Source organism: candidate division WOR-3 bacterium, assembly GCA_039802005.1.
Lineage (GTDB): Bacteria > Hydrothermota > Tepidihabitantia > SM23-42 > JAOAFX01 > JAOAFX01.
In genome coordinates, this window is sequence record JBDRVV010000019.1 from 1 (window position 1) to 51,135 (window position 51,135).

The 51,135-nt window shown below is 36.6% G+C and carries 45 protein-coding genes and 2 tRNA genes; 21 read left to right on the forward strand and 26 right to left on the reverse strand.

Annotated elements, in window-relative coordinates:
- From csm3 to cas6, 4 genes are all read right to left on the reverse strand, one after another.
- Positions 1 to 777, reverse strand: a 777-nt coding sequence (csm3, locus tag ABIL69_07220) for a type III-A CRISPR-associated RAMP protein Csm3 (protein MEO0123778.1), incomplete at its 3' end; no start/stop codon positions are given.
- On the reverse strand, positions 777 to 1,187 hold the full coding sequence (gene csm2, locus ABIL69_07225; protein MEO0123779.1) for a type III-A CRISPR-associated protein Csm2: 411 nt from the start codon (positions 1,185 to 1,187) through the stop codon (positions 777 to 779). The genes csm3 and csm2, both read right to left, overlap by 1 nt.
- 9 nt (positions 1,188 to 1,196) lie before the next feature.
- The gene (cas10, locus tag ABIL69_07230) at positions 1,197 to 3,428 is read right to left on the reverse strand and encodes a type III-A CRISPR-associated protein Cas10/Csm1 (protein ID MEO0123780.1); all 2,232 of its coding nucleotides are present in this window, start codon (positions 3,426 to 3,428) and stop codon (positions 1,197 to 1,199) included.
- 50 nt (positions 3,429 to 3,478) lie between these two features.
- Complete coding sequence (cas6, locus tag ABIL69_07235; GenBank protein MEO0123781.1) at positions 3,479 to 4,396, reverse strand: CRISPR system precrRNA processing endoribonuclease RAMP protein Cas6; 918 nt, start codon at positions 4,394 to 4,396, stop codon at positions 3,479 to 3,481.
- A gap of 478 nt (positions 4,397 to 4,874) precedes the next feature.
- Here cas6 and ABIL69_07240 point away from each other — a divergent pair, with 478 nt between their 5' ends.
- From ABIL69_07240 to ABIL69_07255, 4 genes are all read left to right on the forward strand, one after another.
- Entirely contained in the window at positions 4,875 to 5,792 is a 918-nt protein-coding gene (locus ABIL69_07240) for a DUF523 and DUF1722 domain-containing protein (protein MEO0123782.1), read from the forward strand.
- A 153-nt stretch (positions 5,793 to 5,945) separates the two neighbouring features.
- Positions 5,946 to 6,407 (forward strand): peptidylprolyl isomerase, encoded by a 462-nt coding sequence (locus ABIL69_07245; protein ID MEO0123783.1) that lies wholly within the window; start codon positions 5,946 to 5,948, stop codon positions 6,405 to 6,407.
- A gap of 15 nt (positions 6,408 to 6,422) precedes the next feature.
- A complete protein-coding gene (locus tag ABIL69_07250; protein ID MEO0123784.1) occupies positions 6,423 to 7,550 on the forward strand; it encodes a glycosyltransferase family 4 protein in 1,128 nt (375 codons plus the stop codon).
- A 47-nt stretch (positions 7,551 to 7,597) separates the two neighbouring features.
- A complete protein-coding gene (locus ABIL69_07255) occupies positions 7,598 to 8,044 on the forward strand; it encodes a periplasmic heavy metal sensor (GenBank protein ID MEO0123785.1) in 447 nt (148 codons plus the stop codon).
- A 29-nt stretch (positions 8,045 to 8,073) separates the two neighbouring features.
- Here ABIL69_07255 and ABIL69_07260 read toward each other — a convergent pair whose 3' ends face one another.
- Positions 8,074 to 9,432: a hypothetical protein gene (locus ABIL69_07260; GenBank protein ID MEO0123786.1), complete on the reverse strand. Its 1,359-nt coding sequence runs from the start codon at positions 9,430 to 9,432 to the stop codon at positions 8,074 to 8,076.
- 87 nt (positions 9,433 to 9,519) lie between these two features.
- On the opposite strand from ABIL69_07260, the gene ABIL69_07265 reads away from it, so the two are divergent.
- Entirely contained in the window at positions 9,520 to 11,043 is a 1,524-nt protein-coding gene (locus ABIL69_07265) for an aromatic amino acid ammonia-lyase (protein ID MEO0123787.1), read from the forward strand.
- A gap of 2 nt (positions 11,044 to 11,045) precedes the next feature.
- On the opposite strand, the gene ABIL69_07270 is transcribed toward ABIL69_07265, so the two are convergent.
- Entirely contained in the window at positions 11,046 to 11,738 is a 693-nt protein-coding gene (locus ABIL69_07270; protein ID MEO0123788.1) for a UDP-2,3-diacylglucosamine diphosphatase, read from the reverse strand.
- Between the two features lie 110 nt (positions 11,739 to 11,848).
- Between ABIL69_07270 and rpsO the strand changes: the two genes are divergently transcribed.
- The 12 genes from rpsO to ABIL69_07330 all read left to right on the forward strand — a co-directional run bounded on the left by rpsO (position 11,849) and on the right by ABIL69_07330 (position 27,239).
- Positions 11,849 to 12,118, forward strand: coding sequence for a 30S ribosomal protein S15 (gene rpsO / locus ABIL69_07275; protein MEO0123789.1), 270 nt, complete (start codon positions 11,849 to 11,851; stop codon positions 12,116 to 12,118).
- A 1-nt stretch (position 12,119) separates the two neighbouring features.
- Entirely contained in the window at positions 12,120 to 14,204 is a 2,085-nt protein-coding gene (pnp, locus tag ABIL69_07280) for a polyribonucleotide nucleotidyltransferase (GenBank protein MEO0123790.1), read from the forward strand.
- Positions 14,189 to 15,469 carry a pitrilysin family protein gene (locus ABIL69_07285; GenBank protein MEO0123791.1) on the forward strand — a complete coding sequence of 427 codons (1,281 nt, stop codon included), beginning with the start codon at positions 14,189 to 14,191 and terminating at the stop codon, positions 15,467 to 15,469. Before pnp ends, ABIL69_07285 begins: the two co-directional genes overlap by 16 nt.
- Position 15,470: 1 nt before the next feature.
- The gene (locus ABIL69_07290) at positions 15,471 to 16,766 is read left to right on the forward strand and encodes a radical SAM protein (protein ID MEO0123792.1); all 1,296 of its coding nucleotides are present in this window, start codon (positions 15,471 to 15,473) and stop codon (positions 16,764 to 16,766) included.
- On the forward strand, positions 16,763 to 17,914 hold the full coding sequence (truD, locus tag ABIL69_07295) for a tRNA pseudouridine(13) synthase TruD (GenBank protein ID MEO0123793.1): 1,152 nt from the start codon (positions 16,763 to 16,765) through the stop codon (positions 17,912 to 17,914). The genes ABIL69_07290 and truD overlap by 4 nt, the downstream gene beginning before the upstream one ends.
- 90 nt (positions 17,915 to 18,004) lie before the next feature.
- Complete coding sequence (locus tag ABIL69_07300) at positions 18,005 to 20,251, forward strand: M14 family zinc carboxypeptidase (GenBank protein ID MEO0123794.1); 2,247 nt, start codon at positions 18,005 to 18,007, stop codon at positions 20,249 to 20,251.
- A gap of 43 nt (positions 20,252 to 20,294) precedes the next feature.
- Positions 20,295 to 21,365 (forward strand): DNRLRE domain-containing protein, encoded by a 1,071-nt coding sequence (locus ABIL69_07305; protein MEO0123795.1) that lies wholly within the window; start codon positions 20,295 to 20,297, stop codon positions 21,363 to 21,365.
- Positions 21,362 to 22,288, forward strand: a complete 927-nt coding sequence (locus ABIL69_07310; GenBank protein MEO0123796.1) for a hypothetical protein — start codon at positions 21,362 to 21,364, stop codon at positions 22,286 to 22,288. The genes ABIL69_07305 and ABIL69_07310 overlap by 4 nt, the downstream gene beginning before the upstream one ends.
- 24 nt (positions 22,289 to 22,312) lie before the next feature.
- Positions 22,313 to 23,584, forward strand: coding sequence for a sigma-54 dependent transcriptional regulator (locus ABIL69_07315; GenBank protein ID MEO0123797.1), 1,272 nt, complete (start codon positions 22,313 to 22,315; stop codon positions 23,582 to 23,584).
- 565 nt (positions 23,585 to 24,149) lie between these two features.
- Complete coding sequence (locus tag ABIL69_07320) at positions 24,150 to 24,656, forward strand: type II secretion system protein (protein ID MEO0123798.1); 507 nt, start codon at positions 24,150 to 24,152, stop codon at positions 24,654 to 24,656.
- 71 nt (positions 24,657 to 24,727) lie between these two features.
- Positions 24,728 to 25,153 (forward strand): hypothetical protein, encoded by a 426-nt coding sequence (locus ABIL69_07325; protein ID MEO0123799.1) that lies wholly within the window; start codon positions 24,728 to 24,730, stop codon positions 25,151 to 25,153.
- Positions 25,134 to 27,239 (forward strand): STT3 domain-containing protein, encoded by a 2,106-nt coding sequence (locus ABIL69_07330; GenBank protein MEO0123800.1) that lies wholly within the window; start codon positions 25,134 to 25,136, stop codon positions 27,237 to 27,239. The genes ABIL69_07325 and ABIL69_07330 overlap by 20 nt, the downstream gene beginning before the upstream one ends.
- 4 nt (positions 27,240 to 27,243) lie before the next feature.
- Here ABIL69_07330 and ABIL69_07335 read toward each other — a convergent pair whose 3' ends face one another.
- From ABIL69_07335 to ABIL69_07350, 4 genes are all read right to left on the reverse strand, one after another.
- The gene (locus ABIL69_07335; GenBank protein MEO0123801.1) at positions 27,244 to 28,089 is read right to left on the reverse strand and encodes a hypothetical protein; all 846 of its coding nucleotides are present in this window, start codon (positions 28,087 to 28,089) and stop codon (positions 27,244 to 27,246) included.
- 172 nt (positions 28,090 to 28,261) lie between these two features.
- Positions 28,262 to 28,561: a GIY-YIG nuclease family protein gene (locus ABIL69_07340; protein MEO0123802.1), complete on the reverse strand. Its 300-nt coding sequence runs from the start codon at positions 28,559 to 28,561 to the stop codon at positions 28,262 to 28,264.
- 277 nt (positions 28,562 to 28,838) lie between these two features.
- Positions 28,839 to 29,606: an ABC transporter permease subunit gene (locus ABIL69_07345; GenBank protein MEO0123803.1), complete on the reverse strand. Its 768-nt coding sequence runs from the start codon at positions 29,604 to 29,606 to the stop codon at positions 28,839 to 28,841.
- Positions 29,607 to 29,610: 4 nt separating this feature from the next.
- Entirely contained in the window at positions 29,611 to 30,354 is a 744-nt protein-coding gene (locus ABIL69_07350; protein MEO0123804.1) for an ABC transporter ATP-binding protein, read from the reverse strand.
- Between the two features lie 142 nt (positions 30,355 to 30,496).
- On the opposite strand from ABIL69_07350, the gene priA reads away from it, so the two are divergent.
- The gene (gene priA / locus ABIL69_07355) at positions 30,497 to 32,479 is read left to right on the forward strand and encodes a primosomal protein N' (protein MEO0123805.1); all 1,983 of its coding nucleotides are present in this window, start codon (positions 30,497 to 30,499) and stop codon (positions 32,477 to 32,479) included.
- 235 nt (positions 32,480 to 32,714) lie between these two features.
- On the forward strand, positions 32,715 to 33,032 hold the full coding sequence (locus ABIL69_07360) for a hypothetical protein (protein MEO0123806.1): 318 nt from the start codon (positions 32,715 to 32,717) through the stop codon (positions 33,030 to 33,032).
- 252 nt (positions 33,033 to 33,284) lie between these two features.
- Here ABIL69_07360 and ABIL69_07365 read toward each other — a convergent pair.
- From ABIL69_07365 to iorA, 14 genes are all read right to left on the reverse strand, one after another.
- Positions 33,285 to 33,373, reverse strand: a tRNA-Ser gene (locus ABIL69_07365).
- A gap of 286 nt (positions 33,374 to 33,659) precedes the next feature.
- Positions 33,660 to 34,127 carry a tRNA adenosine(34) deaminase TadA gene (gene tadA / locus ABIL69_07370; protein MEO0123807.1) on the reverse strand — a complete coding sequence of 156 codons (468 nt, stop codon included), beginning with the start codon at positions 34,125 to 34,127 and terminating at the stop codon, positions 33,660 to 33,662.
- Between the two features lie 119 nt (positions 34,128 to 34,246).
- A tRNA-Arg gene (locus ABIL69_07375) sits at positions 34,247 to 34,320 on the reverse strand.
- 276 nt (positions 34,321 to 34,596) lie between these two features.
- On the reverse strand, positions 34,597 to 35,553 hold the full coding sequence (locus tag ABIL69_07380; protein MEO0123808.1) for an OmpH family outer membrane protein: 957 nt from the start codon (positions 35,551 to 35,553) through the stop codon (positions 34,597 to 34,599).
- A gap of 18 nt (positions 35,554 to 35,571) precedes the next feature.
- Positions 35,572 to 37,764 (reverse strand): outer membrane protein assembly factor BamA, encoded by a 2,193-nt coding sequence (gene bamA / locus ABIL69_07385; protein ID MEO0123809.1) that lies wholly within the window; start codon positions 37,762 to 37,764, stop codon positions 35,572 to 35,574.
- Entirely contained in the window at positions 37,761 to 40,163 is a 2,403-nt protein-coding gene (locus ABIL69_07390; GenBank protein ID MEO0123810.1) for an ATP-dependent Clp protease ATP-binding subunit, read from the reverse strand. Before ABIL69_07390 ends, bamA begins: the two co-directional genes overlap by 4 nt.
- An 85-nt stretch (positions 40,164 to 40,248) precedes the next feature.
- Positions 40,249 to 41,505, reverse strand: a complete 1,257-nt coding sequence (locus tag ABIL69_07395) for a tryptophanase (protein MEO0123811.1) — start codon at positions 41,503 to 41,505, stop codon at positions 40,249 to 40,251.
- On the reverse strand, positions 41,502 to 43,133 hold the full coding sequence (locus ABIL69_07400) for a tetratricopeptide repeat protein (protein ID MEO0123812.1): 1,632 nt from the start codon (positions 43,131 to 43,133) through the stop codon (positions 41,502 to 41,504). Before ABIL69_07400 ends, ABIL69_07395 begins: the two co-directional genes overlap by 4 nt.
- The gene (locus ABIL69_07405) at positions 43,103 to 43,870 is read right to left on the reverse strand and encodes a hypothetical protein (protein MEO0123813.1); all 768 of its coding nucleotides are present in this window, start codon (positions 43,868 to 43,870) and stop codon (positions 43,103 to 43,105) included. Before ABIL69_07405 ends, ABIL69_07400 begins: the two co-directional genes overlap by 31 nt.
- Positions 43,860 to 45,092 carry a 30S ribosomal protein S12 methylthiotransferase RimO gene (gene rimO / locus ABIL69_07410; GenBank protein MEO0123814.1) on the reverse strand — a complete coding sequence of 411 codons (1,233 nt, stop codon included), beginning with the start codon at positions 45,090 to 45,092 and terminating at the stop codon, positions 43,860 to 43,862. The genes ABIL69_07405 and rimO overlap by 11 nt, the downstream gene beginning before the upstream one ends.
- Positions 45,085 to 45,465 (reverse strand): PaaI family thioesterase, encoded by a 381-nt coding sequence (locus ABIL69_07415; protein MEO0123815.1) that lies wholly within the window; start codon positions 45,463 to 45,465, stop codon positions 45,085 to 45,087. The genes rimO and ABIL69_07415 overlap by 8 nt, the downstream gene beginning before the upstream one ends.
- Before the next feature lie 7 nt (positions 45,466 to 45,472).
- A complete protein-coding gene (gene lolA / locus ABIL69_07420; GenBank protein ID MEO0123816.1) occupies positions 45,473 to 46,093 on the reverse strand; it encodes an outer membrane lipoprotein chaperone LolA in 621 nt (206 codons plus the stop codon).
- Positions 46,094 to 46,137: 44 nt separating this feature from the next.
- Complete coding sequence (locus ABIL69_07425) at positions 46,138 to 46,740, reverse strand: indolepyruvate oxidoreductase subunit beta (protein ID MEO0123817.1); 603 nt, start codon at positions 46,738 to 46,740, stop codon at positions 46,138 to 46,140.
- A 2-nt stretch (positions 46,741 to 46,742) separates the two neighbouring features.
- Complete coding sequence (gene iorA / locus ABIL69_07430; protein ID MEO0123818.1) at positions 46,743 to 48,497, reverse strand: indolepyruvate ferredoxin oxidoreductase subunit alpha; 1,755 nt, start codon at positions 48,495 to 48,497, stop codon at positions 46,743 to 46,745.
- Between the two features lie 121 nt (positions 48,498 to 48,618).
- On the opposite strand from iorA, the gene ABIL69_07435 reads away from it, so the two are divergent.
- Together ABIL69_07435 and ABIL69_07440 are read left to right on the forward strand one after the other, a co-directional pair.
- The gene (locus ABIL69_07435; GenBank protein MEO0123819.1) at positions 48,619 to 49,005 is read left to right on the forward strand and encodes a hypothetical protein; all 387 of its coding nucleotides are present in this window, start codon (positions 48,619 to 48,621) and stop codon (positions 49,003 to 49,005) included.
- Positions 49,006 to 49,007: 2 nt separating this feature from the next.
- Positions 49,008 to 50,183, forward strand: coding sequence for an MFS transporter (locus tag ABIL69_07440; GenBank protein ID MEO0123820.1), 1,176 nt, complete (start codon positions 49,008 to 49,010; stop codon positions 50,181 to 50,183).
- 16 nt (positions 50,184 to 50,199) lie between these two features.
- Here the strand turns inward: ABIL69_07440 and ABIL69_07445 are convergent, their stop codons facing one another.
- Positions 50,200 to 50,481 carry a tetratricopeptide repeat protein gene (locus ABIL69_07445; GenBank protein MEO0123821.1) on the reverse strand — a complete coding sequence of 94 codons (282 nt, stop codon included), beginning with the start codon at positions 50,479 to 50,481 and terminating at the stop codon, positions 50,200 to 50,202.
- A 26-nt stretch (positions 50,482 to 50,507) separates the two neighbouring features.
- A partial coding sequence (locus tag ABIL69_07450; GenBank protein ID MEO0123822.1) for an FAD-binding protein occupies positions 50,508 to 51,135 on the reverse strand: 628 nt, incomplete at its 5' end.

Sequence of the window (51,135 nt, forward strand, 5' to 3'; positions counted from 1 at the left end):
GCCAAACTTCCTAAAGTCCATTACTACATCCATTCCATCAGTGCCTTCTTCATAATCTTTGGAAGTTTTCACTTTTATTTTATTTATATCAAATTGTATCTTGCCTGAACCACGCGAACCATAACCACCAAGAGAAGAATCTTCAAGGAGATGCATCGCTTCAAATAGATATTGGATATTAACTAAATCAATGAGGTTATTTTCATTACCTACCTGATATATGCTGTAAACCATCTCTAATTCAAATTGCGAATCTTTGGGCACGCGTTCAATTGTTCTCGGAATTGCTTTAGCAGTAATTCTGTTAAGCACATTTTCGGTCTTCCATTCCGCCTTGGGAAGACCTTTCTCTGCCTGCAGCCGATCAAGCATTTTCTTTGTCGCTTCGGTAGGGTGGGCATCTCTTATCATAAGCCGAGTTGGTCCTATTTTTCTTTCTTCCTCAGCAGCTGCACCAAAAATGCGGCAAACGATACAATCTGGTTTACCACAGGAATGAACCTCTCCTATCTCCTTCTTTTTCTTGGTACTCTCACTCGTCTCATTGTTTTCTTCTTCTTTTACCTGAATGAGACCTTTTGACCATTCCAGGAGACTGCGCATTTTACCCTTTAATGAAGAACCAGGAATATAAGGATAACCATCAACCGGATTTTTGATGATTGGATTATCCATACCACCTATTTCATAACCTTCAACCATGCCTCCAATATGGAGCGCTGTTAAACACTTAATTTTCCCAGTTATGATTATATTTCCAAGAAATCTATAATCCATCATTCCTCCTCTTTTTTGGTTGCTTGCGCATAAAAATACCCGTAAAGATTTTCAAAGAATGTAGAAAAATCTTTTGTAGATTGTAAAACATCGCTGCTTTTCAGTATGATGTCTATTCCAGCTACAAGCAAATCTTTCAGTTCGCTCATAGCTTTCTCTTGTTTTTTAACTATTCTTTTAATATCATAATGCGCACGGGATTTTATTAAATGAAGTTTAACCTTTATTTGTGCCGCAGTGGCACCGCTCTCTATGATTCTTCGCAGTCCCTTCAAATCATCAAAATACTGCCGCATTTTGGTGGTCGATAAACCTCTCAAACCACTTGCAATTTCCTCGGCTTTACTTAATGCTGCATCGCTGAGGAAGCCATCTTTGAAGATATCCTTAAAATCATCACCCTGTGACATAATACCTCCTTATTTTTTATGCCTTGTAGCAAGCAAGGCAAGAGTTGCCCATAGAGGCGTAGTTTTTATCATTTTGGGCATTTTTGTTAATAATTCGTTATATACAATATTCTCTTTGCTTTCATTATCTAAGGGAGGGACATTTCTTTTTAAATGATAGAGAAACTTCGGAACCCACCCTGGATTTTCTTTTCCATCATCAGCAAAGTGAGTCCAGTAGATTTGGAGAATATTATAGACAAAACTATGGGATAACTTTTTCTCCTTAATAAATGTAATTAGACCATCAGCAAATTCCAAAGCAGGAAGGGCATCGGACCAAAATGCTGCGAAATCAAATAATGCAATGGAATCCTTTTCTTTTCCATTTCTAATATTTCTTTTAGCGAAGCCTTCCAATTTTTCTTTTGCAATATTTGCGGCAATACCAATAGGAAATTTGTGTTTAATAAGATGGATTCCACCTGAGATGTGAATTTCTGGATTATTGCCGGAATATTCTTTAAATTTTTTGTATATCTCTTCAGCAATTTTTACAGATTTATTCCAAGGACCAACTATAAATAGATCGTCACCCCCCGAATAAAGAAGATAAATATCACCTATCGCCTCGGCTAACTTGTTCAAATAACCGCTGAAGAATAAATCTATTGAACGACTTAGTGCAGCAACTCGGGATAAAGTTCGATTTTCTCCCAACCCAAATGTAAATATCAAACCTAAATCATCAACATCCATCCGCAAAATGCCGAGAAATTCCCCGCCGGCACTCAACTTTTGAATTTCCTGAAAGGTAAGAATTTGGTTATTCTTTCGCGGCACATGTTGGGCAATAAATTTGAAGCATACTGCAGTATTAGGAAAGGGTTTTCCAAGATAGGTATCCGTAGTATTTAGAATAAATATCATTATTGAATCGGGTGGCACATCATCAATTGAAGATGTCAAACCCCACACATAATTTAATGGGTCAAATTTTATTGAAACCACATTATCATTCAACTGAGTAGTGTGAGGGGCAATAAAAAGATATTTACTATAAGGTATTTTTTGCCCAATTTTTTCGTGTACCACGCAATCGTTACAAGGATTTACACTGGTATCTTTGCCACAAATTTTGCATACATCACCAATAAATTCAAAAGTTTTATGCCAAGAGATATCATAAAATTTATGCAATTTTTCTTTTGCAATTTCAGCCTGTAACTGGTTAAGAGAATCCCCGAAGTTTATAAATCCATTCTCATCAATATCGATACTTGCCATAACCACCGAAAGTTCGCCCTGGTATTTTTCAAGCAGCCATTCATCAAGGACTGTTTTTATCTCAAGCAAATCAGAAGATTCTGGAGCAAGGATTGTAAAATTCCCACCGCCACACCAAATTAAATTCGTTAGTGGTAAATTAAGCTTTTGCAGGATGAATAAAGCGATGGTTTCAACAAGTATCGATAAATAGAAAGAACGTCCACGAAGCCGTTGTGCCATTCCCGACTGGGCTTCGTCTGGTGAAGCAATATTATAAAGAAATTTTTGTAAACCAGAAATATCACCACCAATTAAGCGGAATTTATTTGAATGAGATAAGTACAATACTGCAGCAATTGCAGCAGTGCTTTTAAGATGGTCATATAATGATACATCTGGTTCAAATTTAAATGCCGCACTGGGTATGCACCAGGTATACTTTTGGAGGATGTAAAGCAATGTGTTAAAGAATCCATCAAAATTAGTCTTTTCATCCAATCGTGTGATTTCTTTAATAAAATTTTCCCACAGATGCTGATATTCCGTAGTTAAATCAGTCGCTATCGCTGGTTCCGTCGGGAATATTTTTGTCTCGTCTAAACATAAAGGATTAAGTTTGAACCCTCTTTCATCCCATTCCTGATTAAAAATCCTAGCTAAAATTGGCAATAGCCTTGACTTTTTAGGATCGCCTGAACCAGCTCTTAACCTTTCAGTTGAAGATAGAGCATCAGCTTTATTGATAATCTTTGATAACTCATCCATAGGCTTATGATGATATAAAATGGGAATTGCAATATTAGAATAAACAGCAGGTAGATATTCTTTAACAAAACTGGCACTCCATTTACTGTGTGCACCGTGTTCACCATAATCCTCAATAGAGAACTCAGCAAAATATTGAGGTTCTCTTCCCGTCCGCTGATAAAACTTTCCTATATCATGCAACAGGGCGGCGAGGATAAGGGATTGATATTCTTCTTTATTATACATCTCCGACTCCTATTTTAGTAAGTATACAATTTTTTTTACAAATGTCAATATCACAAAGCCAACATCCTATACTTGCCCATTCCAAAGGCAGTGCCTTTGCCAATATGTAAAACCTCACCCGCCTTCAGATAAGGATAAAACGGCGTCAAATCGCCTTCATAGATCACCGTGCCAACAAAACCATCCATCGGAATCTTTTTATTCTGTCTACTGGAGAATCTTTCTAACTGTTTATATTCAAAATATTCTAAATTTGTTTTGATTGCCTTGGCTTTTTCTAATAAAGCATTAAAGTTTATATCTAAAAGGCTATCACAATGGAAATAGGAGATCAAGAATAACCGACGCAGCAGATTGGGAATGATTTTGTAAAATTCAGGATTTCTTAATATGATCCCTTGATAAACAATCCGGGTGGGCGTTTGAAATTCAATTTTTATCGTTTTAATCTTTTGCTTTGGAACTGAGAAGTCTATTTTTTGAGATATCACTTTCTGTTTTAATAATTTCGTGTCGGCATCATAAAGAAGACCTTTTTTCTGCGCTATTGAAGTGAGTTTTATTTTTTTTCTTTCCCTGCCAATTCCTTTTTCACCAATCATCTCAAATGCATAGATAAAATAGGGTAGATAATCTATCGCCTTGCTGATAAGGATGAGTTCAAAAGTTAACGCTTCGTCTCTTTCATATACAGTCTTGTTATCAAGCGGTGGTTCAATTATAAAGGGATGCGGGGCATGTTCATATTTTCGCATTATCTTTGCCCCTTCAGGAACTGGTGTTTCAAAAACATAGGTATAGACACATTTTGTTGAGACAAGACATTCATTGCACTCCTTATTTTTGAAAGGGCAGACAACCTTGCGGAAGATATTCCCAAAAGCCCCGCGTATGGTTGAGCCTTTGTATGGAGGTAGAGTTAGTGTATCTATTATCCGATATTTAATATCAAATTCAGCAAATTCCATTTTACCCTCTTAACATGAGATTTTACACATTTTTTTATCTTCGTCAATAATTCGCTTTGAATTAAAAATATATTTCTCTATAATCCAAGAATTTATTCTGATGAAGGAGGAGTAAACTATCGCATCGCCATCATTTCGTCATTTTGACAATTGACGAAATGATAAAATGAAATTTCTGTTTGTTTTATTGAATTAAAAAAGGCTTTATTTATAATATTAAGCCAGCCTTTGATTTACATATCAATTATTAGTGCAGGACTAACTTTTGGGTTTGCATTTTTTATTTTTGCAAGGCTAACCTTTGGTTCTGAAAGAACCATCGGTTCTTGAAGAAAGCCTTGCCCTACGAGAGGGAAAATCTGGTGATTTTTAATTGTCGAGCAAGCTCGACCACTACAGAAAAATAACATGAATAAAAGTAGCGAGGACTCAGTTTGGTTGCCCGTTGACTTTATACAAAATGGAATTATAATTTTCTATGGATAAATCACGGATTATTTTGAGCAGGTGTTTTTGTGAAGCGGTGCGTTATAACGGCGGGATTGTGCAGGATGAGTTTGTGGAGCGTTTGAAAAAGTTTGTAGATTACGAACTCGTCTGCCCGGAAATGGAAATGGGGCTGGGTGTGCCGAGGCCAAAGATAATAATAATAAAAGAAAATGGCAACAAAAGGTTATACCAGCCTGAAACCCAGAGAGACCTCACCCAGAATATTAAAAAATTTATAAAGGATTTTGTAGATAATGTAGATATAAATGAGTTTGATGGATTTTTGTTGAAGAGTAAATCCCCATCCTGCGGCATTACCTCGGCAAACTACTATCAAAACGATAAGATTGTAGGACGAACCGATGGGTTTTTTGCCGAAGGAGTAAAAAATAATTTCCCGCAATTGCCGGCTGAACACGAGGGTAGGTTAAAAAATCCTGAATTACGCGAGCATTTCTTGATAAGGATATTTGCCTATGCAGAATTTCGGCGGTTAAAAGAAAATTTAAGTGCAAACGAACTTGTAAAATTCCATACCCGATATAAGTATATGCTTATGACATACAGTCAAAAAAATTTAAAAGAAATGGGCAAGATTGTGGCGGATGGAAAGATGGGTTTGAAAGAGAAATTAGAAAATTACAAAAATCTATTTTATGGTGCATTTGCCAAAAAACCATCCCGTTCAAAACATTTTAATACTATTCTCCATATTTATGGCTATTTTTCAAAAAACCTGAATGAAAAAGAAAAGAAACATTTTTTAAATCTGCTTGAGAAATATAAAAACCGCATGGTGGCACTGGTTACTATTATTGAAATGCTTAAAAACTTTGCTTATCGGTTTGATAATACATATTTGTTATCCCAGACATACCTAAATCCTTTTCCTGAAGAGTTGATTTAAAATATTTTCTTATTTACTTTTTTTTATTCCTGATTATAATTTATTTTGAAGGAGGTATTTCCTATGAAAAAATTTTTGCTCTTAGGATTGTTGATAATTGCCTGTGGTGGGCAGAAAGGTGCTAATGTGAATCAAACAAAAAAATATCCATATATGCATATTGCAATGAAGAATTATGGAGAGATCATTATTAAACTCTATCCTGATGAGGCACCGAAGAATGTGAAGAATATCATTGACCTGACAAATAAGGGGTTTTATAATGGTTTGAAGTTTCACAGGATAATCAAAGGGTTTGTTATTCAGGGTGGCTGTCCAAAGGGTGATGGAACTGGAGACCCTGGATATGAGATTGAGGACGAGATATCACCGAAATTAAAACATTTGAAGGGCACTGTTGCAATGGCGAACCGGGGACCAAATACGAATGGTTCACAATTTTATATCTGCCTTGAACCCCAACCCAGACTTGATGGAAGATATACAATAATCGGTGAGGTTGTTCAGGGAATGGAGTTTGTTGAAAAGATAGGTGATGTGCCGACTTCTGGTCCGCCCTTTGATAAGCCTTTGAATGATGTAATAATGGAAAAGGTCTGGATAGAGGAAAAATAAAGAAATTTATTCTTAATGAAGATATGTCTGGTCTCTGACCCTTATTATCCCTATCCTTCTGGTGTTTCTGAATATACCCATTATCTTGCAAAATATCTAAGGCGTCTTGGGCATAGTGTTAAAATTTTAACAACCCATTATAAAAACGAGAAATACGAAACCGATGTGGTACGCGTCGGCAGGGTTTTTTATATACCAATGAATAAGTCATTTGCGACATTGTCCGTAGGCTGGGATATTCCCCGTAAGGTAAAGAGATTTCTTGAAGAGGAAAATTTTGATGTGATACACACAATGGGTCCATTTCCACCGAGCATTTCTTTTTTTGCCCTGCATTATTCAAAGACGCTCAATATCACGACTTTCCATTCCACCGGCTTTAAATACTACCGAACAGGTTCTTTAATTTTTCGGAAATTATTTAATAAATATATCAATAAACTCCATGGTATGATTGCAGTCTCTGAAACACCACGGGATACATTCATGCCCTATATACCAGGCGATTATACAATAATTCCCAACGGCGTTGATTTGGAAAAATTTCATCCCGAAGTGCCGCCTTTTTCTGAATTTAAAGATAAGAAAAAGAAAATTTTGTATTTAGGCAGGCTTGACCGTAGAAAGGGGCTGATTGAACTTCTCAAGGCAATGCCCTTGATAAAAGATGGATTAAAAGATGTTATTCTCATTGTTGTGGGAAAGGGACCGCTTGAGGATGATTGCAAAAAACTTGTGAAAGAATTAGGTCTATCTGAAGTCGTTGTTTTCAAAGGATATGCAAAATCCGAGGATATCCCAAATTATTATGCTTCCTGTGACCTTTATTGCTCTCCGGCACTTGGTGGAGAATCGTTTGGTATTGTCCTTCTTGAGGCAATGGCAGTGGGAAAACCTGTGGTGGCATCATACATTCCTGGTTATGATCGGGTGATAAGAGATGGTTATAATGGATTGTTTTTTGACCCACATAAACCCGAAGATATTGCCCAGAAGATTATCAGTATATTGAAAAACGAAGATTTGAGAAAGAGATTGATAAATAATGGTAAAGAATTTGTAAAGGATTATTCGTGGTTTAATGTTGCAAAGAAGATAGAAGGATTTTATATCCAGAAATTAAAAGAATTGAAAAAAATTTAAACCAATTATGGTCTAATTTTCGTCAAATCAATCAGAAAGGGGGTTTCATGAAAAAACTTGCGCTAACCTTAACTTTAATACTTCTGACTGGTTTGATTGGTTATGCCCAGGATATGTGTCCAATGCACAGGCCGGGTCCAAAAGAAATGGAGCCCTGCCCACCTGAATTGCTGGATGACCTTTCTCCGGAGCAGAAGGCAAAGATTGAAGAGGTGCGTATTGAAACGAGAAAGGATATCATACCGATTAAATCACAGATTGAATTAAAACAGATTGATTTACATAAAGAAATGAAGGCTGATAATCCAAATAAAGATAAGATATTAAAACTCAGCCAGGAAATTCATAACCTTGAGTGGCAGATAAAGAAGTTACATATAGAAGAAAAGTTGAAAATCCATTCTTTACTGACCCCGGAGCAAAGAGCAAAATTAAAAATCCCAAAAAAGAAGTTTATTAAAAAGATTGAGATTGAACGCGAAGATAAGGATTAAAAATAAGGGCTGGAAATACCAGCCCTTTTTTATTTATTTTGTAACAAATAGATAGCAAAATAATGTGGACTTTCTTCTTTGTAGATTCCTTTTGTTGAGCCGGTTTTATTTAATAATTCATAGAATAGATTTTTGATATGCTCATTTCGCGCAAGGCAGGCAAGATAAATTTTTTTATTGCCATTAGATATATTAACATTTATCAATTTTCCTTCTGATTCAAATGAGACCCATTTTATTGATTTAATGAATGGATTGATAAGTTCATAGATATCTTTATTGCATATAATCAGGTCTGCATCCTTTGTATATTCATAAATTTTATTTTGATAGTATGTCTGTTTGTTTAAAAATCGCTGATGTTTAATGCTGAGGATTATATTAAAAAAGAACAGAACTATGATTAATACGGTTAATATTTTTTTAAAAAACTTTATTCTTTCTAAAACTTCTGAATAGGGGATGATTAAAAAGGGAATCACCGGTAGCATATATCTCTGACCACGAATAAGGGTCTCAATAAAATTTTTGCCGGTATCAATATAGTATTGGAACGAAAAGAAGATAATAAATATCAATGCGGGAAAGATAAAATACCATTTTTCATTTAATTTTGTCCTGAAACAGGTTAGAAGCATCAGCGGATATAAAATGTTTAATGCCAAAAAGAATTGGAAAAACATGACTGGTAAATTTTTCATTGAAAATCCAATTATATTTGCACCAGCGGGTCCGGTTATTTTATTAAAAATTGAGATATGATAAATCAAAAGCGGGGATAATCCGACTATTACACCGATTAGAAATTTAATTGAGTTAATGAATTCTTTTTTTATTGATAATACTACCCATAATGCAAAGGGTATTAATAACAAAGGATACCTTATGGCAATGCTGAGACCCAGTATAATACCCGCAAGAAAGTATTTTTTCTTGATAAAAAATAATAATCCCGCTAAAGCGAAAATTGTTGCCGGCAAATCACTCATTATCGTCCTGCTATAAAGAACTATTGAGGGATGAAATAAAAAGAGTAGCGCATAATATGAAGGCAGATTGTAATGCGAAAGTATTGCAATTAATAATATAACACCAAGGAGGAGTAAAATATAACCACGCAGGAATATGAATTTATAGTTTAATTTGGTGAAAGGCAGGAGCAATATGCTGTTACCGGGTGGATAGCGCGATATGAGGTGGCTGTTTATGCTTATTGAAGCAGGCGTGGAATTGACACCTGCCTCATCATAATATAGTCTACCATTTTGAAGTGTATATGTTGTTGAAAGATAGGCAGTCTCATCAACGATACCAGTATTCGCTGGATAAAAGAAAAAAAATATTGCGGTAAATAATAATAATCCTATCAATATCGGTTTCTGTGACACTGATTAGTATATTCCTATTTAATTTATTGTCAAGGAATTGACTTTTACTCAAGGATAAGTATAATAACCAAAAAGGAGAATAAGACTATGCCAATTATACTTGATGGAAAAAGTTTGACTATTGAAAAACTTGTTGCAATTGCCCGACACAATGAAAAAGTTGAAATTGCACCAGAGTCCCTTGAAGAGATAAAAAAATGCCGGGCAATGCTTGAAAAGAAATTAAAGGCAAGGGAAGTAATGTACGGGACAAACACCGGGATTGGTGAATTGTCTGAGATTGTTTTATCAGACGAAGAGGTTGAGCAGTTCCAGAGATATCTCATTTATAACCATGCTGCAGGTATTGGCGAACCGATGCCGATAGAATATGTGCGTGGGGCAATGGCGAGCCGGATAAATGTTCATGCAAAGGGCAGGTCAGCGTGCCGACCTGAGATAACACTTACATTGATTGAAATGTTAAATAAAGGCGTAATTCCGGTTGTTTGCAGAAAGGGTTCGGTTGGCGCCTGTGGAGACCTTGCCCCAATGTCCCAGATTGCACTCTTAATGCTCGGTGAAGGAGAGGCGTTTTATCAGGGAGAGAGACTGCCAGGCAGGGTGGCAATGGAAAGGGCAGGAATTCCGATTCCAGGACTGAAGGCAAGGGATGGTCTGGCAATAATCAACGGTTCAAATTTTATCACGGCGATAAGTGCACTCCAGTTATATGATATAAATCGCTGGCTAAAACAGGCAGAGATTGCCTGTGCAATGACCTTAGAGGCGTTGATTGCCAATCTCAAACCTTATGATGTACGTGTTCACGAGGCACGCGGGTTTCCCGGGGCAATTCGTTCAGCAAAGGCAATAATGAAATGTATTGAAGGAAGCGACCTGCTCACTGGAAAATTCAAGACCAAGGTCCAGGATGCATATTCAATGCGCTCATCGCCCCAGGTTATTGGTGCAGCACATGATGCGGTGCGCTGGGCAAGACAACAGGTTGAGATTGAGTTGAATGGAGTTGGTGATAATCCAATATTTTTATCAGAACATAATCTGACCTTAACCGGCGCCAATTTCCAGGGCTCGCCGATTTCGTTGCCAATGGATATGGTGGGTGCAGCGGTGACGATGGTGTGTGTCTTATCTGAGAGGAGACTCAACAGGTTGACCAATCCCAATCTTAGTGTGGGGCTTCCGGCATTTTTAACCAAGAATCCCGGGATATTTTCAGGATTTATGCTCAGTCAATATACCGCTGATATGATGATTGTGGAACAGAGGATTCTTTCAATGCCTGCCTCAATCCAGTCCATCCCGGCGGCTGCAGACCAGGAAGATTTTGTTTCAATGGGAATGAATACCGCATTGAAAAACGAGCAGATCATTGATAATTCCTATGGGATACTCGCGATTGAATTTATGGCAGCTGCCCAGGCATTAGATTTTCGTGAATTCAATCCTGGTAAGGGTGTCAATGTTGCAAGGCGGGTGATTAGAAAGTATGTACCGCACCTTGAAGAAGACAGACCATTATATCCTGACCACAATGCAATGAAACAATTGGTAAAATCATGCGAGATTCTTGAAGAGGTTGAAAAAGAGGTCGGTAGTCTGGAATAAGTCTATTTATAAAAATTTAAAGAGATTTTTCCATTATCCATTTTTCCGTACGAAAAGTTGTCAACCCAGTCTCCCGTATTGATATAATATTTGCCTTCAGGATAATTTTTGAAAACTGGAATATGGGAATGGGCAAGTATTACAATATCAAAATTTTTTAATTTACTGATCGCAAATCTTTCCAACATAAAACTTAAACTTTCACTCCTTGGTTGTTGACGGGATAGATGGGCAATTCCCTGGGCTAAAAAAACACCGATATCAGGATGGACTAAACTATATAATTTATGGTTGATTTTTGAAGTTAAAAGATTTTCCCAGAACACGGTCCATAAACGGCGGTCAATCTTATGCCCGTGGGCAAGATAAATCTTTTTGCCGTCAAGTTCAATCTTTGTTTCATCTGGATATATAAGAAATCCTAAGTTTTTTAAAAAATCACCAATCATAACTTCGTGATTGCCAAGGATATAATGTAATTTTACACCCAGTTGATGAAGATTGAAAAATGTAGCAAGGATTTTAAAATAATCCTTTGGTAATGCAATATTATACTCAAACCAGAATTCAAACATATCACCAACGATAAAAAGATTTTCTAAATCATATTTTATTTCATTTAAAAATTTGATTAATAATTTCCCCCGGTAACTATCGTCCTTGCGGATATGTGCGTCGCTTAAAAATATATGCATAAAATAATTTAATCAGATTTTTTTTGAAGTCAATATCTTAAAATATCTTGACTTTTTTGAAAAAATGTGGATAATTAAGTTATTATGATAGGTAGAAAGGAGACTGAAAAATGGCACTGATAAAAGAGAAAAAACAAGAATTGATAAGCGCATTTAAAAGGCATGAAAAGGATACCGGCTCACCTGAGGTGCAGATTGCACTGCTCAGTGAACGGATAAAGATGCTTACCGAACATTTAAAAAAGTTCCCTAAGGATAAGCATTCAAGACAGGGATTGATTAAGATGGTTAATGACCGAAGACGCCATCTTAATTACCTTTTAAGAAAGGATAAAGCCCGTTATTTAAAAATCGTTGAAACACTTGGTTTGAGAAGGTAAATTGTATTCGGTTGAACTAAAGGTTGGTGAAAAGAATTTACGACTTGAGAGCGGACGGGTCGCCCGTCAATCAGCGGGTGAAGTTATTGTTTCTTATGGTGATACTGTAGTCCTTGTCTGCGTAAATTATAATCCAGAAATAGACCAGACAGTTGATTTTTTGCCCCTGACTGTTGAGTACCGGGAACTTTCTTTTGCGGCTGGAAAGATCCCGGGTGGCTTTATTAAAAGAGAGATGCGCCCCTCGGATAATGAGATACTTTCTTCAAGACTTATTGATAGACCATTAAGACCACTTTTCCCGCCTGATTTTCATAATGAAGTGCAGATTATTGCGTATCTTCTATCTTCAGATGTTGAACATGATGCGGATATATTGGGAATAACCGGTGCCGCTACGGCACTCCTGATTTCAGAGATTCCTTTTACAATTCCAGTGGCAGGGGTAAGGGTTGGACTTCTTGATGGAAAATATATTATTAATCCCACCCTTACCGAGCAGGAAAATTGCAGGGTCAATCTTGTTATCGCAGGAACCAAAGATGCAGTGGTTATGATTGAAGGAGGGGCAAAAGAAGCAACAGAAGAGGAAATAATCGGTGCAATTAAAGCAGGACATAATGAATGTGTAAGGATAATTGAGATGGAAGAAAAAATGCGTGAGGCGATTGGAAAAGAGAAGATTGAGAATAACGAACCATTCGTGGATGAGACACTTGCGAATGAAATTAAAGAGAAGGTGGGTAGTGAAATAAATCAAATATTTCTTTTCCGGGAAAAGAAGGCAAGGCAGGAAGCGGCTTATCAGTTGATTAAAAATGTTGTGGAGAAATTCTCTGATAAGGAATTGGAAAATATAGAAGCGAAGGTCAGATATGTGGTTGAAAAAATGATTGCTGAAAAAATGAGGAATATGGTTCTTGAAGAGAAAAAAAGGTTTGATGGAAGGGGATTGAAAGATATAAGAAATGTGTCTTGTGAGATAGGTGTTTTACCAAGGACTCATGGTTCTGCTTTATTTACCCGGGGTCAGACCCAGAGTCTTGCAGTCACCACCCTGGGTACGAAGAGCGATGAACAACGGATAGACGCAATTTATGGTGAAGAGACAAAGTCATTTATGTTGCATTATAATTTCCCACCTTTTGCCACCGGTGAAGTCAAGCCGATAAGGGGACCAAGCCGAAGAGAGATAGGTCATGGTGCACTTGCCGAAAGGGCAATATTGCCGGTATTGCCATCTGAGGAATCTTTTCCTTATACAATCAGGGTTGTGTCAAATATTCTGGAATCCAATGGTTCGTCTTCAATGGCGAGTGTATGCAGCGCTTCTTTAGCATTGATGGATGCAGGTGTGCCGATAAAGACAGCGGTTGCCGGCATTTCAATTGGCTTGGTAAAAGAAGGTGATAAATACGAATTATTGACCGATATTATAGGGGATGAAGACCACTATGGGGATATGGATTTTAAAGTTGCCGGGACAAAGAATGGAATTACTGCGGTCCAACTGGACCTCAAAATCCAGGGTTTAGATATCAGTATTTTGAGACAGGCACTTGATTATGCAAAGGAAGCACGGGAGAATATCCTGAAGATAATGAGCAGTACAATAAATTCTCCGAGGAGCCATCTTTCAAAATATGCCCCCAAGATTCTTGCCTTTTCTATCCCCAAAGAGAAGATTGGTGAGGTTATTGGTCCGGGTGGAAAGGTTATCAGGCGCATCATCGGTGAGACTGATTTGAAGATTGATATTACTGATGATGGCAAGGTAACGATTGCCGGGGCAGATGCGGAACTTGTAAAAAGGGCACAAAACGAAATCTTAGGAATTGTACAGGAAGCCGAGGTGGGAAAAACATATATTGGCAAAGTAACAAGAATTACCAATTTTGGCGCATTTGTTGAGATACTGCCCGGAAAAGAAGGATTATTACATATTTCAAAACTAAGCCGGCAGAGGGTACGCAGGGTAGAAGATGTAGTAAAGGTAGGCGATGAGGTTGTAGTAAGGGTCTATGAAATTGATGAAATGGGAAGGATAAATTTAATGCGTGTAGGTGAGGATTGGCAGCGCAAGTAAAAGAATCAGTAGTTATTCAGAACATAAATAAAAATTTAAAAATTGTTGCTGAGCCCTTAGATCAATATTATTCATTCGCCCTCGGATTATTTTTAACCTGTGGCTCAAGGGATGAAAATAAAGATAATAATGGTATTACACACTTGATTGAGCATATGTTATTCAAGGGGACTTCAAAGAGGTCAGCATTGGAGATTGTTCGTTTGATTGAAGGTCTGGGTGGCTCGTTTGACGCATTTACCACAAAGGAAAACCTTGTGATAGTAACCCGCTTTCTTTCGGAACATTTGATAAAAGTATTTGAACTCATAAGCGAGATTTTACTTGAATCAAAATTTGGCAACGAAGAATTTATCCGGGAAAAATCGGTGATAATGGAAGAGATAAAGTCAAATAATGAAGACCCATCTGATTATGTTTATGATCTATTGTTTGAAGTTTTATTTAACGAACATCCAATGGGGATGCCGATTGCCGGAACCATAGAATCGGTCTCAGCATTAAACATAAATGCGGTTCAAACCCATTATCAGGATTTATTAAATTGTCCCATGGTTATTTCGGTAAGTGGAAAGTTTAATTTAAATGAATTGATTTCATTTTCGCAAAAAAAATTCGGGAGTGGCGGATTTGTATCATTGAATCGTACATCACCACAGGGGTATCTGCCAAAAGAAAGATTTCAGACCCGTAATGATATTTCCCAGGTCCATTTATGTTTTGGTATGCCCGCAGTCCCTTATTTATCAGACCTCAGGCATACAGTCTTGCTTTTAAGCACAATGTTGGGTGGCGGGATGTCATCCCGTCTTTTTCAGGGATTGAGGGAAGAAAAGGGATTGGTTTATGATGTCCATTCCTTTGTTGATTTTTATAGCGATTGTGGCATAATTGGCTTTTATCTGAATACCGACAAGAAGAACCTTTTTCAAATTATCAAGGAATTAAAAAAAATTTTTGGCTCAATTTATAATGATGGATTTAGTTTAGAAGAAATTGAGATAGCGAAGACTTATATTACGGGAAATCTTTTATTAAGTTTGGAAAATTCTACAAATCGGATGCTGCGGATTGGTCGAGAAGTTTCTTACCTGAATAAAACCATACCAGTTGAAGTGATTGTTAATAAGATAAAGATGATTGAACAAAATGAGATAAATAGTTTCACAAAAGAATACCTTGATTTAAAAAAATATTCAGTTTCTGCGATTGGACCAGTAGATGAACATTTAATGCAAAATATTGTTAATGAATTGAGAAGTTGATATGAATCTATTGCTGATTGCACCTGCAGTAGTAGACGAAAAGAGAAGGGGAATGCAGGGCAGGGCGTTTCAGTTACCACCTTTTTCACTTGCCGCAGTCGCTTCGGCAACTCCGGAGCATGTAAAAATTAAAATTCTGGATGAAGCAATTGAGCCGATAGACTATAATTACCCTGCAGACCTTGTGGGTATTACAATTCTCACAAGATTTGCCCCCCATGCATATGAAATTGCTGATAAATTTAGAAACAGGGGTGTGAAGGTCATTCTCGGGGGATTGCATCCATCAGCACTGCCTGAAGAGGCATTAAAACATGCAGATGCAGTAGTTATTGGTGAGGCAGAAGGGATATGGGAAAGTGTGATCAGAGATTTTGAGAATAACGAGTTGAAAAAACTATATAAAAATCCAGACTTTCCGGACCTTGGTAAGATAAAGGTTCCCCGGCGTGATTTGTTTAAAAAATCAAAATATTTGTTTACCGCTATGGTACAGACCGGTCGTGGGTGTCCTTTCAATTGTAATTTCTGTAGTGTGACAAAATTCTTCGGCGGCAAATTCAGGACAAGACCTGTAGAGTGTGTGATAAAAGAGATAAGAAGTTTGAAATCAAAATTTATTGGATTTTCTGATGACAATATTTTCGGCAATAGAATATATGCACGTAAATTATTCAATGCATTAAAATATGAGGGTATTATCTGGATGGCTCAATCTTCTATTAATATTGCTGACGACCCTGAGTTACTACATCTTGCAGCAAGAAGTGGGTGCAAAGGACTTTTTATCGGTCTTGAATCGGCAGATGCAGAATCATTGGTGCAGATGCACAAGGGATTTCAGAAGCCACAGAAATTTAAAGATAACATTGCCCGATTACATGATGAAGGTATCGGTGTTATGGGTGCATTCGTTTTAGGGAACGATAATGAGGATGAATCAATATTTCATAAAACCTTAGAATTTGCCAAGAAGATAAAACTTGACCTTGCACAATTTTCAATATTAACGCCATATCCAGGAACCGCACTTTTCAATAAATTAATAAAAGAAAACAGAATTTTTAATTTTGATTGGTCTAAATATGATGCAGGCAATGCGGTATTTAAACCATTAAAAATGACCGCAGAAAAATTAAAAGAAGAGGTTGATAAGTTGTGGCGTGAGTTTTATAGATTTGACGAGGTTTTGTATCGTTTAATAACTTTGGGAAAAAGATTGCCAATTCAGATTCTTCCACTGCTTCTTTTGAATATCAGTTTCCGAAAAGAGATCGCAGCAACACAGAATTTGTGAAAATAAAAGTTAAGCCTGAAGATTTTGTTGTAGAAGAAATTATTGATTTACCGATTTCAAATTCTGGACCCTACACACTGTTGAAACTAAAAAAGAGTTTCTGGAATACACTTGATGTTATTGATTTTGTTGCGCGTAAGTTTTCAATAGCAAAAGAAAAATTTTCAAGAGCCGGGTTAAAAGACAGATATTCATTATCAACCCAATATTTAACATTTCGTGGTGAGTTTAAAAAAATTGTAAAAGAAAAGAATTTTATATTGACACCGATTGGATGGGTATCAAAGCCGATACTCCCGGGAGATTTAAAGGGAAATAGATTTTCAATAACCCTGCGTGACCTGAGTGAGAATGAAATAGAAAAAGTCTATAAAAATTATTCCGAAATTTGTAACTTTGGTCTTCCCAATTATTTTGATGAGCAGAGATTTGGTTCGGCACGTCATCGTAAAGGATTTTTTGCAAAGCTTCTAATGCTGGGTCATTATCAGGGTGCAATGAAATTGCTACTTTGTTATCCTTATAAAGAGGACGGCAGAAAGGTGAAAATTTTCAAAAAATATTGTGCGGAACACTGGGGTGATTGGACTGGTTCTTTAAGTTATTCGCCCTTTGAATTCAAAAAAATCATACTTTTCCTAAAAGATAATCCTAAGGATTTTAAGGGTGCAATTAAAAGAATAGATAAAGATATGCTAAATCTTTACCTCCTGGCATATCAGTCATATCTCTTTAATGAGATATTGTATCGGCTAATAAAAAAATTTGGAAGAGAGACGATAGAGGTCCCTTATTCTGTGGGCAGTTATCTATTTTATCACAAATTGTTAGATAAAGAAGAAATTTTTGATTTAAAAATTCCAATGATAAACGAAAAGATAGAATTAAAAGGCAAAATTGGTAACATAATAACAGAGGTTTTAGATCAAGAAGGGATTGGATTAAAAGATTTTAAATTGAATAAAATGCGATTTCGCGGGGTGAGATTCAAAAGTTTCCTAAGACCGGCGATAATTTTCCCAAAGGATTTTTCTATTGGTGAGGCAGAACAGGACGAGATATATAACAACAAAAAGAAGATGCTTATTAAATTTATTTTGCCGCCGGGTTCGTATGCAACCATTTTGGTTAAACGCCTGTTTATATAAAACTATTGACTTTCAAAATTTTATTTTTATAATCTATTTTAGATAATGAGTATGATCTTATTTTTGCTTACAAAATTTAAGGAGGCAAAAATGTTCGCAATATTACCTTTTGTTCTGAATCTCTTAATTGCCCAGGAGATGATTGTCAGGGTTTATGTTCCAACCTGGCAGGAACTCCAGAAGATACCCGGCAAGCCACTGGAGATAGCCGCAGGAAGATATGGAGAATGGTATGATCTGGTTGTTGATAGGAACGGGCTTGACCGTGTTATTGCGTCAGGGTTACCATATGAAGTTACGATTTACAGCCTTGAACTTGAAAAAGAAAAGGTCAGAGGCAATTATCTGAATTATACACAGATTGTAGATTCATTAAGGCGTTTTGTCCAGAATTATCCTGCACTCTGTAAGATGGATTCTTTGCCACTGCGAACTTATGAAAATAGATGGATTTACGGAGTGAAGATTTCGGATAATGTTCATCTTGATGAGTTTGAACCAAATTTTGAGATTGACGGATGTATACATTCAAGGGAGTGGGCAACACCGCAGGCGGTCTTATTCTTTGCTGATTCAATGCTACGTTCTTATAATGTTGTTCCGGAGATAACCGAGATAATAAATACCACACAAATTTATTGTATTCCAGTACTAAATGTTGATGGCTATGTGTATGACTGGCAATATTATCAGGGTGGATGGCGTAAAAACCGAGAACCATTTGGCGGTGCTATCGGCACAGATTGTAATCGGAATTACTCGGGTGCCTGTAACGGGGATGTTGATGGCTACTGGGGGGCGGCTGATGAAGGACAGGTTTCACATTATCCTTCAGACCAGACCTTTTGCGGAGCCTATGGTTTCAGTGGAGATGAAGTCCGTGCCCATGCAATGTATATCCGTCAGCGCAATATTACAACAGGATTTTCTTTGCATAGTTATGGAGAACAGGTGATGTGGCCCTGGGGGTACAAGGCAGCAGGAACACCTGATGCAGCGCTTTATAACGCAAAAGGTAATTATATGGCAAGTATGATGCAGCGTGTGAATGGCGGTACTTATACACCAGGACAATCTTATAATAATCCTTATCCTACCTGTGGAAATACCCGGGACTGGGTTTATGGATATAATCATTATGTAAATGGGCTATCAGCACTATTTTATGGTTCAGAGATTGGAACTGCATTTTATGAACCCGTAGCAAACCTTGATTTTATTTCAAGACAGGTGTTCAAGGCGGCAAAATACCTTGCCGGATTTGCCGATTCATTAATTCTCGTTGCTGAAGGTGTTGTGCCGCCACCGCGAATTGTGCCGATAGATACTGTAACACCAAATTTCACGATTGTCTGGCATCCAAAGAATACATATGATAACCATCCGACACAATGGGAGCTCGTCCGCCTATCAAATCCAAGTATCAAGACCGATAGCCTTGAATCCGGCACCGGACGCTGGCTTTTACAGGGATACAGAATCTCCACAGCTCAATCCCACTCACCAACACGAAGCCTATGGTCTGGTGATTCAGCAAATATGAATTATGCGGCAACCACAATTCATCCTTATCTTGTTCAACCCGGAGATTCTTTCACTTTCTGGTGTCGCTATACTTTGGAGAATAACTATGATGTTACGGTTGTTGAGGTATCTGAAAATACAAAAGAATGGTTTAGTCTTGATACAACCAGATTCACCGGTTCGCAAACTTCGTGGATACGCAAGGCATATTCCCTTGCTAATTGGGTTGGTAAATCGGTTTATTTTAGATTCAGAACGATGTATGATGGTTCGGCTCAATCGGGCGGATTCTATGTTGACGATATCAGTCCGGTCTGTTTTTTCAATAATATAAATGTCATTTCCAATAGCATAACAGATACTACATATACATTTTCTAATCATCCACTTGGTGAATACTACTATTATGTCCGCGGCTATAATACCACCTGGGGATGGGGTGATTATTCCTGCTTGGAAAAATTATTTGTAAGCAATGTTGGGGTCGGTGATAAAACCAAATATGATAAAACAGGTGAGATTTCACTTACTTTACAACCAAATCCATTTAAAAATCAGTGTGTGATTAAATTCCAGTTCCCAAACAATTCCGCATTCCGCGAAACGCAGTCCGAAATTTCGTTAATAGTTTATGATGTTTCAGGTCGGGTTGTTAAATCATTCAATCTTGAATCCGGTATCCTGAATCAAGTATCCAGTATTGTCTGGGATGGTAAAGACAATGCAGGTAAGAAAATTCCTGCGGGCATTTATTTTATCCATCTTAATACTGGTGATTTGAGTAAAATTGAAAAGGCGATACTTTTGAAATAGAAATTCCTTGACTTTGCCCAAAAATTTGATATATTTATCTATAATGAGAAGGTGGATTCTATTTAGTTTTATTTTGACACTTGCCTGCAATAAACTACCTTTGGGTGAAGAAGAACTCAATGAACGCGGAGATTTTGATGCCATTACTATAAACCTGCCATTATATGTTTCATTTACCGAGTCGAAGGCAATGCCACTTGGCACCTCGCAAAATCTCATCATTGGAAAAAATAGTAAATATCAGTCGCGGGTCATTTTAAAGTTTAATTTTTCTGATACAACATATCAGGGGCTTGACCAGATAAAGTTGATACTATTTAAAAACAAAAGTTTCAATAATGATACATTGAGATTTACTGTTCATATTTTGACCAATGAATTTTCTGAAACTGAGGCAACATGGTATAAAAAGGATAATACAGATTTGTGGTCAAATCCGGGAGGTGATTTTGAGTTTGATTCTTTGAGATGGGGTGAGATAAAAGGTGATTCTTGCGTGGTTTTTTTCAATTATATAGATTTGGGTAAAATGAGGAATGGTAAGGGAATTATTCTAATTCCCGAGGATACCGGCTTTTGCGCTTTCTATGCAAGAGAATCAGGAAAACCAACCCGTTTCCAACTCGTGAAGAATGGGGTAATTACCTCATTGCCACTCCAGGCAGATTGCCATATAATAAAAATAGATACATTACCAAATTACTGGGAAAACTGGCTTGGTAGTGGGGTTTCATTTCGGAATTATGTAAAATTCACCTATGATACATTATTAAACGAAACAAAGGCTGTTTATGGGGAATTGACATTCAGGGCAATGAGTCATTATGGGTTGTGCGATTCTATTGAGATAGGTGTAAAATATCTTAGAAAGCCATTTACTGGATTTGATACCGAACTCAGTCCCCAGATTGCCTTAAAAAAATTTGCTTTGAGTGATACACTCTTTGCCCTTGATATTGTTCAGTATGTCCAGCGGATTATTGAACATCCGGATTCAAATTTTGGAATTTTTATCTATCTATCTCCTGAAAATTATGATATTGCTAATATTGAATTGATGACTGGTTCTCATCAGTTAAAAGTTGGATATATCAAACCGCCTGAGGAGAGATGAATATAGTTCTGCTTTCAATATTTACTGCATCAGTTTTCTCTATAGAAGGACTTGGTCAGGAGCAGGGAATTTTTAGAACTCCTTTTTATGGGGATTTAAACATTGCGCAGATTGAATTTTCACTAAGACCTGAATTTAATATGCTTAATAAAGGAAGCGATTTCCGTGGAATTTTCTGGACCAATCCATTTTCTCTTAATATGAAGATCCCTGTTTATAAAGGTCTGGTTTTCTGTTTTGGAAGCAAAGAGAGGTATAATCAGTCATTTGATATTTATAGTAAGGTAGATAAACTTGATATGTATGTGCAGGGCAGGGGCGGGATTGAAGAAATATATCTTCAATTAAATCACAGGGTTAATTTTGCTGAGATTTTTTTCAGCGGGTCTTATTTATACGGGAGTTCAAGGGAAATATGGAATTACACTATCGGTAGTTATTCTATTTCTGATACTTTTTCATACCGGAACAATGGCAGGGTATTCAGTGCTGGATTGAAATTATTTATACTCTCCTGCTATTACGAAGGATTAGGGAGATTGAGTATGGAAAAATCACAAAATGATACGACCTATAATCTGCCCCAGGTTTTGGGTCTTGGTATTGAACATACATTAAAAGACTGGAATGGAGCATTACTGTTTGAATATTTGTTCGGAGAAGGGATTAATACGGTTTATCGCTTCAAGATAATCGGCGGGAAAGATAATTTAGTTCTCTCATATTCATATAACCCCTGGTATTTAAGCGGTATCAAGGAGCATTCAGTTGGATTGATATATAAATTCGGATTTAAGAACTTTGGGAAGATATCAATCAAACCCGATATAAGTATTAGAATAAAAGGTGAGTTAAGGGAATTCGTATTTATCCCTGAATTCAGGCTTACGCTGGAAGAGGTATTTGCAAGAAGAAAAAAGTGATTTGTTTAAATTGACTACGATTCTATGAAACCTAAGATTTTATTACTTGATGATGAGGAAAGCCTTTTAAAATGGCTTTCTTTTGCACTGCAGGAAAATGGTTATGATGTATATGCAACTAACGAACCCAGGAATGCACTTAATCAATTAAAATTAGAGAAATTTGATTGTGTAATAAGTGATATAAGAATGCCGGGAATGGATGGATTCCAGTTTTTAAAAAATGTTAGGTCTATTTATCCTCACCTGCCGGTAATCTTCATCACTGCCTATGGTTCAATGGAATCAGTCATAAATGCGATGAGGGATAAAGCAAGTGATTATATCTTGAAGCCATTTGGTATTGACGAAATACTTAATCGTATAAGGGCAAATATAAGAAGAGAAAAAGAAAGACCCGTTGAGATAATTGGTGAAAGCAAGGTGATTAAAAATATTTTAAGTATGGTAGATAAGATTGCCCAGACCGATACCACTGTATTGATACTCGGCGAGTCAGGGACTGGTAAGGAATTGATTGCGCGAGAAATCCACCGTAGGTCAAAAAGGGCAAGTTATAATTTCGTTACTATATCCTGTGCTGCATTACCGGAAACTCTTCTTGAAAGCGAACTTTTTGGGTATAAAAAGGGTGCCTTCACCGGTGCTACAACCGATAAAGATGGACTTTTTCTTGTCGCCAATAAAGGCAGCTTTTTTCTTGATGAAATTGGGGATGCACCGGGCTCAATCCAGATGAAGATTTTGAGACTCCTTGAGGAAAGGGAAATTGTGCCGCTTGGTTCAACAAAAGCCATAAAAGTTGATGTCCGTCTTATTGCGGCAACGAATAAAGACCTGTATGAAGAAGTGAGACAGAAGAGATTTCGTGAAGACCTTTATTATCGTTTGAATGTCATACCCATAATTTTGCCACCGCTGCGCCAGAGAAAAGAAGATATACCCTTACTTGCCGAATATTTTTTGAAGTCCATCTGTGAGAGGGAAAACCTTGGGGAAAAGAGATTGATGAAATCAACGATTGAGGTGCTTAAAAATTATTCCTGGCCCGGAAATGTGCGTGAATTAAAACATATTATTGAAAGGGCAGCAGTCCTTGCTGATACCTATTATATCAAACCCGAGCATATCAATGTGAAGTTTGGGAATATTGAGACATTGAAGGAACTTGAAGATAATGAGATTAAAAAGGCATTGAATGAATGTAATGGAAACATAACTGAGGCGGCAAAAAAACTTGGTATAAGCAGGGCGACCTTATATCGGCGAATAAAGGGAAAGAAGGTAAGAAGATAAAAAGTGAGAAGGTACCAAACGAGACTTAAGTGTCGCAAAATGAGACAGAAGATATAAAATGAGACAGTAAACAGTTAAAAAACCATTGAAATTTCGGGGGTTTTTTTATAACTTGCAGGCACGATTTTTGCATATATTATTAATAGAGTCAGTAAAACGGGATCGGGACTTCAGTCCCGTAAATCCGTGGTCTTTGACATAACCTATTGACAATCCTGAGAATGTGAATATAATATAAAGTAGGATTGTCAATAAAATGTAATAAAAAACGGGCTTTCTGGTAGTGCAAACTAAACGAATGATACCGATTGAAATTATAGTGTTTTTCTGAAAGCTTGATACCCTGAACCGTGCCCTAAAGCCCGTATAAAAAGTTAAAGGTTATAAGTGAAAGGTTTTTAACCTAAACTATAACCTGAAACAAATACAGGGTTGCAAAAGCAACCATTCTACTTCTGGGGCACTATACTGGTTAAGTGGTTAAATAACCATTAACCAACTTTGTAACTCCAATCAAAATCCGCATAATATGGCGGGTTTTGTAAAGAAAACAAGGAGGTACACAATGAAGAAGGGTTTTACCCTCATTGAATTGATGGTCGTGGTCGTGATCATCGGTATTCTGGCCGCAATTGCTATTCCGAACTTTATGGCAATGCAGCAGAGAGCAAAAGAATCATCCTTGAAGAATAATATGCATACCCTGCAGACTTCAGTGGAAGATTTGAATACACGCGGCGCTGATGCATATCCAGTGAACTTAAATACTACAGTTGCCCAAATAAATACTGCGTATCCTTCAACGGGTCCAGATGCTAATATGTGCGTAGCGGAAAATCTAATTTCGCCATTTGGTACTAATGCAATACTCCCTGATAATGTAAGAAATCCATTTTATCCATCAAATAATGCAGTTCAAGATGGAATACCTACATACAGCCAGGGTAATATAGGTATATCATTTTATGCAGACACTTTACCCGTAGCTAATGCAGCTCCTTCTTATCGTATTTATGGCGTCGGAGCCAAAGGAGTACTGCCTCTGACACTTACCCCTGGTGTTGCGAAATAATAATTTCGCAAATTTAGACGGCTGGCAAAAATTATTGAAATGCCAGCCGTCTTTTTTATAAAATAGCACAAATGTTTAGTCCGCAAAATAAAAAGAGATTTCTATTTTTGATATTGACATATCTTATAATAGAAGTTGTGTGTAGTAAGAATGAAAAAACAGAAAGCACTTCTTTTGTAGCCCCACCCGAAAGCACAATTTATAAATACTGGTCATTTCTTGATAAACGAGATTACAAAAATGCGCTGAAATATTTTACATTCCATAGGGATGAGTTTTATGATTCAACATTGATCTATCCAATACCAGATAGAATAGATTCAATTAAAGTTGATACGATTATATCAGTCAAATTTATTAATAAAAAAACCTGTGAAATTTATTATCGAATAAAATTTTATTCCTATAAAGACAATTGTTTTAAATATTTTATTACTGGAGATAAGCTTGTTTTGACGAAAAGCGGATGGTTGATTGATGAGGTCCTTATTCAATAAAAATTTGCTCCTTATTGTTGTAGCTGCTTTTGGATGTGCACTATGGTTGCTTCCTCTAATATCAAAACAAAAGGATATTCCTATTTTTATATCACCTGACCCGTATTATCATGCCCGCAGGGTTTTGATAAACGTTAACAATTTTCCCAATATTCCCGTTTTCGATTATTACATCTCATATCCGACTGGGAATTATTGTATCTGGCCACCACTTTTTGATTTTTCTGCGGCATTGGTTTCCTGGCTTTTATTTTTAGGACATCCTTCTATATCACAAGTAGAATCAGTGTGTGCGGTTATGCCTGTACTATGGGGTATCCTGGTAATTTTATTAATATTCCAAATAGGTAATAAATTTTTCAATTCCCGAATGAACGCTTTATTAGCATCCTTCATTGCTACAATTTTACCGGTTACTTCTTTTTATGCAAGGGCAGGATATTTTGACCATCACATCAGCGAAACCTTCGGTTTGCTTTTAATATTTTATTTTCTTATAAATGATGATTCAAATTGGATGCGAAAGTACCTGAAATTAGGATTTGCTTTCGGCATATCACTCCTTTTATGGCAAGGTGCGATACTATTTATTGGATTATCTTTCATCTTGCTTTTGGTTCATAAAGAATTTAAATCCTCAATTTCTTTTCTTACTGCATTTATTATCATTTTACCATTTAGTGTAGACACTCATTTTATTGATAGCCCATTTAGTTATCGCGGTCTCTCATATTTGCATTTGTCTTTGCTTTTAATAGCAACTTTAATCATGTGGGTTATGGTTATAATGCGGTCAAAAAATAGACTAAAGATAGTTGCGGTAATACCTATTTTTTTTCTTTTTATTTTGTTATTTTATTTGCTTCGTACCAAATCCTTTATCAATGGACTTTTTTTTATTTTTAAAAATGACCCATGGTTAGCAACAATATTGGAATTCCAACCATTATTAGTACAAAGCGGTTATATTGATAATCTCACGGTGAAGCAAACAATTGGCTTAAGTTATTATGTCTGGCCAGCAATGCTTTTAATTACGATTTTAGAAAATAGAAAAAATAAATCAATTATTTATTTTATATTTTTTTGTCTATTCACTGGGTTGATATCATTTATAGGCCGCCGCTATGGAATCTGGTTTATCCCATTTTTTTCGCTTATATTTTCATACACTCTGATAAAGATTTCCAAATTATTTAGCCCCAAAATAGGAATCGCTTTTAGCACTGTTGTTTTATTTCTAAATTTTTCTACAATTGATATAAGGTTTTATGGGATGCGTTTTGATGTACCCACAAGGGATGAAATAAATGCGTGCCGATGGATAAATGATTCACTTCCGAAAACCAGCTATGTTTATAAACCCAACAGTAAACCTGAATATGGTATTATGTGTTTCTGGGATAGTGGTCATTATATTGTATATTTAGGTCAGAAACCGGTTACCGCATCAAATTTTGGTAATGATGCTCCCAACTTTCAAATAGTCAGTCAATTTTTTTTAACACAAACCGAAGAAGATGCATTAAATATTCTAAAAAAATTGGAATCTCCTTATGTGTACATGTATGGTGTATTGCGGAATATTTATTTATCTGCCAAATACTTAAAAGTTACACCACAGGAATTTTTAAATATATATTATACTAAAGATAAAGCAGGCAAACCAATTACGATTATGGAACCAAATTCAATTGGTATCGCAACGAGTAGTTATCGACTTTCACAATATTTAGGAAGCGGATTTTACTTTAAAGATAAGTTTTATCCTCCGTATCGTCATTTCCGCCTTAGATATTTCAGTGGCAGTGTGAGAATATTTGAAATTGTTAAGGGTGCTGTAATCAAAGGCAAGTCCCTACCTAACACATCAGTAAAAGTTTCATGTAAAATTCAACTACCTAATATAACATTTGATTATTTTGATTCAGTTTCAACTAATAATAACGGAGAGTTTTTAATTACAGTTCCTTATCCCACCAACTATGACAATGGTTACGAAATATTTTTTGATACAAAAATGGAAAAAACTATTTTTGTTTCGGAAGATAACATTAAATATGGGGATACAGTTTATGTAAAGTAAAAGATTATCGTTTCAGATTTTGCCAAGTGGAATGCGCCTTTCCATTTTTCAGATAATAGTAATATCTTTCTGCATCACTACTATGTGGTTCTGTGGGTATTGAATCTATAATGCCTTTAGAGACTAATTCTTTCAGATTAATTGGTGCTCTCCCAATTTTGGTTACAAATTCTTCAATTTTTTTATTCAAAAATTCAATGTCAAGTTCCATCCTTGCTTCTTTGATATAAATCTCGGCAATTTTTTTCTCTTCGGGATTTTTGGCATTATTGTAAAGATCAATCCATAAGGCAAGGGCAGTCCTGGTATCACGCAATCTTTTAAGTGCAATATACCCTGCCCATCTTTTGGGCATATCGGTGGCAGTGGGTTTACTCGCAGAAATACGCATATATGACAATGCTGTTTTATAGTCCCTTAAAAAAACATAATGTATAAATCCATATACAAATGGAGTGCGCCACTCATTGTAGTCAGCCTGCATTCCCTTTTTTAATAATGCGAATGCCTGGTCGGGTCTATTCGCATCATGGGTTAGCATCAGGGCACCAAGGGTATAGGCATGATCAAAATATGGGTCAAGGGTGGTTAATATATCAAGGATATGATGCATAAGGTCGAATCGTAAATCAGTCATACGATGCTCGCCATAATACTGGATAAATCTAAGCCAGACATAATCTGCTAAAGGCACATAGAATCCCAACGATAATGCACGGATTGCAAAACCCGACGGGAAATACATCAATTCGCCGATAAGTTCATGAGTTGTTTTCTTGAGGTCAATACGATAGGAGAGATTAACAATAAGAGAGAGGAAAAGAATTACGAAAAAAGTCTTTTTTAACATTGCACTATCTCCCTATGTTAGACCCTGAAACGAGTTCAGGGTGACAGGGCAAGGAAAAAACGAGTTCAGGGTGACAGGGCAAGGAAAAAACAAGTTCAGGGTGACAGGGAAAGGTGATTCCACGGTGATCGATGATTTTTTGTCATGCTGAACTTGTTTCAGCATCTTATTTTTATTCATTGTTGATGAGCTCTTCACTCAGGTCCTTCCATTCTTTATTATTTTGTGTAATGAGATTTATTTTCCAATCTCGGTGCCAGTTCTTTAACTGTTTTTCCCGCCTGATTGCGCAGTCAATTTCATTTGTAATCTCATAATAAACAAGCTTCGTTAAATTATATTTTTTTGTGAATCCATTAATTAATTTATTTTTATGCTCATACATTCTGCGAACGAGATTGTTGGTGACTCCAATATAAAGCACCTTGTTTGTTTTATTGGTTAGAATATAAACATAATACTGATTATTCATTTTTATTTCTGTCATGCTGAACTTGTTTCAGCATCTTATTTTGTATAAAAGGTTGGTTCTGTATTTTTTTTAGATTCCGAAACGAGTTCGGAATGACAGGTAGTTGTAGATCCGGAATGATAAGGAGTTGTAGGTTCAGGATAACAAGTAGTTGTAGGTTCAGGATGACAAGTAGGTGTTAGTTCGGAGTGACTGACAATTGTAAGTTGGACGCAACAGGCAGTTGTAAGTTCAGAATGGCAAAAAGTACGGCGGACAATTGGAAGAATGATTTGTATCATTTAAATTCCCTTTGTTCAAAAATCAATACTGACAGATAAAGCAAAAAAATCGTGTAAATCAATCCGTAGCAAATTGAGAATAATACCTGGTCAGTGAATATAGGTAGTTTATGGACAAGTTCTAACCGAAGGTTAAAATTTTCAAGATTGGGCAGGATATAATAAAATCCGTAGGCAAGATATTTTAACCCAGGAATTTTAACAGTATCTGCAAAAAGTTTTAAATCCGGACTTGCATGTCCAATTACATAAAATATCACACCCATTATTGATGTCAATGTTGCTGAAGAGAAAGATGAGAAGAGTAGTAGAATTCCCAAAAGCACAGCGATTTCAATGAGGGAAAATGGTAGATTGATTAATATTGATATGTCAAACTTACCTTCGTAAATAAAAATGACAAATTGATGGATTAATGCCATTGCTCCTTCCAATATTGCAATCAAAAGAAAAAGTCCAAGGAACTTACCAAGTATGATTTCGCTTCTCTTCACTGGTTTTGCAATAACCGTATAGATCGTTCTTTTTTCTATATCTTTATGAATCAGCGTGGATCCTATAATAATTACGACAAGAATTCCGAAAAGTGATGCCACTGCCATGCCAAAGTCTCTTAACAATTTCGGTGATTCACCAAGGGCGAAAGGTTCAAGAAATAAAGAGATAACAATGAGCAAGATACTGAAGATTATTAATAAAAGCATTATTCTTTGTCTTAAACTCTCTTTGAATGTATTTTCCGCGATTGCCAGAATTCTATGCATAACATTACCTTCCTTTTACCTGCTCAAAGAACCAGTCTTCAAGTGATATTTCATCGGTCTTTGTGCCTTTTTTCAGAAGTTCGTCAAGCGGTCCGATCTGCATAATTTTGCCGTCTATTATTATTCCAATTCTATCGCAAACTGCCTCGGCATCAGGGAGGATGTGGGATGAGAAAAATATGGTTTTTCCATTTTTTTTCAATTCCAAAACCAGATCCTTTATCTCTTTTCTGCCGATCGGGTCAAGTCCAGTCAATGGTTCATCAAGAATTAGTAAATCAGGGTCGCCAACAAGTGCCTGGGCAATGCCGATTCGTTGGAGCATTCCACGGGAGTATTTTCTTAACGGCAAATCTGCCGCCCTTTTCAATCCTACTTTTTCTATCAATTCCATAAGTATGTTTTTTTTAGTATGCTTATTGCAAAGCATTGCATGTATTTTCAAAAATTCATAGCCGGTTAAATGTTCATAGAAATAAGGAGACTCCGGGAGAAATCCGATCCGTTTTTTTGCCTCAAGTGAGTTCGGCGGATAACCAAAGATTTCAATACTGCCCCGGTCCGGTCTTATCAATCCGGTAATCGTTTTTATCGTTGTTGTTTTGCCAGCACCATTGGGACCAAGGAAACCGAAAACCTCACCTTTATAAACTTCAAAAGAAATTCCCTTCAATATCTCTTTCTTTTTCTCCCAGAAATGGACTTTAAATGAACGATGCAAATCTTCAATTTTAATGGCAATTTCCATATTAAAAAATTATATCTGAAAATACTTTTTTGTAAAGATAGAATTTGCTTTTACTAAGAAAAATTAAATGCCTACGATATTGAAATTTTAGGCGAATTGCATATAATGATATAGGTAGTTATGTTAAAACAGGTTTTTAACTATGTTAGTTGATGTGGCGATACCGAATACAAAGTTTGATTATCTTACATATCAAAGTGACTTTGAACTGCATATCGGTGATTTGGTCATTGTTCCCTTAAAGAAAAAGTATAAATATGGAATAGTCGTTAGCACAAATATCAAAAGGGATGTGCCCAATATAAAAAAAGTCCAGAAGTTGGTTGAAACAAATTTTATCTCACCAAAATTATTGAGTCTCTATAAATGGATTGCCTCTTATTATGTTTCTTATCTTGGCGAGGTTCTCAAACAGGCATTTCCGTCCAGGGTCTTAAAAAAATTTGAATACATAAAAAAAGAATATGAAAAACCAACGATAGCGAAGGAGCCTGTTCCAACATATTCTCAGAGTAATGCGATAAATCGTATTCTTTATTCAGTTAGAAAAAATATCTTTAAGGTTTATCTACTTTTTGGTGTTACCGGGAGCGGAAAGACCGAAGTCTATTTAAAGGTTATCTCTGAAGTTTTAAAAAACGGAGGCAAGGCGCTTGTTCTCGTTCCCGAAATATCAATGACACCCCTTTTATTAAAACGATTTGCTGAACGTTTTGGTAAGGATGTAATTACAATACACTCGGCACTTACTGTCAGAGAGCGAAGAAACGCATGGTATGGTATTAAAAATGGAATTTATAAAGTCATTATTGGACCAAGAAGTTCGGTATTTCTTCCTATACCAGATTTGAAAATAATCATCATTGATGAAGAACATGACCATTCCTATAAAGAACATCAGCAGGCAGTTAAATACAATGCGCGGGATGTTGCCGTGGTCAGGGCAAAGATTGAAAATTGCGTTGTCGTCTTGGGTAGTGCCACACCACAAATAGAATCATATTATAATGCTGGTATCGGCAAATACGAACTTTTAACTTTAAAAGAGAGAATAGATGCCCGTCCTTTACCCGATGTTGAGGTTGTTGATTTAAAAAAGGAAGGTGGAAAATTTATTTCTCAAAGATTTGAAGAATCTATTAAGGGAATAATACAAAAAAATGAACAGGCAATTCTTTTTTTAAATCGCCGTGGTTTTGCACCGAGTTTGATTTGTCCGAATTGCGGCTATATCGTTCGTTGTCCATATTGTAAATTACCACTGGTATATCATCGGGCTACTACAAAAAGTGATGTCTCTGTACTTTCTTGCCATACTTGTGATTATAAAACAGATTATTTCAACCATTGCCCTAAATGTGGGAAGGCTACTTTGTTATATCGTGGTGCAGGAACTCAGCGCATAGAGGAGATAATTAGAAGGATATTAAGATCAGAATTGAATGGGAATACGGAAAATTGTAGAACAACTATTTTAAGACTTGATCGCGATAGTGCACGGAAAAGGGGAGAGGCAGAAGAAATTTTGAAAAAATTTGAAGAACAAAAGGCACAGATATTGCTCGGCACACAACTCGTTACAAAAGGATTTGATTTCCCAAATGTAACATTCGTGGGAATTGTTAATGCCGATACAATTCTGAATCTCCCTGATTTCAGGGGTAGTGAAAGGACATTTCAAGTTTTAACCCAGGTCGCAGGAAGGGCAGGCAGGGGAAATAAACCGGGCAGGGTTTTGATACAAACATATCATCCCGAGCAATATTCAATACTTTTTAGCCAGTTGCAGAATTATCCAAAATTTTATGCTGAAGAAATGAAATTGCGCAAAGAACTTAATTTCCCACCATTTTCGCGGTTAATTCTTATCCGGCTTTCAGGTAAAGACGAACAGAATACATGGAATGAAGCGAAGAAAATTTATGATTTGTTGACTGAAATAAAAGGTATTAAAATTTTTGGACCTAATCAGTCTTTTTATTACAAAATAAGAAACAATTATCGTGTTTACATACTACTAAAGACGCCGCTAAAGTTTGACCATCGCAAATTGAAATTTTTGAAACAGATTAAATTGAGTAAATCAAAATTAGAGATTGATGTTGACCCGGTTGAGGTATTTTGATGAATTAAGCATTATTTATTAGAGACAACAACCTCTGATATCTATTTATGATTTTCAATCTTCTAATATTATCAAAAATATATATGTCTCTTCTGAGACAAATATTCGCTTTGTATATATAAGTAATATAATCTTTTTGTATACAGATTCTTGACAAAAATTAACTTTCCATTATACTGATATACCATTATTCCAATATTCTGGAATTATGGAATGATGAAATGGAGGTATCATTATGGAGATAATCGAGAAAAGATTTCGTGGTTCAACAATATGTCGTGTTTTAGGATATCCAATATCTTATGGAATATTGAAACTATTGTTAGAAAAAGAAAAATTAGATTTAAGTACAATTGTGAAACATGTTAAAAGATCAAAACAAGCAGTTTGTTCTCAGATGACTAAATTACGATTGGCGAATCTGGTGCGCTATGAAAAAAAGGGAAAATCTACTACTTACTGGATAAAATATCCCGAGGAAATTAGGAAATTTCTTGATGCTTGCGAGCAATTGGTAGAAAGAATATCTAAACGCCTTGATAAAGATGTATAATTAGTACCATAATTCCATTATTCCAATATTCTGGAATAATGGAATAGTTGAATTATTGTTATCTTGAAAATAATTATTTTAATAAGGATTAACCAGTGAAATTTAGTCGGGTTTACGGGGAGAGAGGGATTTGAACTTGTTTTGACTTTGATTAAATAGATTTAAAAAGGAAAACATGACAAATCCGTCGTGATTGATACTTCAGGATATAGTATTAGTAAAAGATAAGCCCGTAGAATTTAGACGGGTTTACGGAGAGAGAGGGATTTGAACCCCCGACCCGCTTTTAAGCGGATACGCGATTTCGAGTCGCGCGCCTTAGTCCACTCGGCCATCTCTCCAAAAGGGGGAGGATTCCCCCTTTTCTCCAAAAAGTTTGAACAGAACAATACTTTTTGGAGACCTCTAATCCCCCTCGTTGACCTGTTCTTACGCATCAACCCTTATTCCTTCAGGTCTGCTCTACCAGGTAAAAATTTCTCATCAAGCAAACCACCTTAACAAAGGGTTTAAGGTTATTGGGTTTAGATGCTGGTAAGGTCTATGGTTTTTAGTCTTTAAACCTTCAACCAAACCCATTAACCAATCCAGCTTCTCAACCTCAACCCACCAACTATATAATTTTATCTATTTTTTCTTTTTATTACGTCTTTGATTAAAGAAATCTTTCATTAAAGACAATGCTTCATTTCTTAAGACACCTTCAACTACCTCAATCTTATGATTTAATTTTTGCTCCCGCACAATATTGAAAACCGAACCGCATCCACCAAATTTTTCATCCCTTGCACCAAAGACGATTTTTTGTATCCTCGCCAATACCAGCGCACCCGCACACATAATACAAGGTTCTATCGTTGAATAAATCACAACATCATTTAAGCGCCAGGAATTTAAAGCATTTGCTGCCGCTGTAATTGCGAGTATCTCAGCGTGGGCCGTAGGATCCTGGAGTGCTTCAGTTCGATTATGCCCGCGTCCAATTATTTGATTTTTATAAACCGCAACCGCGCCGATTGGGACTTCTTCTTCTTCAAATGCCTTCCGTGCTTCTTTCAATGCCTCAATCATAAAAAATTCATCATTGTCTTTCATATTTATCCCTTGCGCAATAAAAATTGTTTAAGCTTGGCATCCCTCATTTCACTCGGGATGCTCAATTTTGCGATGACATCCATCTGCGCTGCGCTTGATGGCTGTCAGCAAAATTGGCACGCGCCCGACGTGACTTGAACACGTAGCCTGCGGATTCGTAGTCCGCCGCTCTATCCAGTTGAGCTACGGGCGCATAAGGGGGAAGAATCCCCCTTATCTCCAAAAAGTTTGAACAGAGCAATACTTTTTGGAGACCTCGGAACCCCCTCGTTGACCTGTTCTTACGCATCAACCCTTAACAGATGGTCTATAGTTATTGGGCATAGATGCTGGTATGGTCATTGGTCTATAGTTTTTAGTCTTTAAACCATCAATCAAACCCATTAACCAATTCAGCATCTCAACCCCAACCCATTAACCATCTTTACTAAATTATATTCAAGTTTAAATTTTAGTCAATTATTGGTAGTTATTCTTTTTTCTTTAATGCTTCAATCAGGCTCATTAGGTCGTTCTTGAGGGATTCAGAGAATTTTATATCGTCGTTTACTGAATTAGAACGACTGCCTATTTCCTCTTTTGAATTTACATCCCTCAGACTGATTGTGTAATCAATCTTTGTTCCTGTTTTACTTACCTTTCCCATAACGATATAATTGCACATTGCAAATCCCGCAACCTGAAATGCCTGATTTTCATCAATCATTTTATAATCCCACTGCCGTTTTGTCAATTCTGCCATAATAGTCCCCTTGGTTACAATGTTATATGTCTGCGAGTAATTGTTTAACACCGTGTATAACTCGTTCTGGCATCTCATACCAAGGTTTTCATTAAGTGCCTCAGTATTTTCTTCTTTAAAAGGTAATATACCAATGTATTTTTTCATAGCACTGGGAATAGTCGTTGCAACACCGTATTCACGATTTAGTTCATTGATAACTAAATCAGTAATATTTAATTCTGGGGAAGCATAAAAGATATCTTCAGATAGGTCGATTACCATTGAAAATCCTTCTTGCTGGGCAATCTTGGCAACAGCGTCATTTATTTTTTTCAACAACGGCGCCATAAGTTCGTCGTTCTTTTGTTCAATCTTCCCACCTGGTCCAAACACATCCTGAAGATATTTATTATAAATCTGGTTATACTTATCAATTTCATCAAGTTTTTTTAAACGCGCTTCTTCACTCAACATCAATTTCTGGGCATCAAATTCACTCTTTAAGTTTTGCACAGTTAGCTGTAATTTTGCTGCAGAGTCCCGACAGGCATTTACATATTCATTAAATTCTTGAGTGGCGGATGAAGTTGCCTGATACTGGGTTAGAATTTTTGAGGACTCGACAAATCCGATTTTCTGTTCTTTTGCAAAAACAAGTAAGGGTATTATTGTAATAATTAAAATAGATTTTAATTTTTGCATTGTTCCTCCAGTAGATAATTAAAACATTCCAAATGGATTTATCTGGAAATGGGGTTCAAAACCTGGTTGAGCACGGTCAAATCCATAACCCAAATCAAAACCAAGAACACCCATCATTGGAATCTCTACCCTAATTCCTATACCTGCGCCTCTTTTTAAATCATAGAGATTGAAATCTTTATAAGAAGCGAATGCATTCCCCATATCATAAAATGCAAGGAGTGCGAAACTTTGAGAAAATTTCAATTTCAATTCAATGTTATTTATGAATAAAGCATTACCACCAATTCTTTTGCCATCTTCAATCGGTGAAAGCGAACGGTCTGAATATCCCCTAACACCATCTTCGCCGGTGCCACCAGCATAGAATCGCTTGTAGTATGGAACCTCATCGGCACTTGTAACTATACCCATTCGGAATCTTGTCATCAAAACAAATTTCCAGAAAACCGGAAAATATGAACGGGTTTCAAATGTGAATCTATTGTAATCTATATTGGCAAATATCCAAGGTTTTGCTATCTCGGTCTGCAAAGAAATATATGAACCACTTGAAGGATTGAATATAAAATCCCTTGTGTCTCTTGTTATCCCATAGTTATTTGCTAAAGTCCATTTGGGAATTGTATCTTTTCTTAAGTCATATCCGGTAGTTGGCTGATATTCTTTTGCAATATCCAGAATTTGTGTTCTTTCAACTCTGAATGTATAATTTAATCTTGTATAATCAAGAAAAAACGGGAAAGAAAAGTTCGCGGCACTGCCGATATCCCTTTTTGTATAAAAATCCCATAATCTATTCGTATAATATACATCAAAGCCCGCAGTTGTTCTTGTATCAAAGAGCCAGGGTTCGGTGAAACCGAATTGGATATTAGTGAGCCTGCCGCCAATTTCAAATTTTGTATAAACACGTTGACCTCTGCCGAAGACATTGGGATGGCTTAATTCAATATATCCAGTCAATTTATCCTGGGCAGAATATGCCATCCCCGCACCGATAGAACCAACACCCTCTTTTTCCTTAACACGATAGACCAAATCAATATTTCCACTGTCATCCGGACTACCGGTCTCAGGGGTGATATCTTCAAAGAATCCAAGATTGAATACTTCTCTCATACTTCTTATAACCTGGGAACGACGAAACCTTGTGCCTGGAAGAGTAACTATTTCTCTTCTAATTACTTTCTCTCGGGTGCGATAGTTTCCGGCAATGACAACCCGATTTATGTTTGCCGGCCTTGATTCAGTTATCTGATACTCAATATCAACAAAACTATCACGAATTGTTTCGATTGGTGCTATTGAACAGTATATATAACCTTCGTCTGCATAGACTTCATAAAATTTTTGCAGACTATTTTGTGCCTTGGTAAGATTAAAGATTGTCCCGGGCTTTATCTTTAATAATTTTTCCATCTGGGCAGTTGAAAAGAGAACATTACCACTGAATTTTATATCACCCACATAATATCTTTGATTCTCATTTATTTTTATGGTTATTACCAATTTATTATCAACGACCTTTATTTCTGGTTCGCTAACAACAACATCAAGAAATCCATTGTCTCGGTAAAAAATCTTTATGCGTTCTATATCTTCTTTTAATTTTGCACGATCAAGTTTTCCGCTGCGCAAGAATCCCTTTTCTTTATTCTGCATTTTTCTTTTTATAGAACTTTCTGAAAGTGCCTTATTGCCTTCAATCTTTATTTTACTTATTTTCAGAACAGAACCTTCATTGATTACAAAATAAAGGTTAACTTTGTTTAGTGTATCCGGTACAATACTGTCCTGCACCACAGTGTTATAGAAATTTTTTTCCGCATATAGATCAATTATCTTTAGCCTTGCATCAAAAATTGCTTTCTTTGTAAGAACCTGACCGTTTTTTAATTCAATTTTTTTTAGTAAATCACCTTTTTTAATTTTTTTGTTTCCTATAAATTGGGGTTCACCGTTTAAAAATGGTGCTTCAGTCACATTTATTTTAATAAAAATGCCATCTGCAATAATTGTCGTATCAATAGCGATATAATCAAATAATCGGAGGCGATAAAGGTTATTTATTGCCTGCGGAATCATTGATTCTTTAAACTGCTCTCCGATTTTTAAACCGCTGGTTTGGATTATAAGGTCTTTATTTGTGAACCGGGCATCAACCGTGATATTGGCGATTGTATAGGCGAATATTATGGATAAAATCATTTAACTTTGAATTCCAGTCTATCACCTGCCCGAATGAGTTTTATATGCTTACCTTCTTTTATATTCCCTTTTAAAATCTCTTCGGCAAGCGGGTCTTCAATTAAACGTCTTATTGTTCTCCTAATGGGCCTTGCACCATATTGAGGGTCAAAGCCTTCTTCCACCAGTAGTTCTTTACCAGATTCATCAAGCTCGAGAACCATTTTCTTATCATCCAGCCTTTCTTCAAGTTCTGCAATGAGAATTTCCACAATCTTTTTCATATCTTCTTTAGTTAATTGCCTGAATACTACTATTTCATCAACACGATTGAGAAATTCGGGATTGAATAGTTTTTTAACTTCATCCATTAACCTTTCTTTCATTTTATCATAAGATACATTGGGATCAACTTTGGCGAATCCAAGCCCGTCGCTTCTTTTTATATCTGCGGTGCCGATATTTGATGTCATAATTATTACGGTGTTTTTAAAATCCACTTTCCTGCCAAAGGAATCTGTGAGTTGCCCATCCTCAAGAATCTGGAGCAAAATATTAAACACATCGGGATGTGCCTTTTCTATTTCGTCAAAGAGCACAACGGAATATGGTTTGCGCCTCACTTTTTCGGTAAGTTGTCCACCTTCCTCATAGCCTACATATCCTGGCGGTGCACCAATCAATCTTGATACATTAAATTTTTCCATATATTCAGACATATCAAGGGTAATGAGGGAATTGACATCGTTGAAAAGAAATTCCGCAAGTCGACGTGCCAATTCCGTTTTTCCCACTCCAGTCGGTCCTAAAAAGATAAAAGAACCAATCGGACGTCGTGGGTCTTTCACACCGGCGCGACTCCGTCTTATCGCACGGGATATCACTTTAATTGCTTCATCCTGTCCCACAATCTTTTTACGTAATTCCTCTTCCATCTTCAATAAACGCTTTGATTCTTTTTCTTCAATCTTTGATACGGGGATACCGGTCCAGCGTGAAACAACAAACGCAATATCTTCTTCGCATACAACCGGTTTTGAGCTTTCACCTTGTATCTCTTTTCTCTTTCTTATCTGTTCCTGGATTTTTAGTTCTTCTTTATGCAATTCTGCTGCCTCTTCGTACTTCTGGTCTGCAACCATTTTATCTTTTGTTTTTTTGATTTCAAGGAGTTTATTTTCAAGTTCAACTACCTTTGGGTCTTTCACTATTTTTGATAATTTTACTTTTGCACCTGCTTCATCTATAACATCAATTGCTTTATCCGGGAGGAAACGGTCTATGATATAACGGTCAGAAAGATATGCTGCCGCCTCAAGTGCTTCATCTGAATATATTACCTGATGGTGTTTTTCATAATTTTCTTTGAGACCTTTCAATATTCCAATCGTTTCCTGCACGGTGGGTGGATTTACAATAATGGGTTGGAATCGTCTTTCCAGGGCGCCATTTTTCTCAATATATCGCCGATAATCCTCAAGGGTTGTGGCACCTATACACTGAAGTTCACCCCTTGCAAGTGCGGGTTTGAGCATATTTGATGCATCAATCGCACCTTCTGCCGCGCCAGCACCAACAATTGTATGGAGTTCATCAATAAAAAGTATTATATCTTTGTTATTGGTAACTTCATTTATCACTGCCTTGAGCCTTTCTTCAAACTGACCGCGATATTTGGTACCTGCCACAATGGATGCCATATCAAGGGCAAGAACCCTTTTGTTTTTAAGGGAATCAGGAATGTTACCCGCGACTATATCCTGGGCAAGTCCTTCAACAATCGCAGTTTTACCAACCCCGGCTTCCCCAATTAGAACAGGATTATTCTTTTTCCTCCTTGATAAAATCTGTATGACCCGTTCAATCTCCTTTTCTCTTCCGATTATCGGATCAAGTTTACCTTCGCGGGCGAGCTGAGTAAGGTCCCTTGAAAATAAATCAAGGGCAGATCCCCTTGGTTTGCCTTTTGTTTTCCCGGCAGCAACACCTTCAGGCTTTAACAACTGGATTATTTCGTTCTTTGCTATGTCATAATCAATACCCATAGATGCAAGGATCTGGGCACCAATGCTTCCTTCGGTTCTTATAATTCCTAATAATAAATGTTCAGTGCCAACATAGGTGTGCCCCAAATTTTTTGCTTCCTCCATTGCATAGTTAAGGCATACCCTTGCTTCATTGCCAAGATTTACATCAATTTTGCCACCCGGACCAATGGTTATTGAATTTTCTATTGCCTTGAGCAATTCTCCTAATTCTACACCTAAATTTATCAATACCATGGCGCCGACACCTTCACCTTCTTTAATCATCGCAAGAAGGAGATGTTCGGTTCCAATAAAATTATGCCTGAACTTTATTGCCTCTTCACGGGCAATATGCAATATCTTTCTAACTCTTTCAGTAAATCGTTCTTGCAAAATATACCCCCTTAAATTATCCTATATTGATTTTATATAAAAACTATAGCTTGTCAAGAGTTAGACAAATGTAGAGTATTAAAGTTTATTTTTCCGCTGTGAATTGGGCGAAGAAATTGAAAAATGTTTTTGGTCTATTTACTAACCTCAATTTGAATTTTGGCTCTTTTTTGTAAAAAAAACTTATCGCCTCACCAGCAAATTTGAGATGTTCCATTGTATATACCCTTCTTGGAATTGCAAGCCTTAATTCATTACCAAATACCCCGCCCCTTATACCTGTTTCAAGGTAAATCTGGGCACCTAATGTGTAGGCAGGATAAGGGAATTTGGGTTCTGGAATTATTACAACGCCATGGCAACCAAGTGGTTCAAAGATTCTTACTCCATTCTTTTTTAAAATTTTGCCGAGATAATGGACTTTTTCAATATGTGATTTAAGAAATTCCTCATCAATTGCTTCTTCTAAACCAACCGCCATTGCGGCGAGGTCGCGTGCCGCAAGACCGCCCGAACTTGGATATGACTCCTGTTCAATAATTTTTTCTCTCAATTGCTCATATATTCTTTTATCACGGACGCCAATAAATCCACCGATATTTACAAGTCCATCTTTTTTACTGCTCAGATAGAGAATATCACAATAACTGAACATTTCGTTACATATGCCTAAAATTGATTTTTTTGAATTTGAATAGTTTTTTATATAAAATGCATTGTCAGCAAATCTACTGGCATCAAATATCAATATGCCACCCCGTTTTTTGATTATCTTATGGGTTTGTTTTATATTTTCAAGTGAGACCGGTTGCCCACCTTTGATATTATTTGTGAGAGTCAACACAACCGCCTTTATTTTATTATCTTTCCTAACCGCTGATTCTAATCCGTTCAAATCTATGTTTCCACAGAAAGGTGGTGTCAGGTCGGGCATATCAATAACCATACAACCGATCTTCTCAAGGTTTGCGCGAGTCGTCTCAAAATGGGTATTGGAAATGACTTTGTTACCTTTTTTGAAAAGTAGATTGAATAAAATATTTTCTGCGGTCCTGCCCTGGTGAACCGCTTGTATAAAAGGAAAACCGGTAATTTTCCGGGCGATATTTATGAAGTCTTCACTTGCCTTCTGTCCAGAAAAATCTTCTTCTGCTGCAATTATTTCTGCCCAGGCCCTGGAACTCATTGCACCTGTCCCTGAATCCGAGATAAAATCAAGATATACAAAACGGGCAGGAATGAGAAAAAGATTATATCCTGCTTTTTTTAAAATCAATGAACGCTGACTTCTGGTAGTTTTTCTTAATGGTTCAATAACCTTTATGCGATATGGTTCCATCATTCTCCTTTCAGATTTAATAATTTTTGCCGAGCACTTTTATTTTTCGGTTCAAGAAGAAGAACTTTTTTATACATTTCAATCGCCTTCTCAACTTCATTCAACTTTAGATATACATCGCCTAAATGTTCAAATATCACCCCATCTTCAACAAGTTCACTTGCCCTTTTTAAATCTAACAGGGCAGATTCATAATCTCCTTTTTGATAATAAACCCAGCCACGTGAGTCAATTATATAACCGTTATTGGGTTCAATACTTAGAGCCTTTTCAATCAATTCCAAGGCATAATCTAATCGTTCACCTCTTTCGGCATATGTATAGCCTACATAATTCAGGGCAGTAGCATCTGTAGAATCAATCTGTATTATTTTTTCAAAATTACGCAAGGCTTCATCTTTTTTGCCTATTCGGTCACATATATTGGCAAGGGCTGATAATCCAGGAAGTGAACCTGGATTCAATCTCAAAGATTTTTTATAATAAAAGTAGGCGTCTTTGAATGAGCCCTCAAGTTCACTAACCGCACCGAGTAGATAATAAATCTGTGACATATCTGCATTGTGGTAGGCTGCTTCTGTAAAATAATATCGCGCATTTTTATAGTCTTTCTTATCCATGGCAATGAATCCTGCATAGACCCAGAGTTCAGTGAAATCGGGATTGATTTTAATCGCATCTTCAATTGCCTTTTGGGCTTCATCATATTTCCTCTGCTCAAGGTTTATGCGTGCGATATAAAAACGGGAGTAATCATCCTGAGGGTTGAGTCCTGCGCTTATTAAAAATTCACTCAATGCTTCGTCCAACAGGCTTAGTTTGTATAATCCAAAACCCAGACTTCTACGGACGTAGGCATCATAGTAATCCACCTTCAATATTTCTCGGGCAACCTTTATCATTTTTTCATATTGTTCAGTATCGCCATAGAGGTCAAGGAGCCTTTTGCGCAGGTCATTGGCATCATTATATTTTAATCCAAGTTCGTAATAATAAATTGCAGAATCTTTAATGTTTAGAATATCAAAACCTGTGCCGATTCCAATGAGGGCGAGGGCATTTGTGGTATCAAGGGCATATGCCTGTTTATAATATTTTATTGCATCAAGATGATTACGGGATTTACCGGAAAGTGTTCCTAAACGATTATAGATATCAGCATTTTTAAGACTATCAGGAAATTCAAGGAGTGTTTTCATTGCGTTATTCAAGTCGCCAAGACCTTCATACAGTAGTGCTATCGTCTGGATTATTCCAGTATCTGAAGGCTTCAGCTCTCTTATTTTTTCATAGATTTTAACAGCACCCTTGAGGTCACCCTTTCCAATATATCCTGCAGCAATCAATCCATAAAATTCAGAACTATCGCTCACAAATGCAAGTCCCTTATACGCATACTCTATTCCCTTTTCATATTCCCGGAGCTTAAAAAAGGCACTGGTTAGTGAATAATAGATTTCTTTTGCAGTCGGGTCGTATTGTAAGGCATTGAGATAATAATTTATTGCCTCAGGAATTTTGCCCTCAAGTTCAAGCTGGCAACCAATACTGAATAGTTCGTAAGAATTTCCGAAATGATTAAATGTCAAAAGATTTAAAGTTAAAACTCCACAAATGCTGAAAATAGCCATAGGCCTCCCGGATCTTTTATTGGGTCATTATTATAAAAATTATATTTCAACTCAAACCCAATTCTGCGACTGAAATTTTTATAGAAAAAATTTATTCTAACGAAATCTTGATGGTATAGGGTTGTATCACCTTTACATACTAAAAGATTTAGGTTGGTAAATGCACCTAAAGATTTCCTATCAAAGAATTTGTATATAAGATCAACATTGAAGTCAATTTGATAATCTGCACCGGCATTTACATCCCAGCCATGATATCTCCAGTGTGGATATAGTTTTGTATTAAACGCCCAGAGCAAATTTTCTTCGGTCTTTATCGCATTCGCAGGATGATATGCGGCATTGGCGAAGAGTAGAGAAAGCCGGTTGAAGACTGGTGTTCCTTCCACTTCATAATCAATATCATGGACACAATCATGGATAAATGAGAGCTGACTAAAAAATTCTGAAAAATTGTATTCAAAACCACCAGTGACATAATAATGTGAGTATCTCGGGTCAAGGGAGACACCACCCTTCTGCTCTGCCATATCAAGGTCATCCCTGTATTCCATATAAAAAGAAAGATATTTATATTTCAACATTGTGCATCTCAGCTGTGCTGATGCATCCATATTGAATCGTGTAGTATCACTATTCAAATATTTTCCAAGAAAAACCCGACCATTGAATTCAAGCGGGATATCAATGTTGCAGAGAATGCTGGAGAGAGTTAAAAAGAACAGATTAACAGGCATAAAGGTCCACTCCTTTCATACCCGTTATTTTGAGAAGATAAAATTTACCTAATTGGATATCGTCGCGCTTTATTATTATCTGTCCGTCAATATCCGGTGCCGAAAACTCGGTGTGTCCAATAAAATCCTTGTTTTTTTGATGGACAAGTACACGGTAGACTTTATTTACTCTCTGCTGATTTTTTAATGTTATTAATCGCTGCTGGAGTTCGACCAATTTGTTGAATCTTTTGTTGATTAGTTCAGGCGGAAGTTGATTTAAAAGTCCAGCAGGTGTATCTTTTTCACGACAGTATTTAAAAACACCGAACCAATCAAAATAACCATTTTTTAAAAAATCATAGAGTTCATTGAATTCTGATTCGGTTTCTGTTGGAAATCCAGCGATTATTGTAGTTCGCAGGGTTATTCCTTTTAATTTTTTCATTAACCTTAGTATTTCTTTTTTTGTGATACGACGATTCATCAATTTGAGTATACGATCGTTTATATGCTGAATTGGCATATCAAGGTATTTGCACACCTTTGGATTAGTTTTTATCTCTGAAATTAATTCATCGGTCAGTGATTTTGGATGGGCATATAGCAATCTTATCCATTCAATACCCTTTATTTTTGAGATTTCTTTTATCAGGGGCACAATCATCTTTTTATTATACAAATCCAATCCGTACTGGGCAGTATCCTGGGCAATGATAAGCAACTCTTTTGTTCCGATTTCTGCCAGAGCCCTTGCTTCATTAATCAGGTCATCAAAGTTTGAACTTTTAAATTCACCCTTTATCAAAGGTATTGTGCAGTATGAACAACGATTTGAACAGCCATCGGCAATTTTTAGATAAGCGTAGCCCATGGTTGTTAATAGTCTCACATCGCCTGTTGCATTTTTTTTAATAAGATCTTTAATAAGTTTCTTTCGCTCACTGATATTATACCAATTTTGGATTTCAGGAAATTTTCTGGATAAAAATTCTCGTGCTCGATTTACAGCACAGCCGTATACATAAACTTTTTTATTATTCAATTTTAAAATTTTTTTTATCTCTTTCTCGGTTTCTTTCAAGGCAGGTTTTATAAATCCACAGGTGTTGATAATAACGATATTGCTTTCTTGCAAACTCGCGCCTAAGATTAAACCGTTTTTTTCCAGAATACCCATTATTCGTTCTGAATCAACGAGATTCTTAGGACAACCTAAAGAGATGAAATATACCTTATTCAATTTGTATCAATTTTACATCGGCACAGGCAATCGTTTGTTCATTTGCATCTTTTATCTCTGCCTGTGCAATTACGAGGTTATATTTAATATTTATTACCTTTCCCATGGCAACATACTCTGTATCCGAAAGCATGGGCTTTTTTATACGCACATTAAGTTCGGCAGTCACTGCCTTTTTGCCTTTTTTGAACGCTGCCCATACTGCCATTTCATCAAGGATCGTTGAGACGATTCCACCATGTATTACCTGACTATAACCTTGAAACACAGGATTGAGTTTTATCTTTGCATATACACCATCTACATTTTCCTGAATATCAAGGTGGAGCCCGATAGGGTTATCAGAACCACAGGCAAAACACCTATTATCCATTAAGAATTTATTGTTCAACGACTTCGGTTCCTTTTGGGGGTTTGAATTCAAACAATTTTTTTGAAATCTTTTTATTCAACTGGATATTTTTGAAGATGAATTTATTCTCTGAATCGGTGTCGTCAAATATAGTAATTCCATTTATCTCGTATTTTTGTGGGTCAATAACAACAATTATTTTTTTATAAATTTCGGTATCTTCTTTGGGAGTAAGGATTATCTCATAATTTTTGCCTGTTTTCAATTCTGCATTAAATCTTTCATTGTAGTCTTTGAGAAAGATATCGGGATTTACTGCAAATGGGATCTGGGCGCCAAGATGCTGTCTTATTGCCCTTTTTTTATCAGGAAGATAAATCCATAACGAGACACTATCACCAACATAAATCTGCCTGGGTTCCTTTATTTCCATACGGAAATAATTTGGTTTGAGAAAATATACAGAACCATCAAAATTCTGACAGATACCAGAATTTTTTTCACAGAATCGCTGGGAGAATTCAATATAGAAACTGTTAAGATTCTGGTAATGGGCAGTTGTTTTATTGATGACGCTGTCTAAATTCTGCGACTGACTGAATCCTGTAATTAATAGAAAAGCCAATAATAAGATAATTGATTTATTCATTTTTTTCCTTTCATAGAATAATTCTACCCATAAAGATTATAAAGTCAATGCCATCCCATCTCAAATGCTTTAATGTTCAGCTCATGATATTGTGGTTTCACATTTGCCTTTATTGCTTCAATCCAGACCTCTTTCGGGAAAAACAAAAATTTCGCAAGGCTACCTAAAAGTACAACATTTGCTACACGCACATTGCCTAATTTTAAGGCAATCTCCTGGGCCGGAACTAAATGTACCATTGAAATCTTTTTTAAACTATCTATTATATTTTTGGGATATTCCTTTTCTCCGGCAAGCACACTCATTGGTGGAAATTCAAGGTCATTTACAATAATTGTGCCTTTTTCTTTCAAAAAATAACTGTATCTCAATGCCTCAAGTTTTTCAAATGCAAGGATAAAATCGGCAGTGCCTTCTTCCACAAGTGGCGAATAGACCTTTTTACCGAATCTTGCATGAGTTATTACGCTACCACCACGCTGTGCCATTCCATGTATTTCACTTTTCTTGGCATCGTATCCCACGAGAAACGCTGCAGTGCAAAGTATGTCTGAGGAAAGTAGTATTCCCTGTCCACCAACACCGCAGATTATTATGCTGGTAATTTTATTATTTGATGGTTCAACATTTCTTTTCTTATCTTTCATTTTTATTCCTTTTTTGATGAATACATTGCATTATGCTGGCACAATTGAATACATAGTTCACAGCCATTGCAGAGTGTAGGTTCAATATACGCTACAGGTTTTTCTTTTGACTCTATATTTTTTAGGGTAATTGCTGGACATCCCAATCTCAAACAAAGTTTACAGCCATTGCATTTTTCAATATCCACCACGAGATAGGGTTTTGGTTTTTTCAAGAATATACAGGGACTGCGAAATACAATAACAGTCACCCCATCAAAATTAATAGCATCCCTTATTGTTTGTTCAGTTTGTTTTAAATCCATTGGATCAACAACCCTGACAAATTCAACACCACAACCTCTGGCAACATCCTCGGGTAGAATTCTTTTGCCATCTTCGCCATGGGCAAGTTTTCCTGTGCCCGGATGGGGTTGATGTCCGGTCATTGCAGTGGTCAGGTTGTCAAGGATTATGAGATTCAAGTTCCCTTTATTGTATACCGCATTTGCCAATCCGGTGATACCCATATGGAAGAAGGTGGAGTCACCTATTACTGCTACAAGTTTTTTACTCAGTTCTTTGCCACCTGCCTTATCCATTCCGTGGGCATTCGTTACCGATGCACCCATACAAATACAGGTATCCATTGCATTTAAAGGTGGCAGGGCACCAAGGGTATAACAACCGATGTCACCGGTGGCAGTGAGTTTCAGTTTATTAATCACATAGAATACACTTCTCTCTGGACAACCAGGACACAAAACCGGAGGTCGTTCCGGTACTTCTTTTAATTCTATGTTGGGTCTGTAAACTTTTTTCTTGAAACTCTTTTTTATCACCGTTGGATCAAGTTCACCGCACAAAGGAATTTTCTCTTTACCGATTACCTCAATCCCCATTGCCTTAATTTCTTGCTCAAGAATCGGGTCGCCTTCTTCTATGACCAGCAATTTCTTTACACTGCGGGCAAATTTTTTGATTAAATTCTTTGGCAGGGGATAGGTAAAGGAGAGTTTCAAAAAACTGGCATCAGGGAAGACCTCTTTTGCATACATATAAGCAATACCGGAACTTATTATTCCGAGATTTTTATCACCCCACTCAATCTTATTATAAGGAAATTTTTCAGAATATTCAGCAAGTTTTTTTAACCGTTCTTCTACGACCTGATGGAGAATTCGGGCATGGGCAGGTAGAACGAGTCTTTTTTTGATGTCTTTTACATAACCCTTAACAGGAACTTCTTTGCGTTCACCGATTTCTACAACCCCTGATGAATGTGAAATTCGTGTGGTAAGTCTTAAGAGAAAAACACTGTCAAATTCTTCGGAAAGATCAAATGCCATTTTTGTGAAGATCTTCGCTTCATTTGAATCTGAAGGTTCAAGCACGGGAATTTTTGCATGCCTTCCATAATGGCGGTTATCCTGCTCATTCTGTGAGGACCACAATCCAGGGTCATCACAGGTCACAATGACAAGCCCACCAGTGACCCCTGTATAACCAAGGGTAAACATAGGGTCGGCAGCGACATTTAGACCCACATGTTTCATCGCCGTGATCGCCCTTGCTCCGACAAATGATGCCCCGGCACAGACTTCAAGCGCTACTTTTTCATTTACCGACCATTCAGCATAGATTTCCGGATATTTAATTATATTTTCTAAAATTTCAGTGGAGGGTGTTCCCGGGTAGGCGGCGGCAAAATGGCATCCACCTTCCCAGGCACCTCTTGCAACTGCTTCATTTCCTGATAGTATTTTTTTGTTGTTCATAATAATGTTATTATATCTAAAAATCTCTGCGGGTCAATATTACCGGATACCTATATTGATATTGAATAACTTGACTTTAAAAATTTTTTCGGTAAAATTAAAGATACAGGGAGGCTTAATAATGAAGAAGATTATTTTCTTAATAATTATTCTCTTGGTTGTTTTTAATTGCACAGGAAGAGAAGAACTGTATTTTACCCATTTATATGGATGGGCGAGGCATGATTCACTTGGCGGGATTAATGGACTTAAGTTAGTTATAAGGGATATAAGACCGGATGACACAGACTACTATAGATTCAGAAATGTAACGACCGGCTATTCAAATGATTCTCTCCCGGGATTTTTTGAAATGGACAGTGTTTGTTATGGAACATCAAATTATCAAGGCAGCCAGATTGTTGCTGTGCTATTAGATAGCGTTGATAATCCAGGCTGGCCCAGACAGTACTGGTATTTAACGCTAACCGGCGGTGTAGATACAGTTGAAATCAATCTCCATAAATAGAAATGAGTGAGAAAAAAAACGGATTAATTTCATTCCTTACTCGTAATGTATTTGTTCTTGGGCTGGTCAGTCTATTTACTGATCTGTCCACAGAGATGTCTTACGCAATAATTCCAATTTTTTTGAAAGATGTTTTGAAGGCACAGCCGATATTTATCGGGCTTGTTGAGGCAATTGCGGAATCAACGGCGAGTATTTTAAAAACTTTTTCCGGATATATCTCAGACCGTCTCCGAAAAAGAAAGCTCTTTATTTTTATCGGATATACGCTCTCAGCAATTGTAAAGCCATTGCTTGCCCTTGCGACGCAGGGATGGCATATTCTTATTGTTCGGTTTGCAGATCGTTTCGGCAAAGGCATAAGGACCGCACCAAGGGATGCTTTGATTGCCGAATCTACCAGAGAGACATTTTATGGGAGGACATACGGGTTCCATCGGGCAATGGATACAATGGGCGCAATCCTCGGACCTCTCTTTGCTTTTTTGATACTTTCTCTATCTAATCAGAATTACAGATTGCTCTTTGCACTTGCATTTATACCGGGTTTTATAGCAGTGCTCTTTATTATTTTTGGTGTTAAAGATATTATTCCAGAAACACAAAAGCTCTTCAAATTTTCTTTTAAAGATATTAATCCAAAATTGAAAACTTTTTTTCTTGTAATAATTTTATTCACACTGGGTAATTCTTCAGACGCATTTTTAATCTTGAGGGCAAAGGAATTGGGACTTGCCGTGCCTTTGATCCCAATTCTCTGGCTTGTTTTTAACATATCATATTTTTTATGGTCCTATCCTGCGGGTGTTATTTCTGACCGTATCGGAAGGAAAAAAACAATTGTTTTTGGCTTTTTAGTCTATACGATTACATATTCAGCCCTTGCTCTTAATAATAAAGTTATCTTCCTCTGGCCCATTTTTATAATATATGGATTATATTACGGGTTCACCGAAGGAAATCTCAGGGCTTTTGTGGCGGACCTTACAAATCCTGAACACAGAGGAACAGTTTTTGGTATCTACCATACAGTTGTAGGTATTACCCTTTTGCCTGCCAACCTAATTATGGGTTATGTCTGGCAAAAATACGGTTTTAATATTGCACTTTTTATAGGTGCCTGCTTATCATTTCTCTCGGCACTATTATTGATTTTCCTTGTAAGAGTTAGAAAATAAATACATTTTATTATTACTACATTTTTTTCTCCTGGGAGATTTTATTGTTTACTTCAGACAATCTTATTTCAGCATTATTGAAATTTTTATCCAGGTCCAGTACCTTTAGATACATCATTTTTGCCTGTTCTAATCTTCCAGATTGTTCATACGCCAGACCCAGATAATAATATAATTCCGGCTCATGGGGATTGATTTTTAAGGCTTCGCTAAATTTTGCGATTGCCTTATCATACTCCTTGTTCAGGAGATATGATTGTCCAATTTCCATTAAAACTTCAATCTCTCCTGATTGCATGCTCCTTTCCTTTTAAAATATTTTTATCATAATGGGGTTCTCTGAATGACTGTATCCCTTAAAAATTCTTCATCCTTTTCAGGATAGTCCAGAATGTAATGTAGCCCTCGTGATTCTTTCCTTATGAGACAGGATTCCACAATTAGCCATGCTACATCAACCATATTACGTGATTCAGCATTTTTTAGATGAATACCTGGTTCAAAATATTTACTGTATTCGTTCAATGTTTCACTCGCCTTTTTTAATCCTTCTTCAGTTCTAATAACATTTACAAATTGCGACATTAATTGCTTTACTTGAATCTTGAAGTCAGGACCGGTAGTAACTGAAGGTTTTAATTTCGGCTGTTTTTTTAGTTTTAGCGACTTAATACGAGAAACACGCTTTGCTGCCCTTGTGGCAAAAACAAGTGCCTCAAGTAAAGAATTTGAAGCGAGTCGATTTGCGCCGTGGACCCCGGTACAGGCACATTCACCAAGGGCAAATAGTCTCTCTATAGATGTTTCACCCCAGGTATTTACCTTTATCCCACCACAAAGGTAATGGGCTGCAGGAACAACGGGTATTGGTTCTCTTGTGATATCAATACCCCAGCGCAGGCAGGTTTCATAAATTGTGGGGAATCTATTCTTTATATAATCTGGTTTGAGA

Coding starts and splice junctions, on each gene's coding strand:
- csm2 (MEO0123779.1), bottom strand. CDS start 1,187: ATGTCACAGGGTGATGATTTTAAGGATATCTTCAAAGATGGCTTCCTC.
- cas10 (MEO0123780.1), bottom strand. CDS start 3,428: ATGTATAATAAAGAAGAATATCAATCCCTTATCCTCGCCGCCCTGTTG.
- cas6 (MEO0123781.1), bottom strand. CDS start 4,396: ATGGAATTTGCTGAATTTGATATTAAATATCGGATAATAGATACACTA.
- ABIL69_07240 (MEO0123782.1), top strand. CDS start 4,875: ATGGATAAATCACGGATTATTTTGAGCAGGTGTTTTTGTGAAGCGGTG.
- ABIL69_07245 (MEO0123783.1), top strand. CDS start 5,946: ATGCATATTGCAATGAAGAATTATGGAGAGATCATTATTAAACTCTAT.
- ABIL69_07250 (MEO0123784.1), top strand. CDS start 6,423: ATGAAGATATGTCTGGTCTCTGACCCTTATTATCCCTATCCTTCTGGT.
- ABIL69_07255 (MEO0123785.1), top strand. CDS start 7,598: ATGAAAAAACTTGCGCTAACCTTAACTTTAATACTTCTGACTGGTTTG.
- ABIL69_07265 (MEO0123787.1), top strand. CDS start 9,520: ATGCCAATTATACTTGATGGAAAAAGTTTGACTATTGAAAAACTTGTT.
- ABIL69_07270 (MEO0123788.1), bottom strand. CDS start 11,738: ATGCATATATTTTTAAGCGACGCACATATCCGCAAGGACGATAGTTAC.
- rpsO (MEO0123789.1), top strand. CDS start 11,849: ATGGCACTGATAAAAGAGAAAAAACAAGAATTGATAAGCGCATTTAAA.
- ABIL69_07290 (MEO0123792.1), top strand. CDS start 15,471: ATGAATCTATTGCTGATTGCACCTGCAGTAGTAGACGAAAAGAGAAGG.
- ABIL69_07300 (MEO0123794.1), top strand. CDS start 18,005: ATGTTCGCAATATTACCTTTTGTTCTGAATCTCTTAATTGCCCAGGAG.
- ABIL69_07305 (MEO0123795.1), top strand. CDS start 20,295: ATGAGAAGGTGGATTCTATTTAGTTTTATTTTGACACTTGCCTGCAAT.
- ABIL69_07310 (MEO0123796.1), top strand. CDS start 21,362: ATGAATATAGTTCTGCTTTCAATATTTACTGCATCAGTTTTCTCTATA.
- ABIL69_07315 (MEO0123797.1), top strand. CDS start 22,313: ATGAAACCTAAGATTTTATTACTTGATGATGAGGAAAGCCTTTTAAAA.
- ABIL69_07320 (MEO0123798.1), top strand. CDS start 24,150: ATGAAGAAGGGTTTTACCCTCATTGAATTGATGGTCGTGGTCGTGATC.
- ABIL69_07325 (MEO0123799.1), top strand. CDS start 24,728: ATGTTTAGTCCGCAAAATAAAAAGAGATTTCTATTTTTGATATTGACA.
- ABIL69_07330 (MEO0123800.1), top strand. CDS start 25,134: ATGAGGTCCTTATTCAATAAAAATTTGCTCCTTATTGTTGTAGCTGCT.
- ABIL69_07335 (MEO0123801.1), bottom strand. CDS start 28,089: ATGTTAAAAAAGACTTTTTTCGTAATTCTTTTCCTCTCTCTTATTGTT.
- ABIL69_07340 (MEO0123802.1), bottom strand. CDS start 28,561: ATGAATAATCAGTATTATGTTTATATTCTAACCAATAAAACAAACAAG.
- ABIL69_07345 (MEO0123803.1), bottom strand. CDS start 29,606: ATGCATAGAATTCTGGCAATCGCGGAAAATACATTCAAAGAGAGTTTA.
- ABIL69_07350 (MEO0123804.1), bottom strand. CDS start 30,354: ATGGAAATTGCCATTAAAATTGAAGATTTGCATCGTTCATTTAAAGTC.
- priA (MEO0123805.1), top strand. CDS start 30,497: ATGTTAGTTGATGTGGCGATACCGAATACAAAGTTTGATTATCTTACA.
- ABIL69_07360 (MEO0123806.1), top strand. CDS start 32,715: ATGGAGATAATCGAGAAAAGATTTCGTGGTTCAACAATATGTCGTGTT.
- tadA (MEO0123807.1), bottom strand. CDS start 34,127: ATGAAAGACAATGATGAATTTTTTATGATTGAGGCATTGAAAGAAGCA.
- ABIL69_07380 (MEO0123808.1), bottom strand. CDS start 35,553: ATGCAAAAATTAAAATCTATTTTAATTATTACAATAATACCCTTACTT.
- bamA (MEO0123809.1), bottom strand. CDS start 37,764: ATGATTTTATCCATAATATTCGCCTATACAATCGCCAATATCACGGTT.
- ABIL69_07395 (MEO0123811.1), bottom strand. CDS start 41,505: ATGATGGAACCATATCGCATAAAGGTTATTGAACCATTAAGAAAAACT.
- ABIL69_07400 (MEO0123812.1), bottom strand. CDS start 43,133: ATGGCTATTTTCAGCATTTGTGGAGTTTTAACTTTAAATCTTTTGACA.
- ABIL69_07405 (MEO0123813.1), bottom strand. CDS start 43,870: ATGCCTGTTAATCTGTTCTTTTTAACTCTCTCCAGCATTCTCTGCAAC.
- ABIL69_07415 (MEO0123815.1), bottom strand. CDS start 45,465: ATGGATAATAGGTGTTTTGCCTGTGGTTCTGATAACCCTATCGGGCTC.
- lolA (MEO0123816.1), bottom strand. CDS start 46,093: ATGAATAAATCAATTATCTTATTATTGGCTTTTCTATTAATTACAGGA.
- ABIL69_07425 (MEO0123817.1), bottom strand. CDS start 46,740: ATGAAAGATAAGAAAAGAAATGTTGAACCATCAAATAATAAAATTACC.
- iorA (MEO0123818.1), bottom strand. CDS start 48,497: ATGAACAACAAAAAAATACTATCAGGAAATGAAGCAGTTGCAAGAGGT.
- ABIL69_07435 (MEO0123819.1), top strand. CDS start 48,619: ATGAAGAAGATTATTTTCTTAATAATTATTCTCTTGGTTGTTTTTAAT.
- ABIL69_07440 (MEO0123820.1), top strand. CDS start 49,008: ATGAGTGAGAAAAAAAACGGATTAATTTCATTCCTTACTCGTAATGTA.
- ABIL69_07445 (MEO0123821.1), bottom strand. CDS start 50,481: ATGCAATCAGGAGAGATTGAAGTTTTAATGGAAATTGGACAATCATAT.